69 protein-coding genes (1 of these 69 running past the window's edge) are annotated in these 57671 nt (G+C 36.4%); 22 read left to right on the forward strand and 47 right to left on the reverse strand.

The annotated features are described in order from the left end of the window. The 36 genes from KC460_01195 to rpsL all read right to left on the reverse strand — a co-directional run. A partial coding sequence (locus tag KC460_01195) for a transposase (GenBank protein ID MCA9769967.1) occupies window positions 1-209 on the reverse strand: 209 nt, incomplete at its 3' end. A 282-nt stretch (window positions 210-491) separates the two neighbouring features. Beyond that, the gene (locus KC460_01200) at window positions 492-737 is read right to left on the reverse strand and encodes a NifU family protein (protein MCA9769968.1); all 246 of its coding nucleotides are present in this window, start codon (window positions 735-737) and stop codon (window positions 492-494) included. 4 nt (window positions 738-741) lie between these two features. Further along, the gene (rplQ, locus tag KC460_01205) at window positions 742-1098 is read right to left on the reverse strand and encodes a 50S ribosomal protein L17 (GenBank protein ID MCA9769969.1); all 357 of its coding nucleotides are present in this window, start codon (window positions 1096-1098) and stop codon (window positions 742-744) included. Between the two features lie 13 nt (window positions 1099-1111). Then, window positions 1112-2161: a DNA-directed RNA polymerase subunit alpha gene (locus KC460_01210; protein ID MCA9769970.1), complete on the reverse strand. Its 1050-nt coding sequence runs from the start codon at window positions 2159-2161 to the stop codon at window positions 1112-1114. A gap of 14 nt (window positions 2162-2175) precedes the next feature. Further along, entirely contained in the window at window positions 2176-2742 is a 567-nt protein-coding gene (rpsD, locus tag KC460_01215) for a 30S ribosomal protein S4 (GenBank protein MCA9769971.1), read from the reverse strand. Window positions 2743-2811: 69 nt separating this feature from the next. After that, entirely contained in the window at window positions 2812-3195 is a 384-nt protein-coding gene (rpsK, locus tag KC460_01220; GenBank protein ID MCA9769972.1) for a 30S ribosomal protein S11, read from the reverse strand. Window positions 3196-3282: 87 nt separating this feature from the next. Continuing rightward, the gene (rpsM, locus tag KC460_01225; protein ID MCA9769973.1) at window positions 3283-3669 is read right to left on the reverse strand and encodes a 30S ribosomal protein S13; all 387 of its coding nucleotides are present in this window, start codon (window positions 3667-3669) and stop codon (window positions 3283-3285) included. Window positions 3670-3676: 7 nt separating this feature from the next. Continuing rightward, entirely contained in the window at window positions 3677-3793 is a 117-nt protein-coding gene (gene rpmJ / locus KC460_01230; protein MCA9769974.1) for a 50S ribosomal protein L36, read from the reverse strand. Window positions 3794-3803: 10 nt separating this feature from the next. Beyond that, window positions 3804-4046, reverse strand: coding sequence for a translation initiation factor IF-1 (infA, locus tag KC460_01235; GenBank protein ID MCA9769975.1), 243 nt, complete (start codon window positions 4044-4046; stop codon window positions 3804-3806). 3 nt (window positions 4047-4049) lie between these two features. Next, complete coding sequence (gene map, locus KC460_01240; GenBank protein MCA9769976.1) at window positions 4050-4817, reverse strand: type I methionyl aminopeptidase; 768 nt, start codon at window positions 4815-4817, stop codon at window positions 4050-4052. After that, window positions 4814-5503 carry a nucleoside monophosphate kinase gene (locus tag KC460_01245; protein MCA9769977.1) on the reverse strand — a complete coding sequence of 230 codons (690 nt, stop codon included), beginning with the start codon at window positions 5501-5503 and terminating at the stop codon, window positions 4814-4816. Before KC460_01245 ends, map begins: the two co-directional genes overlap by 4 nt. Window positions 5504-5505: 2 nt before the next feature. Next, complete coding sequence (gene secY, locus KC460_01250) at window positions 5506-6816, reverse strand: preprotein translocase subunit SecY (GenBank protein MCA9769978.1); 1311 nt, start codon at window positions 6814-6816, stop codon at window positions 5506-5508. 7 nt (window positions 6817-6823) lie between these two features. Continuing rightward, window positions 6824-7285, reverse strand: coding sequence for a 50S ribosomal protein L15 (gene rplO / locus KC460_01255; protein ID MCA9769979.1), 462 nt, complete (start codon window positions 7283-7285; stop codon window positions 6824-6826). After that, on the reverse strand, window positions 7285-7803 hold the full coding sequence (rpsE, locus tag KC460_01260) for a 30S ribosomal protein S5 (protein ID MCA9769980.1): 519 nt from the start codon (window positions 7801-7803) through the stop codon (window positions 7285-7287). Before rpsE ends, rplO begins: the two co-directional genes overlap by 1 nt. Window positions 7804-7812: 9 nt before the next feature. Continuing rightward, window positions 7813-8169, reverse strand: coding sequence for a 50S ribosomal protein L18 (locus tag KC460_01265; protein ID MCA9769981.1), 357 nt, complete (start codon window positions 8167-8169; stop codon window positions 7813-7815). A gap of 21 nt (window positions 8170-8190) precedes the next feature. Further along, window positions 8191-8742: a 50S ribosomal protein L6 gene (rplF, locus tag KC460_01270; GenBank protein MCA9769982.1), complete on the reverse strand. Its 552-nt coding sequence runs from the start codon at window positions 8740-8742 to the stop codon at window positions 8191-8193. A gap of 19 nt (window positions 8743-8761) precedes the next feature. Then, window positions 8762-9157, reverse strand: coding sequence for a 30S ribosomal protein S8 (gene rpsH / locus KC460_01275; GenBank protein ID MCA9769983.1), 396 nt, complete (start codon window positions 9155-9157; stop codon window positions 8762-8764). A gap of 46 nt (window positions 9158-9203) precedes the next feature. Further along, window positions 9204-9389, reverse strand: coding sequence for a type Z 30S ribosomal protein S14 (locus tag KC460_01280; protein MCA9769984.1), 186 nt, complete (start codon window positions 9387-9389; stop codon window positions 9204-9206). An 18-nt stretch (window positions 9390-9407) separates the two neighbouring features. Continuing rightward, the gene (gene rplE / locus KC460_01285; GenBank protein MCA9769985.1) at window positions 9408-9953 is read right to left on the reverse strand and encodes a 50S ribosomal protein L5; all 546 of its coding nucleotides are present in this window, start codon (window positions 9951-9953) and stop codon (window positions 9408-9410) included. A gap of 12 nt (window positions 9954-9965) precedes the next feature. After that, window positions 9966-10283, reverse strand: coding sequence for a 50S ribosomal protein L24 (gene rplX, locus KC460_01290; GenBank protein ID MCA9769986.1), 318 nt, complete (start codon window positions 10281-10283; stop codon window positions 9966-9968). Window positions 10284-10293: 10 nt separating this feature from the next. Next, window positions 10294-10659, reverse strand: coding sequence for a 50S ribosomal protein L14 (gene rplN, locus KC460_01295; GenBank protein MCA9769987.1), 366 nt, complete (start codon window positions 10657-10659; stop codon window positions 10294-10296). Between the two features lie 10 nt (window positions 10660-10669). Next, window positions 10670-10930 (reverse strand): 30S ribosomal protein S17, encoded by a 261-nt coding sequence (gene rpsQ / locus KC460_01300; protein MCA9769988.1) that lies wholly within the window; start codon window positions 10928-10930, stop codon window positions 10670-10672. 9 nt (window positions 10931-10939) lie between these two features. Beyond that, window positions 10940-11167 (reverse strand): 50S ribosomal protein L29, encoded by a 228-nt coding sequence (gene rpmC / locus KC460_01305; GenBank protein ID MCA9769989.1) that lies wholly within the window; start codon window positions 11165-11167, stop codon window positions 10940-10942. Then, window positions 11164-11583: a 50S ribosomal protein L16 gene (gene rplP / locus KC460_01310; GenBank protein MCA9769990.1), complete on the reverse strand. Its 420-nt coding sequence runs from the start codon at window positions 11581-11583 to the stop codon at window positions 11164-11166. The genes rpmC and rplP overlap by 4 nt, the downstream gene beginning before the upstream one ends. A gap of 19 nt (window positions 11584-11602) precedes the next feature. Beyond that, entirely contained in the window at window positions 11603-12247 is a 645-nt protein-coding gene (rpsC, locus tag KC460_01315) for a 30S ribosomal protein S3 (protein ID MCA9769991.1), read from the reverse strand. Window position 12248: 1 nt separating this feature from the next. Further along, entirely contained in the window at window positions 12249-12596 is a 348-nt protein-coding gene (gene rplV / locus KC460_01320) for a 50S ribosomal protein L22 (GenBank protein ID MCA9769992.1), read from the reverse strand. 100 nt (window positions 12597-12696) lie between these two features. Beyond that, window positions 12697-12990 carry a 30S ribosomal protein S19 gene (gene rpsS / locus KC460_01325; GenBank protein MCA9769993.1) on the reverse strand — a complete coding sequence of 98 codons (294 nt, stop codon included), beginning with the start codon at window positions 12988-12990 and terminating at the stop codon, window positions 12697-12699. Between the two features lie 17 nt (window positions 12991-13007). Continuing rightward, on the reverse strand, window positions 13008-13847 hold the full coding sequence (gene rplB, locus KC460_01330; protein ID MCA9769994.1) for a 50S ribosomal protein L2: 840 nt from the start codon (window positions 13845-13847) through the stop codon (window positions 13008-13010). Window positions 13848-13858: 11 nt separating this feature from the next. Then, entirely contained in the window at window positions 13859-14173 is a 315-nt protein-coding gene (gene rplW, locus KC460_01335; GenBank protein MCA9769995.1) for a 50S ribosomal protein L23, read from the reverse strand. Continuing rightward, on the reverse strand, window positions 14164-14820 hold the full coding sequence (gene rplD / locus KC460_01340; GenBank protein ID MCA9769996.1) for a 50S ribosomal protein L4: 657 nt from the start codon (window positions 14818-14820) through the stop codon (window positions 14164-14166). Before rplD ends, rplW begins: the two co-directional genes overlap by 10 nt. 7 nt (window positions 14821-14827) lie before the next feature. Next, window positions 14828-15463, reverse strand: coding sequence for a 50S ribosomal protein L3 (rplC, locus tag KC460_01345; protein MCA9769997.1), 636 nt, complete (start codon window positions 15461-15463; stop codon window positions 14828-14830). Continuing rightward, on the reverse strand, window positions 15463-15768 hold the full coding sequence (gene rpsJ / locus KC460_01350) for a 30S ribosomal protein S10 (GenBank protein ID MCA9769998.1): 306 nt from the start codon (window positions 15766-15768) through the stop codon (window positions 15463-15465). The genes rplC and rpsJ overlap by 1 nt, the downstream gene beginning before the upstream one ends. 11 nt (window positions 15769-15779) lie before the next feature. Next, window positions 15780-16973 carry an elongation factor Tu gene (gene tuf, locus KC460_01355; GenBank protein MCA9769999.1) on the reverse strand — a complete coding sequence of 398 codons (1194 nt, stop codon included), beginning with the start codon at window positions 16971-16973 and terminating at the stop codon, window positions 15780-15782. A gap of 35 nt (window positions 16974-17008) precedes the next feature. After that, window positions 17009-19072 carry an elongation factor G gene (gene fusA / locus KC460_01360; GenBank protein MCA9770000.1) on the reverse strand — a complete coding sequence of 688 codons (2064 nt, stop codon included), beginning with the start codon at window positions 19070-19072 and terminating at the stop codon, window positions 17009-17011. Between the two features lie 14 nt (window positions 19073-19086). Beyond that, complete coding sequence (gene rpsG / locus KC460_01365) at window positions 19087-19566, reverse strand: 30S ribosomal protein S7 (protein MCA9770001.1); 480 nt, start codon at window positions 19564-19566, stop codon at window positions 19087-19089. 16 nt (window positions 19567-19582) lie between these two features. Further along, window positions 19583-19957, reverse strand: coding sequence for a 30S ribosomal protein S12 (gene rpsL, locus KC460_01370; protein MCA9770002.1), 375 nt, complete (start codon window positions 19955-19957; stop codon window positions 19583-19585). A gap of 413 nt (window positions 19958-20370) precedes the next feature. Between rpsL and KC460_01375 the strand changes: the two genes are divergently transcribed. Then, a complete protein-coding gene (locus KC460_01375) occupies window positions 20371-21510 on the forward strand; it encodes a site-2 protease family protein (GenBank protein MCA9770003.1) in 1140 nt (379 codons plus the stop codon). A 105-nt stretch (window positions 21511-21615) separates the two neighbouring features. Here the strand turns inward: KC460_01375 and rplM are convergent, their stop codons facing one another. Beyond that, window positions 21616-22032, reverse strand: a complete 417-nt coding sequence (gene rplM, locus KC460_01380; GenBank protein ID MCA9770004.1) for a 50S ribosomal protein L13 — start codon at window positions 22030-22032, stop codon at window positions 21616-21618. Between the two features lie 210 nt (window positions 22033-22242). On the opposite strand from rplM, the gene KC460_01385 reads away from it, so the two are divergent. Both KC460_01385 and KC460_01390 read left to right on the forward strand, forming a co-directional pair. Continuing rightward, complete coding sequence (locus tag KC460_01385) at window positions 22243-23793, forward strand: hypothetical protein (protein ID MCA9770005.1); 1551 nt, start codon at window positions 22243-22245, stop codon at window positions 23791-23793. A 107-nt stretch (window positions 23794-23900) separates the two neighbouring features. Beyond that, complete coding sequence (locus KC460_01390; protein MCA9770006.1) at window positions 23901-24455, forward strand: hypothetical protein; 555 nt, start codon at window positions 23901-23903, stop codon at window positions 24453-24455. A 6-nt stretch (window positions 24456-24461) separates the two neighbouring features. Here the strand turns inward: KC460_01390 and KC460_01395 are convergent, their stop codons facing one another. The 3 genes from KC460_01395 to yidC all read right to left on the reverse strand — a co-directional run bounded on the left by KC460_01395 (window position 24462) and on the right by yidC (window position 28124). Beyond that, complete coding sequence (locus tag KC460_01395; GenBank protein MCA9770007.1) at window positions 24462-25874, reverse strand: aminopeptidase P N-terminal domain-containing protein; 1413 nt, start codon at window positions 25872-25874, stop codon at window positions 24462-24464. An 80-nt stretch (window positions 25875-25954) separates the two neighbouring features. After that, complete coding sequence (gene recR, locus KC460_01400) at window positions 25955-26557, reverse strand: recombination protein RecR (protein ID MCA9770008.1); 603 nt, start codon at window positions 26555-26557, stop codon at window positions 25955-25957. Between the two features lie 7 nt (window positions 26558-26564). Next, window positions 26565-28124 carry a membrane protein insertase YidC gene (gene yidC, locus KC460_01405; GenBank protein ID MCA9770009.1) on the reverse strand — a complete coding sequence of 520 codons (1560 nt, stop codon included), beginning with the start codon at window positions 28122-28124 and terminating at the stop codon, window positions 26565-26567. A gap of 239 nt (window positions 28125-28363) precedes the next feature. On the opposite strand from yidC, the gene KC460_01410 reads away from it, so the two are divergent. From KC460_01410 to KC460_01425, 4 genes are all read left to right on the forward strand, one after another. Further along, the gene (locus KC460_01410; GenBank protein ID MCA9770010.1) at window positions 28364-28738 is read left to right on the forward strand and encodes a MerR family transcriptional regulator; all 375 of its coding nucleotides are present in this window, start codon (window positions 28364-28366) and stop codon (window positions 28736-28738) included. A gap of 33 nt (window positions 28739-28771) precedes the next feature. After that, window positions 28772-30166, forward strand: a complete 1395-nt coding sequence (locus KC460_01415) for a UDP-N-acetylmuramate--L-alanine ligase (GenBank protein MCA9770011.1) — start codon at window positions 28772-28774, stop codon at window positions 30164-30166. A gap of 92 nt (window positions 30167-30258) precedes the next feature. After that, window positions 30259-30681 carry a hypothetical protein gene (locus KC460_01420; GenBank protein MCA9770012.1) on the forward strand — a complete coding sequence of 141 codons (423 nt, stop codon included), beginning with the start codon at window positions 30259-30261 and terminating at the stop codon, window positions 30679-30681. A 100-nt stretch (window positions 30682-30781) separates the two neighbouring features. Continuing rightward, entirely contained in the window at window positions 30782-31099 is a 318-nt protein-coding gene (locus KC460_01425; protein ID MCA9770013.1) for a hypothetical protein, read from the forward strand. A gap of 53 nt (window positions 31100-31152) precedes the next feature. Here the strand turns inward: KC460_01425 and KC460_01430 are convergent, their stop codons facing one another. From KC460_01430 to KC460_01460, 7 genes are all read right to left on the reverse strand, one after another. Continuing rightward, on the reverse strand, window positions 31153-31617 hold the full coding sequence (locus tag KC460_01430) for a hypothetical protein (GenBank protein ID MCA9770014.1): 465 nt from the start codon (window positions 31615-31617) through the stop codon (window positions 31153-31155). A gap of 83 nt (window positions 31618-31700) precedes the next feature. Then, window positions 31701-32159 carry a 50S ribosomal protein L19 gene (rplS, locus tag KC460_01435; protein MCA9770015.1) on the reverse strand — a complete coding sequence of 153 codons (459 nt, stop codon included), beginning with the start codon at window positions 32157-32159 and terminating at the stop codon, window positions 31701-31703. An 84-nt stretch (window positions 32160-32243) separates the two neighbouring features. Then, the gene (gene trmD / locus KC460_01440; GenBank protein ID MCA9770016.1) at window positions 32244-33551 is read right to left on the reverse strand and encodes a tRNA (guanosine(37)-N1)-methyltransferase TrmD; all 1308 of its coding nucleotides are present in this window, start codon (window positions 33549-33551) and stop codon (window positions 32244-32246) included. A 6-nt stretch (window positions 33552-33557) separates the two neighbouring features. Continuing rightward, entirely contained in the window at window positions 33558-33884 is a 327-nt protein-coding gene (rpsP, locus tag KC460_01445) for a 30S ribosomal protein S16 (protein ID MCA9770017.1), read from the reverse strand. Between the two features lie 37 nt (window positions 33885-33921). Then, complete coding sequence (gene ffh / locus KC460_01450; protein ID MCA9770018.1) at window positions 33922-35250, reverse strand: signal recognition particle protein; 1329 nt, start codon at window positions 35248-35250, stop codon at window positions 33922-33924. A gap of 114 nt (window positions 35251-35364) precedes the next feature. After that, window positions 35365-35775, reverse strand: a complete 411-nt coding sequence (locus KC460_01455; protein MCA9770019.1) for a hypothetical protein — start codon at window positions 35773-35775, stop codon at window positions 35365-35367. Between the two features lie 17 nt (window positions 35776-35792). Then, window positions 35793-36026 carry a hypothetical protein gene (locus KC460_01460; protein MCA9770020.1) on the reverse strand — a complete coding sequence of 78 codons (234 nt, stop codon included), beginning with the start codon at window positions 36024-36026 and terminating at the stop codon, window positions 35793-35795. A gap of 220 nt (window positions 36027-36246) precedes the next feature. Here KC460_01460 and hflX point away from each other — a divergent pair, with 220 nt between their 5' ends. From hflX to KC460_01535, 15 genes are all read left to right on the forward strand, one after another. Beyond that, window positions 36247-37356 carry a GTPase HflX gene (gene hflX / locus KC460_01465; GenBank protein ID MCA9770021.1) on the forward strand — a complete coding sequence of 370 codons (1110 nt, stop codon included), beginning with the start codon at window positions 36247-36249 and terminating at the stop codon, window positions 37354-37356. Between the two features lie 140 nt (window positions 37357-37496). Continuing rightward, window positions 37497-38990 carry a hypothetical protein gene (locus KC460_01470; protein MCA9770022.1) on the forward strand — a complete coding sequence of 498 codons (1494 nt, stop codon included), beginning with the start codon at window positions 37497-37499 and terminating at the stop codon, window positions 38988-38990. 170 nt (window positions 38991-39160) lie between these two features. Then, a complete protein-coding gene (locus KC460_01475; GenBank protein MCA9770023.1) occupies window positions 39161-41254 on the forward strand; it encodes a tetratricopeptide repeat protein in 2094 nt (697 codons plus the stop codon). Further along, a complete protein-coding gene (locus KC460_01480; GenBank protein MCA9770024.1) occupies window positions 41241-42878 on the forward strand; it encodes a tetratricopeptide repeat protein in 1638 nt (545 codons plus the stop codon). Before KC460_01475 ends, KC460_01480 begins: the two co-directional genes overlap by 14 nt. Before the next feature lie 454 nt (window positions 42879-43332). Beyond that, complete coding sequence (locus KC460_01485; GenBank protein MCA9770025.1) at window positions 43333-44583, forward strand: hypothetical protein; 1251 nt, start codon at window positions 43333-43335, stop codon at window positions 44581-44583. A 94-nt stretch (window positions 44584-44677) separates the two neighbouring features. Further along, window positions 44678-46057, forward strand: coding sequence for a glycosyltransferase family protein (locus KC460_01490; GenBank protein ID MCA9770026.1), 1380 nt, complete (start codon window positions 44678-44680; stop codon window positions 46055-46057). Between the two features lie 12 nt (window positions 46058-46069). Continuing rightward, window positions 46070-46669 (forward strand): tetratricopeptide repeat protein, encoded by a 600-nt coding sequence (locus KC460_01495; GenBank protein ID MCA9770027.1) that lies wholly within the window; start codon window positions 46070-46072, stop codon window positions 46667-46669. Continuing rightward, window positions 46666-48324, forward strand: coding sequence for a tetratricopeptide repeat protein (locus KC460_01500; protein ID MCA9770028.1), 1659 nt, complete (start codon window positions 46666-46668; stop codon window positions 48322-48324). Before KC460_01495 ends, KC460_01500 begins: the two co-directional genes overlap by 4 nt. Before the next feature lie 49 nt (window positions 48325-48373). Beyond that, complete coding sequence (locus tag KC460_01505; GenBank protein ID MCA9770029.1) at window positions 48374-48868, forward strand: tetratricopeptide repeat protein; 495 nt, start codon at window positions 48374-48376, stop codon at window positions 48866-48868. After that, window positions 48865-50097 (forward strand): hypothetical protein, encoded by a 1233-nt coding sequence (locus tag KC460_01510; GenBank protein ID MCA9770030.1) that lies wholly within the window; start codon window positions 48865-48867, stop codon window positions 50095-50097. Before KC460_01505 ends, KC460_01510 begins: the two co-directional genes overlap by 4 nt. 75 nt (window positions 50098-50172) lie before the next feature. After that, window positions 50173-51429 carry a tetratricopeptide repeat protein gene (locus tag KC460_01515; protein MCA9770031.1) on the forward strand — a complete coding sequence of 419 codons (1257 nt, stop codon included), beginning with the start codon at window positions 50173-50175 and terminating at the stop codon, window positions 51427-51429. After that, window positions 51401-52939, forward strand: coding sequence for a tetratricopeptide repeat protein (locus KC460_01520; protein MCA9770032.1), 1539 nt, complete (start codon window positions 51401-51403; stop codon window positions 52937-52939). The genes KC460_01515 and KC460_01520 overlap by 29 nt, the downstream gene beginning before the upstream one ends. Next, on the forward strand, window positions 52936-54531 hold the full coding sequence (locus tag KC460_01525; GenBank protein MCA9770033.1) for a glycosyltransferase family protein: 1596 nt from the start codon (window positions 52936-52938) through the stop codon (window positions 54529-54531). Before KC460_01520 ends, KC460_01525 begins: the two co-directional genes overlap by 4 nt. Before the next feature lie 100 nt (window positions 54532-54631). After that, window positions 54632-55270 carry a hypothetical protein gene (locus KC460_01530; GenBank protein MCA9770034.1) on the forward strand — a complete coding sequence of 213 codons (639 nt, stop codon included), beginning with the start codon at window positions 54632-54634 and terminating at the stop codon, window positions 55268-55270. Window positions 55271-55361: 91 nt separating this feature from the next. Further along, window positions 55362-57671 carry the 5' portion of a UvrD-helicase domain-containing protein gene (locus KC460_01535; protein MCA9770035.1) on the forward strand. 72 nt of this gene lie beyond the right edge of the window, so the window shows 2310 of its 2382 coding nt (coding positions 1-2310); the start codon lies at window positions 55362-55364; its stop codon lies beyond the right edge, outside the window.

Genomic DNA, 57671 nt, shown 5'->3' on the forward strand with positions numbered 1-57671 from the left:
AATACACCATCTTTAATCCATTCTTGAAATCGACGATGTACAGTACTTGCAGAGACATTAAATATTGGTGGCAATGCCTTCCATTGTATTCCAGTTCGAAATACAAAAAAAACTGCTCTCATAATTTTTTTTGCACTTTTCCTTGGTCTACGAATGCTTTTTTTCTGAGGAATAATCTTTCTTAACTCTTTCCAAAATCTTCTCTTCATGTAAAATCTTTTCATGGAAAATCTCGTTTTTTGATGAATTTTTAACATCTTTTTATCAGCGAGATTTTCCTTTTTTTACAAAATTATTTCAAGATTTTAATTTTGGGATAGGTTCTAAGTTATAATGTATAATTCGTCAAATCTTTTTTTCATCACAAAAAGTATATATTTTTTTCGTAATAACGAAAAAAGGGACCACATAATAACTATGAAGTCCCCTTAAGAAGGGCTATAATACAACTATTAATACTGATTTAGAAAAAATTGCGATGAATTATAGTCTCAAACATTTTGTTCGACTGTTTGCACCTCGTATACGTCAGAGATTTCATCACGCAACGCTTGCTCCACCCCCATTTTAAGTGTTTGTGTTGAAAGTGCACAACCAGCACATGCACCATGCAATTTTACATACACAACACCATCAACATACTTAACAAAAGTAATATCGCCACCATCCATTTGGATATTTGGACGCAATTGCTCTAATACTTGTTCTATTTTGCGTATCCGCTGCTCATCTGTCATACGGTTACACCCACTCCAAACGAGCTATTTTTGCCGTATCACTTGAACGTTGTCCCATGGGTATCACACGAGTATAACCACCAGGTCGATCGATATATTTTGGTGCAACATCTTTAAATAATCGCAATAACGCTTCTTTTTTGTACGGTAACAATGCGTATGCACGACGACGCGCATTGAATGTATTACCAACTCGTGCAATAGTAACAAGCTTCTCTACATAACGCTGAACTTCTTTAACCAGCGCACGAGTAGAAGTTAAATGACCATACGTAATCAAATGAATAGTCTGATTGCGAAGCAATGATCGTTTATGTGAAGATTTTACGTTTAGTTTTTTTCTACCGTTTTGGTGTTTCATTTTTTATAGTCCCTTATTGTTGCTCTTTCTCGTCAAGCACACGTTTGACATCTTCCTCTTTGATATTCATGCCAAAAGAAAGGCCAAATGCTTTCATGCTATCTTTAACTTCATTGAGAGACTTACGGCCAAAATTTTTAATTTTAAGCGTGTCATCTTCAGCAATATTGACCAAATCAATAATACGTTTTATACCAGCGTTTATAAGACAATTATGCGCTCTTACCGAAAGCTCCAACTCATCAATTGGTTTAAGTAATAAGTCGGTCGACATGCCACGTAAGCTAACATTAGCCAATCCACTTGTTTCCTTAATATCCACCTCATCTGATACAGAAGATATTTCATTAAACGGAATTTCTGATGCCTCCAAAAAATGTTCCAGCTGCGTACGTAACACAGAAACACTATAATGTAAAACATCTAAAGGATTCTCTGATCCATCAGTGTGAATTCTAAGTATCAATTTATCATAATCAATATCACCACCAACACGCGTCTTTTCTACATCAAACATTACTTTTTTAATGGGCGAAAACATAGCATCTAGATAGATGCGCCCATCTTCTTGTAATGCTTTATCTACTGGCCACTGCGCTCGTTGATACCCTCGTCCAGGTTCAACAAAGAATTCAATAATAAGCTCACCATCAGATGCAACATGCCCAAGAACGTGGCCTGTATTAACTAACTCCAAATGCTCATCTGCCCGTATGTCAGCTACAGATGCAACAGCATCACCCTTTACACGTAATGACATTTTACCTGGTAAACCAGTTGTATTACGAATAACAACACCTTTTATATTAAGCAACAATTGCATTGTATCTTCTACAACGCCAGGTATTGTTGAAAATTCGTTATTAACACCCTCAATAACTACGGAAGTTACCGCACACCCTTCAACACCACCCAATAGTACACGGCGCAAAGCATTACCCAGTGTCATTCCAAAACCAGGCTCTAACGGCTGTGCAACTAGCTCTCCAAATGAATTGGTAAGTGTTTTTTTGGTCCAAGTTAACTTCGGAACGGTTAATGATTGATACTTCTTCTTTTCCATCTAACCTCCTATCATTACTTAGAATACAACTCTACAATCAAGTGCTCTTCAATTGGTATCTGAATATCCGAACGCACAGGCTCACGTAAAACACGGCCTTTTCGATCGTTTTTATTAAGCTCAAGCCACTCTGGCACTTTGATACCGATATTTAACCTTTTATCCACAACTGTTTTCAAGAAATCTTGTTTACTAAGAGCAGTTGGTGTAAGCGAAATCTCCTCCCCAACAGAAACAATATATGATGGTGAAGAAACTCTTTTACCATTGACACGTACGTGGCCGTGTACAATAATTTGACGCGCCTGTGCTCGAGATGTCGCCATTTTTAGCCGATATACTGTATTATCAAGTCGACGCTCTGCTAAACTTAAAAGCACCTCACCTGGTGCACCTTCTTTTTGTATTGCCATTGCAAAAAAACGTCTAAACTGCTTTTCTCGCATACCATACATACGCTTTACTTTTTGCTTTTCTACAAGCTGCTTGCCGTACTCGGAAAGCTTACGTGTTTGTTTTGCTTTATTAGCATCTTGCCGTGCACTTTTTTCCGTTTCTCTGACAGAAGAACCTTTTACCATGGTACCCTTATATTAATCTTTATCAATAATCTACCCGAGTTATCATACTAACCAACTGCTACAGTAATCTTACACTCTACGTTTTTTAGGCGCACGACACCCGTTGTGAGGTAATGGTGTTACATCACGCAATATCGAAATGTTGAGCCCCGCACCCTGTAAAGAGCGAACTACAGAGTCTCTTCCAGAGCCTGGTCCACGCAAATTTACTTCAACGGTTCTAACACCCATAGCCATCATGTCTTTTGCAAGAACTGTACCAACCTGACCCGCTGCAAATGGTGTCCCTTTGCGAGAACCTTTATAACCAAGCTTTCCAGCACTAGAACGCAATAATACATCACCCTCTAATGTCGTAATACACACAAGAGTATTGTTAAAGCTAGATTGAACATGTGCAATAACAGTATCAACTTTTCTTTTTATTTTTTTTATTTTCTTTTTATACGCCATTCAACGTCCTCTAATGATGTGCTTCTTATATCACGCATTGGATACACGTGCATCTACGCACATTATCATATGTGCTTATTCTGCACATTATTTTTTAGTAGCTTTTTTCTTCAAGGTGATTGCGCACCCTTTTTTCTTCGGTCCCTTCCTCGTACGTGCATTCGTTTTAGTACGCTGCCCACGAGTAGGCAGCCCTGCTTTATGCCGCAAACCACGGTAGCTACCGATTTCTTGAAGACGCTTTATATTCATATTAATTTCTTTACGTAACGCACCCTCGGTAGCATGCTCACCAACTTTGTTTTGAATCTTGACTATTTGCTCGTCACTCAAATCTTTGACTCGTGTGTCCAAAGAAATTTTGAGGTCGTTTAGAATTGCTCGTGAACGAGTCAGTCCTATGCCAAACACATACGTAAGCCCATACTCTATTCTTTTACTCATTGGTAACTGTTGACCTTCAATTCTAGCCATATCTATTTTATCCTTGACGCTGTTTATGTCGTGCGTTTCGCTCACAAATTACTCGAACAACACCTTTACGCTTGATAATACGACAATTATTACACATTTTTTTTACTGATGTTCGCACTTTCATCGTTCATACCTTAATTTTTGTATCGCAGTACAATTCTGCCGCGCGTTAAATCGTATGGAGAAAGCTCTAACGCCACCTTATCGCCAGGCAAAATTTTTATATAAAACATACGCATTTTACCAGAAACGTGTCCCAGTACTTCATGTCCACCCTCTATTTCAACACGAAACATAGCATTTGGTAACGTTTCTTTCACTATACCATCAACCTTGATTACGTCTTCTTTTTTCTTTTGTTGTCTTTTATGCCTCATAACCTATTGCCTTTGCGGATTAGAACGCGTTATTACCTGCGGCCCACCCTCGGTAATAACGACAGTATCTTCTACATGCGCAGCCAAACTTTTATCTATTGTTTTGACTGTCCATCCATCATTCGTCAAGTACACATCATAATGTCCCATGGTAATCATAGGCTCTATCGCAAATGCCATGCCAGGACGCAAAATTGGCCCTTTACCAGGCTGACCATAATTTAGCAACTCAGGCTCTTCATGCATTTTTTTTCCAATACCATGACCCGCAAAATCTCTTACAACACCAAAACCGTGTTTTTCCACTTCTTGTTGAATTGCTGAAGAAATATCAGTTAGATAGTTACCGGGATATGCTTTTTCAATTCCTTTATCAAGCGCTCGCTGTGCAACATCAACAAGCCTTTGCGCATATATACTTGATAAATTTCCTACAAAAAATGAGCGTGCCATATCAGCACAATACCCTTTCCATGAAGCACATACGTCAACTTTTACAAGATCACCTTTGGATAATATCTTATCTGCAACAGGAACGCCATGCACAACTTCATCATTAACCGATATACAACTGACGTGTTGATAACCATGATATCCTTTACATCTTGAAACAAGTTTTTTTGTATACAATTGCTCCGCAACCCATGAATCAAGCGCTAACGTACTGACGCCCGGCTTTATTTGAGCTACTATCGCATCAAAAACTTCAGATAATAACTGTCCAGCTCGCTTCATTTTTGCTATGGAAGCTTTATTTTTTATCGTAATCATACTGTACATACAATGCCTACAAGCTCTTTAAACTCTTCAAAAACTTGTAGCACAGGTTTTTCAACATCAAATTCCAGTACTTCTTGCTTATTTTTAATGTAAAAATCAAGAAGTGCCTGCTCATGATGATGGTAAATTTTCAAACGCTCTAGTATTGCATCTGCTTCATCATCTGGCCTACGCATAAGTAAACTGTCACATTTGTCACACCCCATTCCTTTTTTAGGATTTAGTACTGAACCGGTAATCAAAGAATACACAGCTTGGCACTCTTTGTTTTGACAAATATAACGCCCACCTAATCGAGCTATAATACTGTCATCTGATATAATAAATCTGATGACATTCAATTTAACACTATCAAATTTCTCATATACGGTCTTACAAAAATCACGCGCCTGAACAACAGTACGCGGATATCCATCAAAAACAATGGATGGTACACTACCGGCTAAATTTTCAAGCCAATCACATACCATACTTGCAACAAGCTCATCAGAAATAAGTTTACCAGATTTTATAGCAAAATCTATTTGTTTACCAATTTCTGTTCTATTTTTTATATGCTTCCTACACAAATCTCCCGTTGAAAGCTGAGCCCATCCAAGTTCTTGAACACACAATCGAGATAATGTACCTTTACCAGAGCCTGGAGGCCCAATAAAAATATTATATAACGCGTTCACTCCTAGCGCACCCTCCTGCCTCGCATACTACCGCTTGATAAAAAGCCTTCGTATCGATGCTCAAGAAGATATGACTCAACTTGAGATGCGGTTTCTAAAGCAACCCCAACAACAATCAAAAGAGCAGTCCCGCCAAAATAAAACGGAATATGTATAAACATTCCCAATATACTAGGTAGAAGTGCCAATATCGCTAAATATATCGCTCCAACTAAGCCTATACGAGTAAGTATATAATTAAAAAATTCAGCAGTTTTGGTACCCGGACGAATACCTGGTATAAATCCGCCACTTCTTTTAATGTTATCAGCAAGCTCTTGCGGATTAAACATCATTGCTGTGTAAACAAATGAAAATACAATAATTAGAATAAACTCTAAAACACCATAAAGGAGACCCATTGGCGCTAGACTTTCAGAAATCCATCTAAACATTTCAAATCGTGAAGCCAATACAGATGTTGCAAACATTGGAATATTCAATACTGCACTCGCAAAAATAACTGGCATCACACCTGCAGTATTAATTTTGAACGGTATATATGTACTTTGTCCACCGTATACTCGTTGCCCGATAATACGTCTAGTATATTGAACTGGAATTTTACGCTGACCTTTTTCAAGAAAAACTATACAACCCATTATTACAACAAAAATTGCTAATATAACAAATGCCATAACCGGGTCCATAAGACCCTCTTGCACTTGCGACCACGTTCTAATAAAGTGATTTGGAAACTGGGCAACAATACCAGCAAAAATAATCATAGAACTACCATTTCCAATACCAAAAATAGATATTTGCTCACCCAACCACATAACAACCATGCAACCAACAGTTAAAGAAAGAATAAACAATAACCTAAATCCCCATCCAGGAGCTAAAACTAAGTTATTTCTTTCAAGTAAAAAAGCAAAACCGGCACTTTGCATTATAGCAACACCAAAAGTGAGATAACGTGTATACTGGTTAATGATTTTACGACCGTATTCACCTTCTTTTGAAAGTTGTTCAAGAGTTGGAATACCCATACTCAACACCTGCATCATAATTGATGATGTAATATATGGCATAATTCCTAACGCAAATAACGTACATTGTCGCAACATACCACCGGAAAAAAGATCCAAATACTTAAAAAGCCCACCAAGTCCCCCAGCTTGAGACATCATTTGCTGTAAAGCATTAATATCGATTCCAATCACTGGTATGTGTCCACCAAGGCGATACACAATCAATATACCTAAGGTAAAAAGCAGCTTTTTTCTTAAGTCAGCAATCGAAAAAATATTTGCAATATGTTTTAACAACATCACCACTCTACCCCTCCTTTATAACTTCTACTATTCCGCCGTTATCTTGAATTGCTCTAAATGCAGATTTACTAAAGGCATCAAGACGGACTGTCAATTTTTTTTTAAGTTGGCCATTTCCAAGCACCTTCAAAAGAAAGCCATTATTACCAGAAGCGTTTCTTTGTGCTTTGATAATTCCTTTTTCAATTAAAACCTTTTTATCAACAACTTGTCCATCATCAAAGCTATTTAAATCATCGAGGTTTACTGTTTTAACTTTTTGTTCGAAACGAGCATTATTAAATCCTCGCTTTGGCAATCTACGAAACAAAGGCATTTGACCACCTTCAAAACCCATACGAACTGTACCGCTTGTACGAGCCTTTTGACCCTTATGACCTTTTCCACTTGTACCACCACGGCTACCACCGCGTCCAATACGTTTTTTTCTTTTGCCAGCAGATTCTACTTTGTGTAAACCAAACATTATGCTTTCCTCGTGAGTTCTGTGACCGTTTTACCTCTTAATTTTGCCAAATGCTGTGCAGTTCGTAATTTAGACAAACCGTTAAGTGTTGCTTTTACAACATTTTGACGATTACCAGAACCAAGAGATTTAGTTAGAATATCTTTAATACCAGCAGCCTCCATAATTGCACGCATAGCACCTCCAGCAATCACACCGGTACCCAATGATGCTGGCCTGATAATAACCTTACTCGCACCATGTTGTCCCTTAATAAAATACGGAATTGTTGTACCACGCAGTGGTATTGCTACCAAACTTTTACGTGCTTTATTTGTCGCTTTTGCAATTGCAGCTGATACTTCTTTACTTTTACCCAAACCGATACCAACATTACCCTGTTGATCACCTGAAACTACTAATGCAGAAAAAGAAAACCTTTTACCACCTTTAGTAACCTTTGTCACTCGTCGAACTTTTACTACAAAGTCAACAAATGTTGTTACTGCTTTTGTATCTTTTGTCTTACGTTCTGTCATGCTTTTTACCTAAATTTTTAAACCGCCTTCACGCAATCCCTGCGCAAGAGCTTCAACACGCCCATGATATAGATACGCACCTCGATCAAATACTGCAGCAGTTGCGCCGACTTTTTTTGCTCGTTGTGCCAATTCTTTACCAACCTCATGCGCAATTACTTTTTTATCACCCTTAAACTCTTTTAATTGTAAAGACGAGCAACTCGCAAGGGTTTTTCCTTCAGCAACATCTATCAATTGTGCATACATATGCTTTGCACTTCGAAACACTGATACACGCGGCAATAGCGCAACGCGTTTAATACCCTCACGTACACGCAACAAGCGACGTTTTACTCTTTTCTTTATTCGTTTATTATTTGCCATAACACCAATACCTCACTAATCTTACGATGCAGCCTTGGCTTTTCCAGCTTTACACGCGATCACTTCTGTTGTTAATTTTACGCCAGTACCCTTGTATGGTTCTGGTGGTCGTAACGATCTAACCATGCTACATACATGACCAATTAATTCTTTACTTGAAGAACTAAACATTAACATTTTTCCAGTTTTATCAATTGTAAGAGAAATACCTTCTGGTAAATCAAAATCTATTTTATGACTATATCCCAAGGAAAATGTCACTTTTTTACCAGATAATGCAGCTTTATACCCCAAACCTACAATTTCGATTTGTTTTTGAAATTCTGAACCAGCCCCAAAAATTTTATTTGCCAGCAAGGCACGATTTAGCCCCCACAATCGATTAACTTCACGTTGACGCATATTTGTTTTTTGCGTCTCAATTATTAATTTTTCGCCCTCGAGCTTAGCGATCAAAATAGATGGCAACTCATGTACACCAGAATCTTTAGGCCCCTTATAATAAATCTTTTGTCCCTTGATTTCTATCTGAACAGAGCCCGTATTTATTGATTTTCTGCCTATTTTAGACATATTTTAACCCTTAACCAAACTACCATATGGTACAAATAACTTCGCCACCAACATTTAGTTCTTGTGCTTTTTTGTGGGATAGTATGCCACGATTAGTCGAAATAATGGAAAGACCCAAACCGCCAATAACTAATTCGATATCTTTTGCACCAGAATAACGACGACGTCCCGGTTTGCTTGATCGACGAATTTCATGAATCACTGATTCATTACCATCATACTTCAAAATAATACGAAGAGATTTTTTTATTTGATCTTCATCTATTACCGAAAGATCTTTTACAAAACCTTCTTCAAAAAAAATTTTTGCTATCTCGTGCTTAACTTTTGAGTATGGTACCTCAACAGAAAATTTTGAAGCCATTATACCATTTCTGATAATAGTTAAAAAATCACCAATCACATCAACTGACATTTATTGCCCTCTTTATACACATAAAACACACATTATTTTGCGTTACCTACCAACTTGTTTTTCTCACTCCGGGAAGCAAACCCTGAAGAGCAAGTTTTCTAAAACAAATACGACACGCCATAAATAACCCCATATAACCACGAGATCTACCACACAGCTTGCACCGATTATACCTTCTGACTGCAAATTTTGGTTTCTTATTTGCTTTTTCAATTAACGATTTTTTTGCCATTGTACACCTTAATAACCCTTACGCCTTACGAAATGGCATACCAAAACGAGTCAATAATTCTCGTGCATGCTCATCATTAGTTGTGGTTGTTTCAATTGTTATATTTAAACCACGCATCTTAGTAGCTGTTTCATGTTCTATTTCTGGAAAGATATTCCACTCTTTAATGCCCAAATTATAATTACCTCGGCGATCAAATCTAGTCGAGACCCCTTGAAAATCTCTTGTTTTTGGCAAAGCCAAATTAATCAGCCTGTCCAAAAATTCATACATGAGCTTACATCGTAAAGTTACTTTAACACCAATTGGCATTCCTTCACGCAGCTTAAACCCAGCAATAGATTTTTTTGCTACTGTTCTAACCGACTTTTGACCAGAAATCGCCTCAAACACTCTTTCAACCTCTTGCAAAGACTTAGTATCTGAAACAGCATCTTTAACCCCAGTATTTAAAACAATTTTTGTAATCTTTGGAGTCTGCATGATATTTTTTAAACCAAGCGCATCTTTAAGTTCTATGCGAATTTTTTCATCATATAATTTTTTCAATCGAGCTTGTGTCATTTTAGTCAACCCTTAAAATAACTCTTTGCATTTATTACACACACGAGCCATCTGTTTACCTTTTTCTAACAACTTAGTATTTACACGACATGGCTGCTTGCATGCAACACAAACCGGCATAACTTTAGCAAGTTTTATATATGATTCTTCTTTTTTAATACCGCCAGCTTCCCCTTGACGACGCGCTTTTACATGTCGTGTAACAAACGCAATTCCTTTTACAAGGACTTTATCTTTTTTAGGAACTACTTCAATAACCTTGCCCTGTTTACCTTTATCTTTACCAGACATCACTATCACTATGTCATTTTTCTTAACGCGTGCAGCCATAATAATCCTCTTATAATACCTCAGGTGCCAATGAAACTATTTTCAAATAGCCTTGAGCTCGAAGTTCACGAGCTACTGGTCCAAAAACACGCGTTCCTACAGGTGCGTTATCTTTGATAATTACCACAGCATTATCACCAAAACGAATATAACTACCATCATCTCGACGAAATTCTTTACAGGTTCTAACAATAACCGCATCAACGACCTGCCCTTTTTTGACCATTCCACCAGGAATAGCCTTTTTCACAGAACATTTTATCTTTTGACCAAGATATGCAAAACGCTTTCTTGTGCTTCCAATAACACTGATGCACAAGACTTCCGTAGCTCCGGAATTATCTGCAACTTTTAAACGAGATTCTTTTTGAATCATAATTTATACCTTATTCACCCAATAATATGTCACCAAACCTAACAACACGCATAAGATGCATGTGTTTAGTTTTTGAGATAGGTCGTCCTTCATAAAACTCTACAATGTCACCAACTTTTGCCTGTTTTTTTTCATCATGAATTTTATATTTTTTGACAGACCTAATGACTTTATGGAATTGTGGGTGATTAAATGTACGCTCTACTTGAGCAACCACTGTCTTATCCATTTTATCTGAAATTACTCTACCGATATATATTGTCTTTGCCATGCAACACCTTTATCTTTTTTCCATTATATTTTGTTTTTCTATATTTTTTTGTTGCATGTATGTTTTGGTTCGAGCAATTGAACGCCTCAATTTCTTAAATTGAGAATAATCCTTTACATGAGCAGTTGCCGCATTCAGGCGAACGTTAAACAATTCACGCTGCAGCAATTCAATCCTATCTCGCAAATCTTTCTTGTTCATTTGTTTTAGATTGTCTTTTTCTCTTTTAATTTTCATACAACACCATTATTACGCTTTACAAATCGAGCTTTCATTGGAAGTTTATACGTAGCAGCCTTGAGTGCAGCACGAGCATCATTTTCACTCAATCCCCCAATTTCACAAATAATTCGATCTCTTTTTACAACAAAAGCCCATTTCTCCGGTGCACCTTTACCTTTACCCATACGAGTTTCTGCAGGTTTTTTTGTAATCGGCTTATCAGGAAAAACACGCAAAACCAATTTACCAACCTTTTTTAATTTACGTGAAATAGTTATGCGCATTGCTTCTATTTGCTGAGCAGTCAACCAGCCTGGCTCAATAGCCTGTAAACCATATTCTTCAAAAGCAACAAAACGGGCACCTTTTGAACGCCCCTTCATTCTGCCTCTTTGAGCTTTTCTGTACTTTGTTTTTTTTGGCATTAACATAATTGCACTCTTTCCTTATCTAGGCGCCGTAAAGCTTTGATGATTGAAACTCACCCCTACACACCCAAACAGCAACACCTATTATTCCATACGTTGTTTTTGCCTCAGCAAAGCCATAATCAATATCTGAACGCAATGTATGAAGCGGTGTCGACCCAACACGCAACCATTCTTTACGTGCAATTTCTGCTCCCATTAAACGACCTCCGCAACGAATTTTGATACCTCTTGCACCACTACGCATTGCAGACGCTGCTGCTCGCTTCATTGCCCTTTTGTAACTAACGCGCTTAATTAGTTGCTGCGCAATATTTTTTGCAATCAACATAGCATCTAATTCAGGATTTTTAACCTCCTGAACAGACACTTCTACATTTTTACCAAGAAGAACTGCAAGCTTACTCTTGAGAGTTTCAATTTCTTGACCTTTTTTACCTATAACAACTCCTGGACGACCTGAATGTAGAACGACACGAACCACATCACCAGCCTTTTCAATCTCTATGGCAGATATTTCAGCATTCTCAAGAGCATTATTTAGAAACTTTCTGATCTTAACATCTTCTAATAGAGATTCCCCATACGAACTTCTTGCAAACCAACGAGATTGCCAGCCACGATACACGCCTGTACGAAACCCTATTGGATGAACCTTTTGTCCCACGTTATTCCTCTCTTGTGTCTACAGGCTCTAGCACAATACTCATATGGCTTGAGCGTCTTCTATAAATATTAGTACGTCCCATTGCACCAGGCTTGTAATAGCGGTACATAGGGCCCTCATCAACTCTCACATCTTTTATGATAATCTGCTCAGGATTAACATTTTTTAAGTACTTTGCATTTGCTGCGGCTGATGCTACCAATTTTTTAATAGGTAACGACAGCTTGACGGGATAGGCACTCAACCAACCCAATGCATACGTAACTTTTTTTCCTCGAATCGCGTTTACCAATCTTCGCATTTTGTAGGGAGAAAGACGAACATGGCGAAATTTAGCAACAAATTGCATTGCTCAAAACCTCAAGTATATTTTAACATTATCCATACTAAACATACGTATTTTACCGTAAATATAAGACAATAGCAACCTGGACTGCTATGCCACAACATTATCCTTTAGAAGCAGAAGCGGCTCCGGCTTTGCGCTGACCACTGTGCAATCTAAACGTTCTGGTATGCGAAAACTCACCAAGACGATGACCAACCATATTTTCTGTAATAAATACGGAAATAAATTTATTTCCGTTATGAACAGCAATAGTCAACCCAACAAAATCAGGTATAATCATACTTCTGCGCGACCACGTTTTAATTACTTCACGCTTGCCACTTATTTTTATTTTCTGAACCTTTTTTAGCAATGATGCTTGAACGTATGGGCCTTTTTTTGTCGATCTAGCCATAACTATATATACCTTTACTATTTCTTACGTTTTACGACGCGTCTTCTGATAATATACACACTGCTTGGTTTCTTTTTCTTCCTGGTTCGCGTACCCTTACAGCCCTTTCCTGTCGGAGACTGAGGATGAGAACCAGACTTTGATCTTCCCTCACCACCACCATGTGGATGATCAACAGGGTTCATTGCCATACCACGAACTGATGAACGAAATCCACGATTTCTTGTACGACCAGCCTTACCCCATGAGATATTACGATAATCACTGTTACCAAGTACACCTATAGTTGCCCAACAACCCAATGGAACTAAACGAACTTCACCAGAAGGCATTTTTAATGTTGCATGTTCATCGCCTCGTGCAATGAACTGAGCGCTAGTTCCTGCACTTCGCGCAATTTTACCACCAAATCCAGGTGCCATTTCTATATTGTGCACCATAAATCCTACTGGTACAGAGCTTAATGGCATACAGTTACCAATTTTTGCATCAGCTTTTTCGCTAGCCATAACGGTATCACCAACACCAAGTCCCTCTGGTAATAAAATGTATTTCTTTGCACCATTTTTGTATACAACGAGGCCAATACGAACATTACGATTTGGATCATACTCAATTGATACTATACGTCCCTCAATATCTCGCTCACTTCGACGAAAATCTATTACACGATACCTTCTAGCAGCCCCTCCACCACGATGACGTACAGTGATTCTGCCATATGCATTTCTGCCCGCTTTTTTTCTTAATCCAACAGTAAGCCCTTTTTCTGGCTTTTTCTTAGTAATATCACTCGAGTCCAAATATGTTTGGAATCGCAACGAAGCATTACGCGGTTTTCTTCTAACTATCGCCATGATCCACCTATTTACGTCTTTTGCGCTTGTACACTAGCTTGATTAAACAAGTCCAATGTATAACCTTCTTTTAATGTTACAAATGCCTTTTTGACTGTTTTACCCGTAATTATTTTTCTACGAGAACGACGATTTTTACCTTTATCAACAGACACATTAACTTTCTGTACCTTTACATTAAATAATCTCTCAATTGCTGTTTTAACCAGCGGCTTATTCGCCTTAGGGTGCACCTTAAGCACAAGCTGTTCAAGCTTTTTATTAAGCCTATAGGCTTTATCAGATATCACCGGCCCTATGATTACATTATAAATACTTAAGTCCATTGCGCCACCATTTCTTTAAAACGATCTTGGTCTCTCTTTAAAAACAACCAATAATCACTACGCGCCATATCATAGACGTTTGGTTGATCAAAGAAGTATACATTTATACAATCAATATTCATAAAAGATGCACGAGTTAACAAGTCGTCTGAAGATATAAAGAATGCAACACGCTTACCCACCATTTTTGCATCTTTAAGCATTTTATATGCTTGAGCCGTTTTTGGTACATCACCTTGCAACTGCCAATCAGCACAACCAATTAATTTTTTATCAAGCAAATCAGATAACAAAGTGTACATTACTTTTTGCTTAATTTTTTTTGGCACTTTAAGCATTTTGATTCGCGCTTGTGGACCAAAAACAACACCACCACCTCGCCACAAAGGAGATCGCGCTGAACCAGCACGTGCCCGTCCAGTACCTTTTTGTTTCCATGGCTTTTTATTTGTGTATGCAATATCAGAACGCCCCTTGCTTCCAACCGTTCCTTGTCGTACATTTTGTAAATACACACGCACACACGTTGAGAAACTTTTAGTTGATGCTTTTTTTATAGGCGCTTTAATATCTATATCATCAGCAGAGATAAAGCTAACAATATTTTTTTTCTGCGGTGCTTTTGCATCTAATTTTTCTGTTGTCATAGTTTACCTACACTTTTCTGATAAATACAAATGATCCTGACTTACCGGGAACAGCACCTTTAACCAATACAACATTTGTTTCTGGTTCAACACGCATCACTTTCAATCCACGAATCATATGTCGCTGAAAACCCAATTGACCAGGCAATCTTTTGCCCTTAATAACTTTACCGCATGCTCTAATATGACCAATTGATCCTGGAAACCTTCCCATTTCCGTACCGTGACTCCCTGGACCACCAGCAAAGCCATGCCTTTTAACTACACCAGCAAAACCTCGCCCACGAGTTGTTCCAACAACGTCAACCAAACTACCAACTTCAAGCAATTTTTGATAATCGATAGTACTTCCAATCTCAATATCAATTTTTTTATCAGACGTTTTTAGCTCTTTTAAAGAGACAAAATATTTCTTGGGTTTTTTCAACCAAGAGTGTGAAAACGTTTGTTGTGCATAGCGGGGGCGAACATGCCCAATTTGCACAGCACGATAGCCATCACGGTCTAATGTTTTTAAACCAGTAACTACCCAATGTGCAAGATTGATAACGGTAACGGGCACCACTTTGTCTTCTGCAAATACTTGCGTCATACCAACTTTTCTACCCCAAATCCCTGTAACCATTGCATCGTCTTTCTGCATTATTTAATCTCAACATCAACACCGGACGAAATATTAAGTCGCATTAACGCATCCATTGTTTGATCTGTTGGCGATTCGATGTCCAAAATACGTCTGTGCGTTGTCAGATCAAATTGTTCTCTCGATTTCTTATCAATATGCGGCGATCTCAACACTGTAAAACACTTTTTTTTGTTTGGAAGAGGAACAGGTCCCATAAGCTGGGAACCCGTTCTTTTAACTGTCGAAACAATAAGTTTTACAGCCTTGTCCAGCAACTGATGATCATATGATTTTAACGTTAAACGAATCTTTTGTTTTTTCATCAGTTACCTAATTACTCTATAATTTCAGTTACAACACCAGAACCAACGGTTCTACCACCTTCACGAATAGCAAAACGTAACTCCTTATCCATCGCAATTGGTGCAATAAGCTCAACAGTTAACTCGACGTTATCGCCAGGCATTACCATTTCGCGACCAGCTTCAAGCTCAGTTACTGTGCCAGTCACATCTGTTGTTCTAAAGTAGAATTGTGGTCTATAACCTTTGAAAAATGGACTGTGTCGACCACCCTCCTCCTTAGTTAAAACATATACTTTACATTTAAATTTTTTGTGAGGAGTTATACTGCCTGTAGCTGCAACAACCATCCCACGTTCAATGTCATCTTTAGCAACGCCACGAAGTAATAATCCAGCATTATCACCAGCCTGACCTTGGTTCAACGTTTTTTTAAACATTTCAACACCGGTTACTACCGTTTTAATATTTTTACCAAGACCAATTACCTCAACGTTATCACCGACAACAATTTTGCCAGTTTCAATACTACCAGTTGCTACAGTACCACGACCAGCAATTGAAAATACACCTTCAATTGGCATCAAAAACGGTTTATCAATTTCGCGAACTGGCTCAGGAATATACTCATCTAAAGCATCCATCAATTTATCAATCGCTTGAGAACCAAGCTCGCTATCTTCACCTTCAAGAGCCTTAAGTGCTGATCCACGAATTACCGGAATCTTATCACCAGGAAAATCATACTTAGTTAGAAGTTCTCTGATTTCTTCTTCAACCATATCAACCATTTCTGCATCATCAACCATGTCAACTTTGTTGAGAAAAACAACAAGACTTGGAACGTTAACGTTTTTTGCTAACAAAATATGCTCACGAGTTTGAGGCATCGCACCGTCATTGGCAGATACAACCAAAATTGCACCATCCATTTGCGCAGCACCAGTAATCATGTTTTTTACATAATCAGCATGACCCGGACAATCAACGTGGCCGTAGTGACGTTTTTCTGTTTCATATTCAACATGAGTAGTTGAAATAGTAATACCACGCGCTTTTTCTTCGGGGGCATTATCAATTTGGTTAAAATCTTTTTTCTCAGCAAAACCTTTTTCCGACTGTCTTTTGGTAATTGCAGCAGTTAACGTAGTTTTACCATGGTCAACGTGACCAATAGTACCAACATTTAAGTGAGGCTTTTTACGCTCAAATACATCTCTAGCCATTGCTTAGACTCCTAACACACAAAATAAAAATCAAACTATTTCTTCTCAACAATTGAATCCTGAATATTCTTGGGAACCTCACGATAACATTCAAATTCCATTGAATAACTCGCACGCCCCTTTGTCATGGAGCGAAGTTCTGTTGCATAACCAAACATTTCGCCAAGTGGAACTTCAGCTATAATTTCCTGTTTTCCACTTTTAGCATTCATACCAGAAATTCTACCACGACGAGAGCTCAAATCGCCCATCACATCACCCATATACTCTTCAGGAGTTTCAACATTTACCTTCATAATGGGTTCAAGCAATACCGGATTAGCCTGAGCCATACCAGACCTAAACGCCATCGAAGCCGCAACTTTAAATGCAATCTCTGACGAATCAACATCGTGATACGATCCATCATACAATATTGCTTTAAAATCAACTACCGGATAGCCTCCAATAACCCCAGAATTTTTCGCTTCCTCGACACCTTTTTGTACTCCAGGAATAAATTCACGTGGAATGGTACCACCCACAATTTTATTTTCAAACTCAAAACCCTTACCTCGCTCCAGGGGCTCAAACTTCATCCACACATGACCATACTGACCACGACCACCAGATTGTTTGATAAATTTACCTTCAACATCTGACCCTTTTTGAATTGTTTCTTTGTAAGCAACCTTCAACTTACCTTGCCTAACCTCAACTTTATGCTCACGACGTAAACGATCAACAATAATTTCTAGGTGAAGCTCTCCCATACCTGAAATTTCAGTTTGCCCAGTTTCTTCATTATATGTAAACATAAATGATGGGTCTTCTTGCATAATTTTACGTAAAGCCAGCACCATTTTTTCATAATCTGCCTTACTTTCTGGCTCAACTGATGTTGAAATTACCGGTGCAGGAACGTCTATCGATTCAAGCAAAATAAGCTTGCCCTCTTCGCATAAACTGTCGCCTGTCATTGCCTCTTTAATACCAATAACAGCAGCTATGTCACCAGCCTTTACTAAATCAATTTCTTCACGCTTATTTGCGTGCATCTTAATTAAACGACTTACACGCTCTTTAGAGCCAGTACGCACATTGTATATATATGAGCCGGCTTTTAACTCTCCAGAATACACACGTACAAAGTTAAGCACACCAACAAATTGGTCAGTCATAATTTTAAACACAAGTGCAGCAAAGGGTCCTTTTGGATCAGCTTTACGCAATTCCTCTTGATCTGTTCCTGGAATAATACCAGTAACAGGAGGAACATCTAAAGGTGAAGGCAGATAATCAACAACAGCATCCAACAACAATTGAACGCCTTTATTTTTAAATGCTGTACCACAAAACGCAAGCGTAACACCACGCAAAATTACACCCTTACGTAGCGCAGCCTTAATCTCATCAATAGATATTTCCTGCTCGCTTAAAAACTTATCTGCTAGAATATCGTCAAAATCGCACGCCGCCTCAATTACTTTCGTGCGAAGCTCTTCAACTTTATCAGCGTATTCAGCAGGAACATCTGACCAAATAATTTTTTCACCCATCTGGCCATCAAATATAGCCATTTTGCGGGTAAGAACATCAATAATGCCGTTAAAATCTTCTGCCACTCCAACAGGCATCTGCATTGCCACTGCATTAGCGCTCAGTTTTTCATTCACGTCTTTAATAACATGAAAGTAATCAGCACCGATACGATCCATCTTATTTGCAAAAATAATACGTGGCACACGATAACGATTTGCTTGACCCCATACAGTCTCCGATTGAGGCTGCACACCATCAACGGCACTAAACACGGCAATAACACCATCTAAAACACGTAAGGATCGACCAACCTCGATTGTAAAGTCTACGTGGCCCGGCGTATCAATAATATTGATCTGATGATCTCTCCAGAAGCAAGTTGTTGCTGCAGAAGTAATAGTAATACCACGCTCTCGCTCTTGCTCCATCCAGTCCATAATCGCTTCACCCTCGTGCACCTCACCAATTTTGTGAGAAATACCAGTGTAAAAAAGCATACGCTCTGTAACTGTTGTTTTACCAGCATCGATGTGAGCCGCAATGCCAATGTTTCTATATTTTTGTAACGGATTACTCATAATGCACCTTTAACTTACCACGCATAGTGAGAAAAGGCCCTATTAGCCTCTGCCATACGATGAACATCCAACTTCTTCTTAACAGCGCCACCACGCCCATCCAAAGCATCTACCAGCTCTCGAGCAATACGCTTTCCCATCGTTTTATCGGGACGCGCTGCAGCTGCAGTGATAAGCCAACGAAATGCTAAAATACGCGCTCGACTTGATTCAACTGGCCGTGGAATTTGATACACACTTCCACCAACACGGCGCGACCTCACCTCCACAGCAGGAATAAGCTGATCGTACGCCTTACGAAAGATCTCAATAGCCTTATCTTGAGAACCAGCCTTTTTTGCAAGTTCATCAAGCGCTTCGTATACTATTTTGCGTGCAATATTTTTTTTACCCCGCCACATAACCACATTAATAAAACGCTGAATAAGTTCAGATCCAAAACGGGGATCAACACCAACCTCTCGCTTAAAGCCGACTTTTTTACGCCTTGGCATATCTATGACCTTTTATTTATGATTTAGGGCGCTTAGCACCATAAAGTGAACGTGACTGTCTTCTATTTTCCACACCAGCAGTGTCCAGCGCACCACGAACAATGTGATACTTTACACCGGGTAAATCTTTTACCCGGCCACCACGAACCAACACAACAGAGTGCTCTTGCAAGTTATGGCCCTCACCAGGAATATACGCCGTTACCTCAACACCAGTTGAAAGTTTCACACGAGCTATTTTACGCAAAGCGGAGTTCGGCTTTTTCGGTGTAACAGTTTTTACTTGAGTACACACACCACGAGCCTGAGGAGCTCCTTTAAGGGCTGGACTCTTTGATTTTATTTTAATTCTTTTTCTTCCAAATCGACAAAGTTGGTTTATTGTTGGCATAGCGCGATATTCCTAAATAATATTAAATTAACACAACAAAGAACATTTGTTGCTCTAAAACTCTTTTGTTCATCACAAAACCACATTTTTTAGTAATAATCCTCACCTGACAGGATACAAAGACTACTAGTATTTTACCCTTTTTGTGAATTTTTTCAAGATATTTATACAAAAAGACCGCACATGCCCAAGACGTGATAAATATTTACATAATACACTACCTGTTTTATTCTGACAATCCCCGTATTCTTGTCAAAAAATACAAGCTGCATACTACTATTGTTTAATTATAATGGACGTTCACAAGTATCCATGATACGTTATGCAGAGTAACTTTTTTTACCGTACATTCGGATATATTTATATTATTTTTACAAAGTAAATCATACTACACCTTACATAAGGAGTTCTACATGAGTTTGGTAAGTCTACCTCAAAGCTTCTTTTTTCTTATTATCGGCATTTTAGGAATAAGTTTTTTGATAGCATTTCATGAGCTTGGCCACTTTCTTTTTTGTAAACTATTCAACATTCACACCCCATCTTTTTCTATAGGTTTTGGCCCTCGACTGATCAGCAAAAAGATTGGCTCAACAGAATTCAAAATTTCAGTAATCCCACTTGGTGGCTATGTAGAGATTGCAGGATCAGCAGAGCCTGGACAAGGTAAGCAAAAAGACGCAAATAGAATGGATGAACAGTCATTTGCTATCAAACCGTTTTGGCAAAAATTTCTCGTTATGATTGGTGGTATTTTATTCAATATGGCGTTTGCATATTTTACTTTTGTGATAATCTTCATGACTGGCCTACCAAAATCTCGCCTGTTAGCCCCTCTAACCATGAAGCCAACTATATCTACCGTAGCTGATAATTCAGCGGCACAAAAAGGTGGATTGAAAGTTGGTGATACTATTCTTGCTGTCGAAAATCAAAAAATTGGTAATGACGTAGGAAAATTACTTAAATTGTTGAAGCCGCTTGCAAATCAAAAAATTTTACTACGCATTGCACGAGACGGCAAAGAAAAAACACTAAAACTCAGCACAGACTCACGTGAATTTATGGGAGAAAAAATAGCTTCCCTAGGAGTAGATTTCGAACTTCAAGAAATCCGGAGCAAATCATTGCTTGACTCAATCAAAGCAGGCATAGCACTGACTAATAAGTTCATTGCCGACACATTAAAAGCATTTAAGCACATTTTAACCAAGCATGACGTACAACAAATGGGCGGCCCAATCATGATTATTGCAGCAACCGCCAAAGGTGCCGGACAAGGTTTGAAAATCTTTTTTATTTTCTTGGCTATCATCAGCATAAATCTAGCTGTATTGAATCTGATTCCACTGCCCATACTTGATGGTGGTCAAATCTTATTTCATTTAATTGAAGCACTTTTTGGCCGTCAATTACCGATTAAAGTTCGTGAGTACATTGCTATTGCCAGCTGGATCTGCTTCTTACTCTTGTTTGTATACCTAAGCGCACAAGATATCTATCGCCTTGCAGGAGTATATATTCAGAAAATTTTGCACATATTCCGCCTATAAAAATTTCACAATTTTTAGACGCTATTTTTTGATACTAAAAAAGGCGTGCGGTTTTCTACCCCACGCCCACTCAATCGCTGTTACTCTCACCGATTAGGTATGTATTTATCCCAGTTGAGCTTTATGAGGATGCTCAGATCCTGCATAAACCTTCAATTTTTTGATAATTTTATGATTAAGCTTATTTTTGGGCAACATACCTTTAACCGCTCGAATAACAATCTCTGTTGGTTTTTTTGCCAACAACTCTTTTGCTGTTGTTTTCTTCAATCCACCAGGATAACCACTGTGGCGAACATATTCTTTGTCTGCCCACTTGCTACCAGTCAACACAACTTTTTCCGCATTAGTAACGACCACATAATCACCAGAATCTGTATGTGCCGTAAAGTAAGCCCTGTCTTTTCCACGAAGTACATTAGCAATCTCAGTTGCTAAGCGACCTAGCACTTTACCCTCAGCATTAATATGCTTCCAAACAGGTTTTACATCTTCTTTTTTGAGAAAAAACGCTTTATTCATATCCATGATAAAAAACCTAACACGCTACTTTAATTTTTCTAAACTCTTAAATACAACTGTAGAGGAAAAACCATTTTTGGTCAAATTGGCCAATATACTCTATTTTGCTGTGTAGCTGGAATGTACGGAATTATTGCTTAAACAGCGTAAATTAGTATACTATGTGCCTAATAAATGTACAGTTTTCCTCTCTAAACAACAAGGAACTTCATGATACTTGGCACCTGGTTAGTTTTATTACCACCAATTCTTGTATTAACCATAGCGTTTGGAAAACGCAACCTAAATTTAGCTCTACTGGTTGGCATTATCAGCGCAGGACTCCTTGCAAAAGATTGCTATATTATGCCAACAATAAATCTCATTATTGATCGTCTTGGAAAACAAATAATTGATCGTGATTATTTATATATTTATTTTTTTCTGTTTACCATTGGAATATTAATCGCTCTGATTAATCATACCGGAGCAGCACGAGCTTTTGCCCATAGTATTACACTACGACTACGCAATGGTATGATGGTTGAAACAGCATCGCTTCTTCTTTCTTGTGTTCTTTTTATTGATGACTATTTGAGTAACTTAACAACTGGCTATGTAATGAGGCCATTGACAGATAGATATAAAATTCCACGAGCAAAGCTAGCATTTTTGGTACATTCTCTTGCTGGGCCTCTTGTTATTCTCGCTCCTATTTCCAGCTGGGTTGCATATATGACTGGTCAACTTGCCCTAGTGGGTATTGATAGCGCAGCAAATAAGGCAACAACGAAAATCATAATTGAGCCATTTTATGCATACATACAATCTATTCCGTTTATTATATATCCATTCACGATTATTGCCAGCACCTGGTTTATTGTTCGTACCCACATTTCGTTTGGCCCAATGCGTCATCATGAAACCATAGCAAAAAAAACCGGAAATTTATTTGGTGGAAAAGCAGCTCCCAAGCAAGCACTTGAAATAAATGAGCATATGAATGGATCAATAATTGACCTACTCATTCCAGTCGGTACGTTAATAATGCTCTCAATTTTTGGCATTATATTTTTAAATACAATTTTTTCTCCTTTTTTCACACTATGCGCAGCAGGAGCTATTAGCCTTGTGCTTGGCTTTGCTCTTACGCTCATACGCAATACAATTAAAAAAGCAGAAATTTATCTTGTTATCAAAAGTGGTGTTTTGTTAATGACAGGTGCAATTTTAATGGTAATACTTGCTTCAACATTCGGTGTTATGTTACGAAGCGATCTATTCATCGGAAATTACCTAGCACAAACATTACTTGAGACTGTACATATTACTTTATTACCAGGTATATTCTTTATCGTCTCACTCGTCATTGCAACAATTACAGGTTCTTCTTGGGGGACCATGGCAATTATGCTTCCTGTCGGTGTACCAATACTCCTCAACCTACTCCACCCAGAAACACCCATTATGCTCAGCAAAGTCCCGCTATTACTACCAGTAATCGGTGCAATATTTTCCGGTTCGGTTTGCGGAGATCAAATTTCACCCATTTCAGAGACAACTATTATGGCATCAACAAGTGCTGGATGTTATCCTATAGATCACGCTTACACACAAATCTTCTATGCGTTACCCGCAATCATTGGCACAACAATTGCATTCTTCCTCTCTGGTTTTTTACTTAGCTACCATCCAATAATCAATGCAGCGATTTCAGTTACTACTGCTGTTGGAATCTGCTGCACACTATTGTATCTCCTAAATAAAGTTACAAAAAAATAAAAAAACACCCTTAAAACTTGTTATTTCTAGGATTGCCATTTAACATTTTTCGTTACATTGATATACTCCTTAGCTAGTAATAAGAACTAAAACAAAAAGGTGTATCAATGAAATGGAAACCACCTCAAGCTATTCTTATAGCTACATTTATATTACTTTTATATGGCAATAGTGTATACCCAATGTTTGGGCCGAATGAGGGAAAAGACATTGGTAAAGAAGCTGCAGAAAAAGTTGCTACCGGAATGGAAAATCTTCTTGCAACAGCGTCAAACACCTTTACTCCTGAGTTAAAAAACATTGGTAAAAATGCAGGACAGGTTGCAGCAAAAGAAATAACTGAAGCAATAAAAAATCTTGATAATACGATAGATAAGTTGGTAAAAGGTACCATCACATCAAAATCAAGTATTCACATCACCGTTGATCCAGAAATATTAAAGCTTACCCAAGATGTCTGGGTGTATATTAAAAAACGCGGGTCACGCATTGCTGGTGGCCTAACTCTTATGGCTGGTGGCGTCTTTATGATTGTGGATGGAGTACGACGAATTGCAGAAACTGAGGTTGGTAACATTGATAAAAAAATTACCTATAAAATTATTGAAGCAGTAACCGGATTAATAATGACAGGTAGTGGTCTTTATCTCGTTTTGGCTTAAAAAAATCTAGCTACGCGCTTCTGTTACAAAATCATGAACTAACTGTGGTTTTGTGTACTCCACATTCTGCTGAACCATAGCCTCAATTTCTTCTGGTTTTTTGGGAAGATGTTCACTTAGACATATCGCGCCGTCTTTAACAATCCAATAATCATCTTCAATTCGAATACCAATTTTTTCCTCTGGGATATAAATACCAGGCTCAATAGTAATAACATCCCCTTCTTGTAATGGTCGTTTATAATCACCAACATCATGAACATCTAAGCCAAGATAGTGTCCAATACCATGAATAAAATAATCTCCGTAACCGCACTCTTGTAAATATTTTTTTGCCAAATGATTCAATGACTTTTCGGGATAGTCTTTATTAGAAAGCCAATAGCCAGGACGTGCAAGAGATGCAATATAATCTTGCGTTTCTAACACAAAATTATAAATTTTCTTTTGCCATTCTGTAAATTTGCCAGAAACTGGATATGTACGTGTAATATCAGCACAATAATAGTCGTATTCTGCACCAATATCTACAACAACCAGATCGCCCGCTTTTAAGGTATCTTTGTTTGCTGTGTAATGCAAAATAGTACCATTTTTTCCGCCTGCAACAATACCTGGAAATGCTGCGCGCGCATATGAGCCAATAAACATATATTCAATACTTGCTTGCACTTCACATTCAGACACATCTGGAGCAATAACCCCTGCTGCCGCCTCGTGAGCCATTACCGTAATTTCTACTGCTTTATATAATTTTTCTATCTCCTTTATATCTTTACGTTGACGCATTGCTGCAACATGTCCCGAAATATCAACCAACAGTTGAGGAAAATCTAGAATAAATTGAGAAATACGGTTTAATACTAATCGTTGCTGCTGATATTCATGTGCATTATCTGGTACAAGCGTAAAGATCGATCCTCCATTTTTAATTTCATTATCAAGGCGCTCCAAAAGTGCTTGATACTCACTTTGTGCAAAGTATGGATGTAACTGATATCCTCTGCATGGTTGACCAAGAGTTGTAACTGAATCTATACCCATTATTTTGGCATTTTCCTGCGTAAGCTCAACAGGAGAATAAATCCAACTACTTCGGCTCACACCGCAATTTGGCAGATACAGCGTAGTCTCACCATCCATATCCATCACCAATACCGTACTTGCTTCTTTTATTCCCGTTAAATAGTAAAAAGAACTTTCTTGCCTAAATACATGGCGATCATCTTCAAAGCCAGCAAATAATACAACAACACCCTTTTTATTGGAATACTCTTGTTTTATTGTGTTAATCAATTCTTTTCTACGCAGCACATGCATAGAAAAGTCATTTACCAAAGCGCTCCCTCCAGACATACCAAATCCTTTTGCTACACACACTAATATAAAAACAGTAACCATACATATCTGCTTTTTCATTACTATTTACTCTATCCCGCTTTCTCCCTCATCCTTCTCCGCTTACCTCACTATTACACCATAACGTTGAATTAAAAACATTAAAAGGGCTTTCTTTCAGACAGTGCTTTATATACAGTCAAGCGATCCATTGTTTCCAATGATGAGCCAACAGGCATACCGCGCGCAAGGCATGAAATTTTTACAGAGAACACTTTAAGTGTACGCGCAATAAAAGCTGCTGTTGCTTCACCCTCAGGTGTTTGATTAAATGCTAAAATAATTTCTTGTATTTTGTTTTCTTCAACACGTTTTGCAAGCGCACTAATAGTCAAATCATCCGGACCTATACCTTCAAGTGGACATATTAAGCCACCCAAAATATGGTATACACCTGTGTATCCTTCTGTCTTTTCTATTGAAAGTAGCTCTTGCCACGATTCAACGACACATACAATATGTTGATCTCTTTTTGGTGCAGAGCAAAAAACACAATCAACACCTTTTTGCTTCCAGACAAAGCATATTTGACAAGGAACAATTGTTTTTTTAACCAAAAGCAATGTTTTGCAAAATTGCTCAATATTATGCTCATCCAGCGTTAAAAAATACGTTGCTACACGATACAAATTTTTTGACGCCAAATATGGTACTTGTTGTAACACTTTGAGTAGCTGAGCCAACGCTGGAATTTTTTGTATCATAATTCTACTATGCTCGATTCATTTTGGTCGTAACAATTGCCTGAAACACAGAAAGCGATGTACTAATAAAAATATATAATGCAAGACCAGCAGAAAAATTTGCAGCAATTGCACCAAAAACAAATGCCATGCCTAGCATTGGCAGTCTTGATTCTTTGTTTCCCGGCATAGTTACCGCTTGGATCAACATCGCAAAAAATACCAAGAAAGGTAAAATGTAATACGGATCTTTTGCCGAAAGATCTTTAACCCAGAAAAATGGTGCATGATACAATTCAAACGAGCTATTGAGCAAACGACTAAGTGCTATAAAAACTGGCAACTGCAACAACATTGGCAAACACCCCCCAATACCAGGTAAACCATGTTTTTTTATTAATGCCGCCCGCTCTTGAGCTAGCCGTTCTGGATCACTTTTATATTTTTGCTGTAAATAAGCCAGCTTCTTCTTATATTCGGAACCTTTTTTACGCTGCTCATATGTATTGATGGTAAACGGAAACATTACAAGGCGCATAATAATAGTCAAAAGAATAATGGCAAGTCCGTAATTGCGTAAATAGCTATAAAAAAATTTTAAAACTTTAAGTAAGAACTTAGAAATAAAAGCAAACCAACCCGAATAGCCCAGCGTCTGCTCCAAACGCTGATCAACTGCTACCATAGCATTCTCTTCTTTTGGACCAAAATAAAACGAAAGCTTCCATGACGTTTGCTTGGTAATTTCAGAACTTTCTAAAATAGCAAACAGATCATCCTTGCCAGTTAACTTGTAATATGCTCGACTGGCAAAACCTTGAATATCATCAATAAGCACATGGATGAAGTAACGATTGTCTGCACCAAAAAATGATGGTGTGTAACGCCCTTGATTAAGATCAATACTATTTCTTGCTGTTCTCGTTATTGATCCTTGTGCATCATTCATCACTGCTGATACCACATCGTATTCACCAAGTTCTAGCATCCGAGGTGCAGAAAAAAACAACCGAGCCTCTAATGACTTATTAACTTTTGGCTGCACACCGATTTCCACATCAATTTTGTGTGTTTTTTTATGTATAGTAAACGTCTTGATTACCAAAGCTTGATCTGTTTCTGCCTTGTAAGCAAGCTTTACCGTCTCGTCATTGTCTTTTTTATTAGCTAAATTATAGTAATATGGTGTTTTTTCTCCAAGTGCTAATAAAAAACATCTTACTTCACGCTCATTTTCCGGAGGCGCAGCAACGGTTGTAATTGTTTCCTGCTGGCCATTTATTGCGCGCTTAAATAAAACGCTTTGCAAACATCCCCCATCAGTTGAAAATATATAACGAGCAAACTCAGTTTCAACAATTGTTTCTTGTACAGGAACAGCACGCTGCTCATCAAAAAAATCAACTTCTGTGTTGAGCGGCTTAAGCGTTTGTTTTGTTTGTGGTGCGACAAATGTTTGACCAGAAACAACCCCGGTTTCTTTTGAAATATTATTACCAGCATGGTTTATAAAAAAATACTGAAACCCCCACGTTATAACCAAAGCAAATCCTAATGGAAGCAATAAATCTTTAAACTTAATATTCATTCTCGGCATACCTCTTTCTCATAGATTAAAAAAAACCACACATTGAAACCGGCAATTCAAATAGGAATTATTTTTTGACGAACACCACATTTATGAAGTAATACAGTATCTGTTAAAGAGTAGCAAAGAAAAAGGTCTTGCGCCAGCACTAGTAATGAGTTATAACAACCTTGGAAAGCTTCAACTTCACCATCTTAAATGTATCGTCTTGATTTCTGGTATTAAAAAAGGAAGAGTATATGAAAATGGAAAAAAGACGTTTTAGAATAGGACAACTTGCCAAACATCTCGGTGTGGAAAAGTTTGTTATTCGCTTTTGGGAAAAGGAATTCAATCTTGTAACACATCGTTCTTCTGGCGGGCAACGTTTTTATGATGAAAAAGACCTAGAACAATTTAAAAAAATTAGAGAACTTCTTTATGAGAGAGGATTTACCATTGCTGGCGCACAAAAACAACTAGAAAAAGATCTGGTACCCATTACAGTTCGTCCTTCTATTAAAACAAATATAATAACTCCAGATAAACAGAACGTTTCAAAAGAACAAAAAGAATTGGAGTCACAACTTCGTAATTTGCAAAAACAGTTAGTAAAGCTCAGAGAACTCTTGTGAATATTCTTTTTTTACATTACCTTTACCTACACTATGTACAGAAAAAAAGCTCACATTCATTTTGTTGGTATCGGAGGCATTGGCATGAGTGGCATTGCCACGATTCTTGCTTACCAAGGTTATGAAATATCTGGTTGCGATACAGACTTGCAGCAAAAAACAATTGTAGACCTCAAGGCACTTGGTGCAACAATAGTTGAGGGTAATAACCAACTTTTGTGCCATCAAAATACTATTGACATCCTTGTTTATTCCTCTGCCATAAAAGCTAACAATCCTGAAATTATTGCAGCACAAAAACGTGGTGTTGCTACTATTGGACGAGCACTTATGCTAGCAGAGCTCATGCGCACAAAATACAGCATAGCCATTGCAGGATCACATGGTAAAACAACAACAACTTCACTTATTTCTCACATATTAATTAATGCACAGCTCGATCCAACCGTAATCATTGGCGGTAATTTAAAAAACATATCTACCAATGCACGACTTGGGCAAGGTGATTTTCTCGTTGCAGAAGCGGATGAAAGCGACCGATCATTATCACATTTGCATGCAACACTTGCCATTGTTACTAACATTGATTTAGAGCATTTAGAAACATATAAAAATTTAGAAGATATTAAACAAACATTTAAACATTTTTTAAATAATATACCCTTTTATGGAAAAGCAATTATTTGTATTGATGATCTCAATGTGCAATCACTTTTACCACTACCACACATACAGTTTATTAAATATGGTATAATATCACCAGAAGCTGATATTACAGCAAAAGACATCACTCTTTATCCTGAAAAATCAATATTTAGCCTCTGGGAACAAAAAAGTAACACTCTTGTGGGATCTATAGAGCTTACTATGCCAGGCAGACACAACATATTGAATGCTCTTGCTGCAATTGCCCTTGCACGAGAACTAGGCATTTCCTTTACCACTATTGCACGATCATTAAACACCTTCAAAGGTATTGAGCGACGTTTTAGCTACAAAGGCACAACATTTGCTGGTGCAGAAATTTTTGATGATTATGGGCACCATCCTAAAGAGATTGAATGCACGTTACTTACTGCAAGAAAACGCTCAAAGAAAAATCTTACTGTTGTTTTCCAGCCACATCGATACACTCGTACCCATAAACTCTGGGATATGTTTATCCAAACATTTCTAAACAGCAATATTGATAGCCTCATCATTACTGATATTTATCCCGCGAGCGAAGCACCCATTACAAACATTACAAGTAAAAAATTTGCACAAGCACTTTTACAGCATAATCCTCCATTTACAGTCACATATGTACCATACGAGTATGATTTCTGCTCTATCAAAAAAGAACTTATAAAGAATGTACAAAAAGACGACCTCATATTGCTCCTTGGGGCAGGTAAAATCAACCAACTCGCACAATATCTTGTTTGATAAAACCATTGCTATTGCTCATTGCCAATTTGTATATTTATCAAGAATAGGATAACTATATACGTGCAATGTTTAAGATTAGGGGAGTAGTGATGAAGAAAGGTTTAATTGCAGTGATCGCTATATGCGCGGTTATCGTAGGCCTGGCATATAAACAACCAGTCTCCGCACGCCGTCGTCGAGACAGAGATGGTCATTATTATTATTCTAACCGTGGAAGAAGAGCAGGTCTTGGACTCTTAGGTGGTGCTCTTGGTGGTGCAGCAATTGGTGGCCTTGCTGGTGGTGGTAGAGGTGCTGGTATTGGTGCCGGAGTAGGTGCAGGCCTTGGTTTGATCACTGGTGCTGCAAGCGGCAGAAAATATTATTATGCTGACGACGAATATTACGACGAAGAAGATGATGATTTCGAAGATGAAGAATATAATGAAGATGATGACGACCAAGAAGATACACAGAGTCGACCTTCAGTATTACGTAAAAAAGGATCATCTTCTAAATCAAAAAAATACTAAAATACGGATTAGTTTCGCTACACAATCTTTGAATACTTGACAAAAACATAAAATAACATAATTTTTTTGGGAAAGTGTGCTGATATAAAAAGGAGATATCGTGAAACAATCAATACAAAAACTTTTGTTTGCCATTTTTGCTGCTTTTGCCGGCATTGCATTCTTTGAGACAATTCGCGCAGCAAATTTTGCACAACGCTATGGCACTAATTCATACATTACTACACATCCATTGTATTTCAAAAAAATTGACGATCGTGGCCGCATTATCAGAATGGAACATACTAAGCATCCTCGCCGCGAAGAGAGAAAAATGCGCAACGAACACAAAAAAATGAAAAATGGTAAGAAAAAAATGAAGCACATGGTCAAACGTGATCAAGTACAACGTAACGCCACGAACATAAAAAAAATGTAATTTGCACATAAAAAATTGTTCGTGCAAAAACCCGGGGTTATCCCCGGGTTTTTTTATATCATATCTTGTTGACCAACAAATAGTACCAATTCAACTTTTTCATTTTTCTCAGGTCGAATTGAAACAATACACATTTTTCCTGGCCTATCAAATATTAGCAATAACTCTTTTCCTTCAAAACAATTTCGCTCTTGCCAACCAAGACACTCCATCTCTTTTTTATAAAACATTTTAAGTTCCTGTTGACTGTCAAATTTAGCATAATATCCGATAATGACCTTATTATTTTTATTATCTATACACGTAAAGCACTCAATAGGTTCCAAACCAAATGGAAGCGGAATATCAATTAATTTCGCTTCAAGTAAATCTTGTTCTAATACCATAGTAGCAGTTTCAAGATGTTCTTTAACTGGCGAAAGTTGTTGATCTAACTCTTTTTGTTTCCTAACGTTTTTTGAACAACTAGAAACAAATAATAGTAGGCAAAGTATAGTTACCAATCTTTTTATGCTCACCACCTACCTCCAGGATAATAAAAAATCCCGCCATTGCTTTAAAAGCCGGCGGGAAAAAGTATTATCAACACTTTTGACATTCTCTACTCTTTATTCTCGGTATGCTCTTGCACTTCTGGCTCTTCTGGAGCAGTAATATCGTTGGCATGAGCTTGAGCAATTTGATCTTTTTGTTGACGAGTTCTGACCAACTCTTGTACACGAGAACGCTTACCTGTTCGATCTCTCATATAGCCAAGATACGCACGACGCACTTTACCTTTGCTCACAAATTTAATTGACTCGATTAATGGAGAATAGTATGGATAAATACGTTCAACTGAAATACTATTTGCACCAATTTTTCGTACAGTAAATGTTTTAGACGCACCGTTTTCACTCATTCTGAGAACAAAACCCTGAAACACCTGCAAACGCTTTTTATCCCCCTCCTTAATCCATTGCGATACTGCTATTGTATCGCCAATGTTAAAATCAGGAAAATTACGCTCATACACACCCAATTGGTTAATTGTTTCCTTAGTAAGGCCTTTAGCTTTCATCATGCGTCCTATATACATCAAAATTGATCAATTTTTACGAAATTCTTTCTTTACTATACCCCAAATGAGGTTTTTTGCCAATTTCTAAACTAATTTTTGGTTTAATCCAAGCCAACGATCTAAAATAATTGCCACCGCAGACCTAACTGATAAGTGGTTAAAATCAGATAATCCAATTACTGGAACCAACAGATAATTACAACGTTCAAGCACCCGCTGAGCAAGTCCTTGACCAGTACCAAACAAGAATAGCACTGGCCTATCTTGCGCCCACACTTTCGTTTGATCATGATATGTAATAACTTGTTGATGTATACTTGTTTTTGCTGACGTTGCAATTAACAACGGCTTTTTGCCCTCTTTATGCTCAATTGCTTTAATAACTTCATCCAGAGATTCTTGTAGTATAACCTGTTTAACCGCTCTATGACGGCTGTAGTTATACGTTACTCCTACACCTTTTTGCCAGAAATCAAGTAGTGTACTAACTATTTTTTGCTGATCAATAAGTGGCGTAACAACAAAAAACTTTTTAATACCATATGTCTTCGCAGAACGGGCAATGTCATGTATATCAATTGAAGTTACCGACGTGGTACCTTCAATTCCCTCAGAACCAATAAGAACATCCGTATGCATTAGAGCAGCATAGTGAGACGGTATATATTTTGACGCCAGCGTCCTCTCTTGCTGTGTTGGCGCACTTGTACGCAACCAATCAAAATGACGCAATACCGTTCGTTTTGCCGCCTCGTCTCGTCGCCACGTAGCCATAGCAGCATGATTACCAGATCGTACTACTTCAGGAACCACATGTCCTCTCCACTCAACCGGCGCACAGTACTCCGGATAATCAACAAATGCACAAGAAAATGAGTCGTGCTCAACAGATGCCTGTTTACCAACAACACCAGGCACAAATCGTAGCAAACCTTCAAGCAACATCATTGCGGGTATATCACCACCCATTAATACAAAATCACCAACCGAAATTATTTCATCCGCATATTCTTGCTCAATTCGATCATCCATGCCCTCATAACGAGCAGGCAAAAGCATTATATGTTTTTTTTCAGCAACACGTTGCGCTATATATTTGAGTACATGTTGATTTAATTTTTTGCCATTAGGAGAGAAAAAAATTTTAAATGCATTCCCTTTTTCAGCCTCTTTTGCTTCAATTGCACGCTGAATAACCTCTGGCCTGATAACCATTCCAGCACCATGGCCAAAGGTTGGTGCATCAATTCGTTCTTTTGGAGATACAAACGAAAAAAGACTATCAACATTAACGTCAACAATCTTATTTTCCCGTGCTTTACCGATTAAACTTGTTTTCAGAAATTCTGTATACAAGCCTGGAAACGCGGAAATAATTGAAATATTATTCATGTACTGCTATTGTTTATCAGCTTTTTCGATATTTTCTTCTGCCACAAGTTGTGGTTGCTCAACTATAGCTTTCCTAACTGGGCCAGAAGCAATACCGTCACGCTTGAAACGCTTAATAATTTTCAGCGCAGATTCACTTGGCTGTGCGCCAACAGAAATCCATTTATCAACACCTTCTTGGTCGAATTGAATCAAACGGCTGTTGAGTGCATCATAGGTACCCAAATCTTGCAAAAACTTACCGTCTCTTTTCTTACGACCATCAACTGCAATAATACGATAAAACGGAACTTTTTTCTTACCAATACGCGATAGGCGAATTCTAACTGGCATGCACGTAATCCTTTATGAAAAACAATAAATAATTTACTTAAAAAGGTTGTTTAAAACCACCAAACTTCTTGAACAGCTTAACATATTGTTTGCTTTGTTCAAAGCGCTGTAACAATTGATTAACCTGTGATAGATCAACCCCAGCACCCATAGCAACTCTTTTTTTGCGAGATTTATCTAAAATAGACGGTCGGAGACGCTCTTTCGGTGTCATAGAATTTATAATAGCCTTGAAACGTTTCATCTCTTGTTCGCCTTTTTGAATCATCTCGGGGGACAATTTCAAACCACCCATACCCGGAATATATTTAAGCAAAGAGCTCATTGACCCTATTCTACCCATCATATCCATTTGGCTTGCAAAATCTTGCAACGAAAAGTTACCACTTATAAATGAACTATAAGCCGCTTCCTGTTCTGATTTTTTAATTGTTGCATCTGCCTTTTCTGCCAGACTCGTTAAGTCACCCATACCGAGTATTCTGCCAGCCATACGGTCTGGATGAAAGAGCTCTAAGTCTTCAACCTTTTCACCAATACCAATAAATGCAATTTGCTTTTTGAGTGCATAACGAAATGAAAATGCTGCTCCACCACGGCTATCACTATCCATTTTACTCATTATCACCGCATCAAAACCGACATGCTTTTCAAATGTTTTTGCAACATTAAGCGATTCCTGCCCTGTCATCGCATCAAGCACTAGTAGTTTATGCGTTGGCCGTACGCCTACATCAATTGCCTGCAACTCTTTAAGCATAGCGTCATCAACATGCAATCTACCTGCAGTATCAAGAAGTAATACATCATAATTATGCTGCTTTGCATATTTTTGAATATCTCGTGCTGCATACACCGGATCAGTTTCTTGTGAACGATAAAAATCGGCACCCGCTTGTCCTGCAATAATCTCCAATTGATCAATTGCTGCAGGACGATAAAAATCAACTGATCCAAGCAAAACTTTTTTGCTCTTATTTTTTTTATCTTTTTTAATCCAAAATGCTAATTTTGATAATGTCGTTGTTTTACCGGAACCTTGTAAACCCATAACCATTACGGTAGACGGAAACTGAAACTCAAATTTTTTCACTTCTTTTTGATCGCCTAAAAAATCCTTCAGTTGATCATGTACCACTTTCACAAGCTGCTCACCCGGCTTAAGAGCGGCAATTACTTTTTGCCCAATCACTTCCTTTTTTACATTTTCGATAAACACTTGTACTAAATCATATGGCACATCTGCTTGAAGCAATGCGTCCTGCACACTATTAAGAGCATCTTTAATATTTTTTTCTGTCAAACGACTACTATCACTGATTGTAGAAAAAATTGACGAGAGTTTATTGGTTAAAAAATCAAACATACGTTACTATGCCTTTATTGCTGATGTCCTGCATTGTATATCGAATATTATTCAATTTTTATTGTACCAAAAATAAGCATCTTTGTAAGCAAATAAAAGCTCGCTACTCAATCCTTATTGACTTAATGGTTTTCTAGCTACCGGAACCTTTACTTGCTTAGGAGCTGGTAACTCCACCGATTTAGCCGAATCAATAATTGGTTTGGGTAGAACCTCTTTTGTCGGTGATAAGTTTACTGGCTTAAATAGCTCAACAACTGGATCAATTGTCTGCTGAAAAAGCTTTATTATATTATTCCTTAGATTTTCGTCAATCTTAGTTTTTTTCAACGTATCTCCCGCACCCATCATGATTGGTACAGCAGAAAACCCAACTGCCATTATTTTATCTATCATCTCCTCATTCACCTCTTTAGGCCTCATACTTGAATCAGGATATTGAGCAGAATACATCGCCTCTAATACAACCAGCTCTTTTGCTTGCAACATTATTGGATAAACAATATTCTTTTCTACATCATTCAATTTAGCGCTCCAACCATTCATATACACATGTAGCAATTTTTGAAACTATCTTGCAGTTGTATTCCTGCATTTTTCACTTCTGGTAATTCTGACGCTTCCAAGGCAGATTTAACAATGCCACCAAAGAGTTCCTTTTGTTTATCGTTAAATAACTCAGCTTTTTCTCCAAGCTTTTTTTCTTTCAGACCCTCTTGCGCATATAACCCAACAAAAAGTATTGTCACTAAACCCGCTATTAATAATTTTTTCATACTACCATCCCTTACCTTTTGTATTATTTTAGCTTACCTTACGTATTTTATCATAACCAATAATATAGCCAAATTGCAATAAAAAATTCTTGCCGCAAAACAAGGTGCAATATATTATTTTTTCATAATTTTCTTACTATCCATTTAAGATTAAGAAACAATCAAAAACTCTATATTTTTCTATACAAAAAAACCCACAAGTCTTATACTTAAAGGTATTATGGCACATAAACAAAATACACCTACAAAAATACATAAAAAAACTCTTATTTTAGGCATACAAGCGCCGTATAACTCTATTGCAAACATAGATTCATACTTTGAAGAGTTTACCAATTTGGTTAAAACCAATCGAGTAGTATATGATAAAGAATTTTTTATTAAGCTTAGAACGATTGATTCTACGTATTTCATCACTAAAGGTAAACTCGAAGAAATAAAAACATTTTGTGAACAAAATAACATTGAAGAAATCATTGTTTCAGAACCACTTACCGCACAGCAAGAGCGTAACATAAGCGACATCCTTGATTGTAATATTTTAGATAGAACTGGGTTAATTTTGCAGATTTTTGAGAAAGCTGCTCACTCAGCAGAGGGCAAAACTCAAGTTGGTATTGCTATGTTACAGTATAAAAAAACACGCATTGCTGGTAAAGGTGTTTCTATGAGCCAGCAAGCTGGGCATTTTGGTACACGTGGACCTGGTGAAACAGCAAAAGAAAAAGAATTACGCCACATTAATAACAATATTTTAAGATTAAGACGTCAACTTGCAGTCATGCATAAAGCACGTGAAACACAACGCAAACGTAGAATAAATGCGCAAGTACCACATATTTGCTTGATTGGTTATACAAACGCAGGTAAATCTACAATCTTAAATGCATTAACTAAAAGTAATGTCTATGCACAAGATCAACTTTTTGCAACACTTGATACTACAACACGTGAATTATATATTGATGGGCAGAAAAAAGGCTTACTGTCTGATACCGTCGGCTTTATTCAACTGTTACCTCATCAATTGATTGAAGCATTTAAATCTACATTGTCAGAGCTACAGTATGCCGATTTATTGTTGCATGTTGTTGATGCATCAAACCCAAATTTTCCTGATCATATAAAAGTAGTACAAGATATTTTGACTGAATTAAAAGTAAATAAACCAATACTTTATGTTTTCAATAAAGCAGACAAAATCATAAACAATACTCGTTTTATGGAAGATATTATTCCATATATGCCACGGGTTATTGTAAATTCCCTTTCAAAAGAAACGTTACAAGAATTAAATGATTTTCTTGCATCTTGGCAGATAACGGAATAATCTTCTACCCAACATAGCCTATTGTTTTTTCCATTAATTGGGTATAAGACTATATAGGTTTTGCGTTTATGCGATGTTCTTGGTAAGCATATGTTGGCAATAGTGTTTTTTAACCCTTTAAAAATTAAAAGGAGTTCTTTATGAAGGGCTTATCACTGTTACTCACAATCACTGTCTTGTGCTTCTCGATTATTAGCACAGCAAGGTGTATGGATGAACGAGATGGCATTGTTCAAACTAATAACAAGCATAAAACCAGTCTAGCTAAAAGCACCTCGCAAATTCCAACTACAGTTATCCATGCTGCTGCTGTGATAAAATCATCTAGTATTGATTCTAATATTGATCTGCATTTAAATGATGCAATTACAGCCCGTAGAGGTAGTGCAACTGGAAAACCTGCAATCAGAAATTGTCAGCAGCATGATCAACATGATCAAGAAGAAGTTATACCAACAACAAAGAAAAAAGAAAAAAATAGTGAGTGGATTTCCATCAAAAATGCGCTCTGCGAACGTCTTATTAAACAAAAAGACTCAATTGATCAACAAATCACTGAATTAAAAAAGGCAGAAAAACAAGAATCTCCGAATTTCATTACTCTATCGCAAAAAGCTAAAAAAGTAACAAAAGAACTGAATATACAAAAAAGAGACTTGGAAAGAACAGCAATTATTTACAGAAAATATAACGCTTCAAATGAAGAGATAGTAAAGTTACAAGAAGAATGGGACATTACAAATCACAATATCACTGATGTATTAGATAGTCGAAATAATATTACAGAATTACTTATTTACAATGCTCACATTAAAATTTCAGAACAAGAGGCAAGGATAGAAGAACGAAAAAATATCAAAAATCTAGTCGACCAACAAAATGATAAGGAAGATAAACAAAAAATAAATCGGTTACTCGCAGTTGCAGAATCTGCACTTGATGATTATAAGAAAAATTTTACTAAAGCCCTCGAAGAAAGAGTAGAGTTTCTCAAAGAAATAGAAAATTCAACTCTTAATAATATAGATAAACGCTGCATAACAGAAGAAATAAACACACTAAAAAAAGAAATCGCAATTACTAATCAAAAAAGTGAAACTATTGATTCAATAAAGCTACCAACACATATTCAAAACCTAGATCTTGGTGCATCTATAGCATGGAACCGAGATATTTTTGATAAAAAAAATAAGTTAAAAGAAACAGAAAGTAGCAACTTCATTAAAAGACACTTCAACCTCGAGAAGGATAAAAAAAAAGCTATTGACGCCTGTGAGAAGGCAAATGTTCAATATCTCAAGAGAGCTAAAAAACGCAAAGAATCTGGTGATGCAGAAGGAGCAAAAAAAGACAGAGAATCTGCCGCTGAGTGCAGAAATGAAATAGATCGTATAAATGGAAATGACCCTTGTGCAAAAAAATTAATCACAAAAGAAAATTTGCATGCAACTGCAGCAAAGCACAAAGAAGCTATGGCCAGAATACGCAATCAAGACAATCAAATAACTAAGCCTAATAACACAATTATGCCGCTAAAAAAAGAAGTTGCTGTACCAGTAAGCCTCAACGATAGTAATAACATAGAAAATAAAGGTAGAGGCCTACTTGGTTGGGGAACTTGGATTGGTTTATAAACCAAGCTTACTTTTATATATGAATTATCTGAAAGCCTCGTATTTTTACGGGGCTTTTTTTATAGTTATTAACTTTCGCCAATTACTTTGAGTCTGTTTTACATTCCATCTTTTTTTTAGTATTACTGTGCTCAATCTCACAACACATACCACAAAAAAGGAATATTCTCATGAAACAACTTCGCTTTTTCGCCTTTTTTTTAATTATATTTTTGCCTTATACATACTATACAAAAATATTTACACAAAACTTTGAGCAGCTTTTTGCCCATGCAAATGATTATTTCCGCAAAAATGATTTTGAACAAGCCATAACATATTATCAAAAAACATTGGCGTTAAACCCACGTTGCCATCAGGCATATTTTAATTGTGCGTTAGCACTTGCACAAAAAAATAGAGTTAATGAAGCAATACATTGTTATCAACATGCTATTCGTCTACACCCAGGCTATGTAAAAGCATACATTCACTTAGGCAATGCATATAAAAAATTAAAACAGAATGATAAAGCTGAGAATGCCTATAAAAAAGCATTAGAAATTGACACGAAAAGCGCTGAAGCGCATCTTTGTTTAGCACGTATACTCAACGAGCAAAGTAAATTTGATCAGGCTCAGGCATGTTTTGAACATGCTGTTAAACTACAGCCTAAAAATGCCAACACCCTCTTGGAGTTTGCTAATTCACTCAACATGAATAATAAAACAGAAAAAGCACTTGAAGTGTATAATCAAATTATTGAACTACAACCTCGCAATATAGCAGTACTGTATAATATCGCTTATTCACTTAAAAAAATTGGCAAAATAGAAGAAGCTATAACGTTGTATCATAAAGTACTTGCTATGAAGCCAGATTATGTTGAAGCACATTTTGGTAAAAGCATGGCACACCTAATTCGTGGAGAATTTAAAGAAGGTTGGCCAGAATACGAATGGCGCTGGAAGCGTGACGATAAAAAACCTCGTGTTTTTGAGCAGCCGCTCTGGGATGGTACTAACTTGAATGGCAAAACAATATTGTTACACGCAGAACAAGGTTTAGGTGATACATTGCAATTTATTCGTTACGCACAGGTATTAAAAAGAATGGGCGCAACAGTAATATTTGCATCCCAGTCACCTTTAGTTACCCTGCTGCGTACATGTTGCCCATATATAGATAAAGTAATTGCTTTGCATGATCATTTACCTTATTTTGATACACACGCACCCCTTCTTTCGTTGCCCTATATTTTAAACACAGTTGAAAAAACAATTCCGAACAATATTCCATACATTCATCCCAAAAAAGAACTTGTAGATTATTGGAAAAAAGAATTAGCCCCTGATACCAACTTTAAAATTGGTATTTGTTGGCAAGGAAATCCAAATTATAACACTCATTTTTTGCGTACTGCTGTTGCTGCCAAATCACTTAATGTCAAAATGTTTGAACCACTCATGAACTTACCGGGCGTAACAGTGTATAACCTACAACGTATGACTGGAACAAAACAAATAAAAAAACTTGCTCCCGATTGCACACTAGTAACCTTTGGTGACGATTTTGACAACAAAAACAACAATGGTCACTTTATGGATACTGCAGCTGTTATGCTTAATCTTGATTTAGTTATTTCGGTTGACACTGCTACCGCTCATCTTGCTGGTGCACTTGGTGTTCCAACATGGATTTTAATTCCTAATCCTCCTGACTGGCGCTGGATGTTAGATAGACCTGATACACCATGGTATCCAGAGAATATGCGTTTATTCCGTCAGCCAACTATTGGTGATTGGAAAACAGTTATTCAAACCATTGTTGATAAACTACCAGACTATATAAGACTTACAAAAAAAAACAAAAAATCTCATTGCTTACTACAAAAAACAGAACATATCTCCGCAGAAATTTCAGTTGGTGAATTGATTGATAAAATAACAATATTACAAATCAAAAATAAAAAAATCACAAATGCACAAAAATTAAAAAATGTTCGCATAGAACTTGAAAGTCTAACTGAGACACGCAATGCAAAAATTCCACACTCGGAATCAATGGTATCGTTAACCGAAGCACTTCTTGATATTAATAATACATTGTGGGATATCGAGGACGACATTCGTGATAAAGAACGCCTCAAAGAATTCGATAATGATTTTATACAACTTGCACGTAGTGTATACTACATCAACGATAAACGTGGAAGAATTAAACGAGCAATAAATGAGCTATGCAGCTCTCATTTTGTTGAAGAAAAACAGTATGCACGTTATTAGTTTTTTTATATTACTGTGTAGTAGCATCTGCGCAGCAACTGACTCTTTTAAAGAATACTTTCAGCAAGGAACTCATTTTTTTTATCAAAAAAAATTCAATAGCGCACTTGAATATTATGAAAAAGCACACGAGCTTAACCCCCATAATGCACAGACTCTTTTTAATATAGGTATCGTTCTAAAAACACAGAAAAAATGGGAACTCGCCATTGAATATTTTAATAGCGCAATTGAACAAAAAAAAGATTATGCAAAAGCATATTTTTATGCTGCAGAAAGCTATAGACATTTAAACAATCACAACAAAGCACTCGCTTTCTATCAACAGACAATCAAATATGCACCAGAATGGTTTGATGCATACAAAGAAGCCGCACTATTATACAGAGAATCTAGTAACTACAAAGAAGCAATTACCTGCTTAAACAGTGCATATACAGTTCTCATTAAAAAAAATCCATCGATAACTCAACTGATTGATCTTGCACATCACTTAATAACACTCGGACAAACAGAGCAAACTATCACACTGTATAATCATATTTTGAAAATAGATCCAAATAACCCACAAATATTATATAACAAAGCATATACGTTAAAAATAGCTGGCAAATTAGACGAAGCCATTACGCTCTATCAACGGGTACTTGAACTAGAACCTGATTACGAACACGCACACTTTGGCCTCGCCATGAGTTATATAACAAATGGTAACTTTGACGCTGGATGGCCCTATTACGATGAGTATCTTAGACGCGTCCATAACACTGCCGAAAGATTACGTAATTTTTTGAGAAAAAAAACCATAAAAGGAAAAAAAATATTATTGCAGTATCAAGGTGGTCTTGGTGACAGCATTCAATTCATTCGTTATGCACAAATATTAAAGGAAATGGATGCAACAGTGTTGGTTTATATACAAAAACAACTTATCCCCCTTTTTTCTAACTGCCCATATATTGATCAATTGATTCCTTCTGGTAGTGCTTATCCAGAAAGAAATGCTCATGCCAGCTTGATGTCACTACCTTGTATTTTTAGGTCAACACAACAGACACTGCCCAACAACGTCCCATATCTTTTTCCCGATCAACAACTCGTTAAATACTGGAAAAAAAAAATAAAAGATGATACCAATTTTAAAATTGGTATCTGTTGGCAAGTAAATATGCACAACGATTCATCACGCTATCCCATCGCACGCCGTGGCATACCACTTGAACATTTTTATGCACTAGCAAAGCAACCTGGCATCACGCTATATAGTTTGCAACGTCACGATGGGCAAAAAGATTTAGATAATCTTCCTGATGATGTACACATCATCTCTTTTGATGATCTAGACACTGAAAATGGGGCATTCATGGATACAGCGGCACTTATGCAACATCTTGATGTAGTTATTTGCCCAGATACAGCTATTGCTCACCTTGCTGGTGCGCTAGGAATTCCCGTTTATGTACTACTACCATATCAGAGCGATTGGCGCTGGCTTTCTGGCAAATCTTATTCCCCCTGGTATCCAAGCATGAGAGTATTTAAACAGGAAAAGCCTTTTGAATGGAAATCGGTGTTTAAAAGGGTTTTTCAGAGAATTTCTCACATTATCCATGATCCTCTCTAAACAAATCTCTTGAATAAACGTGGTAAAAAATATCAGAAACCAACGAAATAAATCATATTCGATTGGAAGAACTTCTAAAAAAATATATCTCTATATCATCTGATAATCAAATTTCACAAAATGATCAAAACTGGTTGAAAAAACGACTTGTTGGTAAACTTATGAAAAAAATTAAACTCGATTTTGAGCAAAAAAACTAAGCGGTATTTATCTGATGAGTATGTCCTCATTCAAATGCATAATAGATAGAATAATACACTGTATGAATAGAAAAGGAAAATACCACTGCCCAAAAAATTCTCCTATGTACTAAACGAGCACAACCGCTATACGTTTTTTTTATTTTCATATATAATAAATACTACTTTACTGGGCGCTATATGACTGCATTTATGCGCCAAGGTAATTTGCTAATTGAAAACATTGCATTAATCGTAATATCGAAAAGAAAAAAATGAAAAAAAATATGGTAATCAGCTTACTTTTATTATTTTCATTATCACACGTAACCTGTGCTCATGGCATGGAAGAAGATAAAGTGGCAGAAATTAATGAAGTGGAAGAAAATAATTATTCAGAAGAGTTGGGCGCCGTAAATTCATATGATATGCATAACACCACAGTTAATTTCAATACAGACTGCTATGCACAACAATCTAACAACTCAATCTATAATAAACTACAAGAAGCTGGTATTGCAATTGGTAAAACATTTTATAAGCACCCAATAGCCTACACAAGTATTCTTGGTGCAAGCGCAGTTGCTTCTACAGTTGGTGCCTACTACTCATTAAAAAATCATAATGTATATGCTGCATTCGCCTCTGGTATTGGCATGCTATTTACAATTGGCAGTATATCACCGGGTGTATTTGCTAGAAAAAGCGACATTACTTCAATAGAAAAAAACCTCACTAATAGTTTGAAAACTATGCATAATGAAAATAAACAATTACACACGAAGATACGCGAACTTGATAATCTAAGTACTCTTATTAAAACACTAAACACTAATATTAAAACACTAAACACTAATATTAAAACACATAACAATAGTAGAAAAACAATATGCAGTAATTTAACGAATAACGTTAAGAACATTATTGATAATATCGATATTAAAACAATACAAAATGACTCTGATAATTGTCCTTTATTTTTTGAGACCATCAAAAAAGAGATTTACAATTCACATAGTTGTTGTAATCCAATTTTTCAGTATAATGAAGCATCTCAGACGTTTATTAAACTAATTCATGACACACTAAATTCTATATGCAAAATTAAACAATTTTTTGATTCTGCAAACGACAAAGCTCAGTCAATAGTTAGTTTATATAACACTAGTAATCCAACACATATTATTGAAAAACTTTCTTATACATATACGGAACTTATTCCATTGGGCATCCGGCTTGCAAAAGCACTTATCAATAAAAGAGAAAAAAACAACAATTGTTACAGATTAATCTCTCTCACTGAAGTACATAATTTTTATGAACAAGACAAAAAATTGGCTGAGATGTATCATGCAAAATTAACCAATATATCTAACCAATTTTATAATTTTTACAACGAACACATAAATTCTACATTTAAAAAAGATAACATCAGTTATATTAAAACAAGTGAGATAAATACTTTAATTGAAACCGCAATCAAAAATACGTTTACCTCTAAATATTCTTCCAGCCGAGACTCTTGAAGTAATTCTATAAAAATTCAAAAAAGATACAACACCTATTGACCACAATATTAAACTACGTAATATTATCAGTAATAATCAGTAATGAGGCACCATGAAATACGTAACAAGAAACTTTAAGTCACTATTTATTTTCATATCATTTTTTGTAAGTACATTTTCTTATCCAGTATTATATTCTGAACATCAGTCATACGATCAACTATTACAAGCTAGTGCAACTCATTTAAAAAAACAGAATCTTGATGATGCACTGTACTATCTAAAAAAAGCCATTGCCGTACGTCCAGAAGGAAATCAATCAATTCGTGATTGTGCCGTTATATTATTTCAGTTAGGTAATGAGTTTTTTGATCACAAACAACCAAAAAAAGCAATTGAAGCATTTAAAACAATTTTGATTATGGCCGGCAATTTTGCTGCGGTTTATCACAATATTGCTTTTACTCTAGCAGAAAAATGTGGCCGCTATAGAGAATCCATTGAATGGTATCGCACTGCGTTAGAACATGATCCTAATAATGTTGCTACTCATTTTTGTCTAGCGCTTTCACTATTGGCAGTTGGTAAATTGCATGAAGGATTTGAAGAATATGAATGGCGCTGGTTACGTGACAAAAAAAGTCCTCGGAATTTTACATGGCCCTTAGATAAGTTATGGAACGGCATAGAAAATGTACAAGGCAAACGTATTTTATTACGTGTTGAGCAAGGGCTTGGCGACACACTTCAATTTATCCGCTATGCACAACTATTAAAACACGACGGTGCAATAGTCATTGCTGAAGTACAGCGACCACTTATTGATATACTGGCTTTATGTGATTACATTGACGAGCTGATAGTGATTGGCTCTCCAATACCAGCATTCGATCTACAAATTCCAATGTTAAACTTACCTTCTGTATATAAAACAACACTGGAAACCGTTCCTGCGCATATACCATATCTGTTTGCAGACAAAAATCTAGTTGCATTTTGGAAAAAGCAATTAACACATAATACTAATTTTAAAATAGGCATTTGCTGGCACGGAGATCTTGCACACAGTACAGATAAATTTATGCCGCTTAACATGTTCGCCCAATTAGCAGATATACCTGGTATCAGTATTTATAGTCTGCAACGTTTTAATGGATTAGATCAATTAAAGACTTTGGAAAACAAACAAATAATTCGTTGTTTTGATGACACTTTTGATAAAAACCAGGGCCGTTTCATGGACACAGCAGCTGTTATAAAAAATTTGGATTTAGTCATCACAGTCGACACTTCAATTGCTCATTTAGCTGGCGGTTTAGGGGTACCAGTTTGGGTTGTACTGCCTTTTCCTGCCGAATGGCGTTGGCTAGAAGACAGAGATGACAATCCATGGTATCCAACTGCAAGAATTTTTAGACGAAAAGAAATTGATACATGGCAATCCGTCATGGATAAGATATACAATGAGTTACGCATAATACTTTCGCACTAAAAAGCGATACACATGTATAAACATATAGACGAACATCATACATATACAAAAAAAATATATACCTTTTCACTTATTGTATTTGTGTTTTCAGTTTGCGCAGGCTTTTGTTCACAATACTTTTGGCATGCATACCGTAAACCATTCACACCACATATCGATCCATTACAACAGGAATTAAATATTGGTATTACATATATTCGCTATGGCCAACAGCACAATTTAAAAAATGATCCTGAAAAAGCAAAGAATTATTTTTATAGAGCACACAACCATTTTGATAATGCATTACAAATAAAACCCAACTGCCCCCAAGGACATTGTTACAAAGGCATCACATTCCATCAACAATGCAAAAATAAAGAGGCTCTTGATGAACTCAAAAAAGCCATCGAACTGAATAAAGGATATGGCAAAGCCTATTTCAACCTAGCCAATATATTAGTTGAAGAAAAACAATTTGATCAAGCAATCAATCTGTATAAACAAATACTTAGTCAAGAACCCAGCAATGAAATTCTACAAACACAACTCAATAAAGCATACATTGCACGTAGCAAATATATTGCACAACAAAAACCACTACCGAAAAATAATAAAGAGACAATAATATGAAGTATATTTTCAATCGTACAGCATTCTTCTTTTTTTATTTTTTGTGCTCACTAACCCATTTTTTTTCTCGTACGGTAAGCATCGAAGAAATTAATAATACCATTCAACTTTTACACAAACGCGCCGAGCAATATTATTTTAATCGGCAATTTGATAGTGCAATTACATTGTATAAAAAAATTATAAAAATAGACCCAAATATTTCTTCTGCTCACTGTAACATAGGATTTATTCTAGCTACTTGTTATAAAGACTTTGAACAAGCAATCAAATACCTAAAAAAAGCACTTGAGATAAAACCAACTTATGCAAAAGCATATTTTTTTCTTGGAAATGCACTACACTCAATAAACAAAACTGATCAAGCACTTATTGCTTACAACCAAGCCCTCATACACAATCCTGATTATAAAGACGTCTATCCGCTTTATGCACGTGCACTATGGGAGCATTATAATTTTACCAATGCACATGAAGCACAACGGTATATTTCTGAATGTGCTTGTAGCAAACAACTTGCATATTACGTCGGCAAACTATTTGAAAGAAGTGGCTACGTAGAAGATGCGATACAACTGTATCAGGAAGCACTTGTAAAGCCTTTTGACATAGAGATGATACAACATGATATGCAAAGCGCATACCATAAGCAGCTTGAAATACGCCACCAACTTCAACACTACTACCAAGATATTATTATCAATAACATAACCGTAAGCTCTGGTAACAAAAAATGCCACGAGCGCTATCTAACAATACAGAAAATACTAAACCAATATAAACGTCCAATCACCGTTCTTGATTTAAATCCACAACAAGGTTATTTTTCATTCCGTATTGCTCATGATTATAATGCAACATGTGTAATGTTAAGTTCTGACAATAGCCTTGTTTCACTATGTGAAAAAAATGATTTAGTCAATGGCTGCGTAGTCCTAGCAAAAAATATTACAGCCAAAGACCTACAACGGTTAAGTGAATGCGAGCATTTTGATGTTGTTCTCGCATTGGATGGCACTATTGCATGGTTCGAAAAGGACCATGAACTTATTTTCGAACTCATAAAAAAACTTGGTGACCACATTATCATCGAAACACCATTTGTTGAAGTATCCAGTTATACAAAAAGCTACTTGGATTTGACCTCACAATATATTGTACGCAAGGGCAGCATGATGATACATGAGACTAGTCTTCAAAAATCTAAGTACGATAAGCCATATGCCCACTCACACATGTATCTTTTAGAAAACCCACGTAACACATTAAAACGAACTCATTGGACACGAGGTCATCAAACAGATGAGTATCGCATTGAGAGTACATTTGAAAATAAGTTTTTGTTGAAATATCCTGATTGGTCAAAGCACCAGTGGATCAGAGGCATTAATTTACTCACCTTTGTAATGCTTGAAGGCTCCTATCCAACACGTCCACATATTGCTCAACAATTAAATAATGTAAAGCAAACTCTACGAGACATCGGTCATACAGATATACGAATATGTAACTTCATCATCCAAGGAAATAATATTGCTCCAATCGATTGCGATGACCCACGCGGCAACACACCAAAAAATCCAGACATTTCGATTGCACAGATTATCGATCAACTATACATGAAACCGAATGATTTATATGGGCTTGTTTCATAACAAAAACATTCTCTACAGCAACAAGCTTCATCTTATACTCGCATTCAGTATGGTTTTTTCCGCATTGTTTACTTTATCGCAAGATCATCTTGCATATATACGCAACATACGAGAATGCGGTGATTACAAAAAAGCAATAACATTATATAAAAAACTATTAGATAGCCAATCATACAGAACTGCTGCACACATCGGCCTTGCACAAACATATCTTACACTTGGTAACTTTGAAAAAGGCTGGAGAGAATTAGAATGGCATTTAGGCAAACCATGGAAATCAACACAAGACTTTAAAAGATATATTACAAACCATGCGCGACTGAATAACAAAATTATATTACTACGGGCAGAATGGGGTATTGGCGATTCAATTTGGATGTTACGTTATGCACAACTTCTTAAAAAACGTGGTGCATATATTATTTTTGCACCAATTCACAACGCACTTATTCCACTTTTAAAACAACAACCATACATCAATGAGATTATTCCGCCCGGCGCTCTTTTGCCATCCTTTCATTTCCAAGCGCCAATATTGATATGAAAAAATTTTTTATACTATTTTTAATTACCGGTCACCCTTACTGTTCTGTACAAACATATAATATGCAAAATGAGATTAATCATGCATATAATTTTATTAAAAATCATGACTACAAAAATGCATATTATCTGTATAAAAATATAATTATACACTATCCTCACAATATTAATTTATTGTGTAATGCTGGTTTTGTAGCAAAACGCGCCGGCCATTGGAATGACGCTCAAAAATATTATGAGCAGGTTTTAAAACTTGAAGAAAATAATGCACAAGCACATCGAGCTCTATCGCATATCTATTTAGCACAAGGTAATTTTGAGCGTGGTTGGACCTCATATGAATACAGATGGATAAACCCACCACATTACAACAGAGATTTCGAAAATTTTATTAAAAAAAACAACAACCTCAAAGACAAAAAAATTTTACTAAAGGGTGAATATGGGCTTGGCGACACACTACAATTTATTCGCTATGCCTATGTGCTAAAACAACGTGATGCATACGTAATTGTTGAATGCCAAAAACCATTGGTAAAACTTTTACAATTATGTCCATATATCGATAAAGTTATTCAAACAGGAAATAAATTACCAAAAACTGACTTGCAAGCACTGATAATGAGCATGCCACTTATTTTTAATACCGTTTTAGAAACAATTCCAATATATATACCGTATTTGTATGCGGATAACCAATTAGTAGAGCTGTGGCATGAAAAAATTAAGTATGATACAAACTTTAAAATTGGTATTTGCTGGCAAACAGATATGCATAAAAACTCAAGTAACGCACAAGCACACAAAGATTCGCTGGCAAAATCAATTCCGCTCAGCTTACTTGCAGAGCTTTCACAACTCAACAATGTAACACTCTATAGTTTGCAAAAGATTAATGGAATCGAACAACTAGAAGTATTACCGCAACACTTACCTGTTATTTCATTTGATAATTTTGACGAATCACACGGCCCCTTTATGGATACTGCAGCACTTATCAAAAATCTTGATTTAGTTATTACTGTTGATACATCTATTGCGCATCTTGCTGGTGGTCTTGGCACACCTACATGGATATTATTGCCGCATCAAGCAGATTGGCGTTGGCTATTAAACCGCTATGACTCACCGTGGTATCCAACCATGCGCTTATTTCGGCAACCAGAAGCTGGTGATTGGTACACAGTTATGAATAGTGTTAAGCAGGCTATTATAAGTCTTTTCAATTAAACTCGTGCAATAATTTTACTCATCATTTTTTTTGTAGTAGCATACAGCAAAACTTGATCACCAAAAAGAGTAGTTATGATATCTTTTTCTCGCATACACATTAATACACCACATTACTTTTCACTCATTTTTTTATCGCTCTTTTTTTGTACTTCGACAAAAGAAAACTTAAATGATCTTCATAAACGCGCATACCAATCAGTTAAAAACAATCAGCCAGAAAAAGCATATCAACTATACAAAACAATACATGAATATACTCCAAAAGAGACCGCAATCGTGTACAACTTAGGATACATATGTAACTTAATTGGCGAACAAGAAGAAGCAATTACATGGTACAACAAAGCAATTGCGTTGGAACCGGATAACGAAAAAGCACATTTAGGAAGGGCAAAAGCACGTTTGGCAATTTGCGATTTTGAAAACGGATGGCCAGAATTTGAATATCGCATGGCTGATTATAAAACATATATAAAGCAGTTCACCCATCAAGATTTAACACCACAAAAATTAGCAGGAAAGCATATTTTTCTACGCGCAGAATGGGGACTTGGAGATATGATTCAGTTTGTTTTACCCTATGCAAAATTGCTCAAAAGTATAGGTGCTACCGTTATTGTTCAAACATTTGATGCTCTTATGTCTCTTTTTGCTTCATGTCCATATATTGATCAATTGATACCCGTTGGCAAAGCACCCTATTATTGCGATTTTCAAATTCCTTATTTAAGTTTACCTATGATTTTCAAAACAGATTTAGATAGCATTCCAGCGTCACCACCATATCTATTTGCTAATATAACATTGATTGAGCTATGGAAAAAAAAACTTGAGTGCGACCAAAACTTCAAAGTTGGTTTATGTTGGCATGCAAAACCGATTTATTTAGAAGAAAGTCCGTACACAAAACGATCAATTCCGCTGCAGTTGTTTGAGCCACTTTCGAGCATTGATGGTATTAGTTTTTATAGCTTACAAAAAATACACGGCATAGCAAAATTACAAAACTTACCAAAACAGTTTGTTATACACCATTTCGATAATGATTTTGATGAATCTAATGGCCGCTTTATGGATACCGCTGCACTTATTAAAAATATTGATTTAATTATTTCTGCTGATACATCAATTGTACATGTTGCTGGCTCACTTGGCGCTCAGACGTGGGTATTACTCCCCTATAATGCTGAGTGGCGATGGCAGAAAAAAAGAAATGATACTCCGTGGTACCCATATACTATGCGGCTTTTTAGACAGAAAAAACCTGGTGACTGGACAACTGTTATCGAAGAAGTGAAACATGCATTACAAGAACTTATTAACATGTAATATTTTTTTCTTTTTTCTTCTACTCATACCAACAAGCATTTATGCAGAACGACTAAGCCGCAAAGAAACAAATGCTACAATACATGAACTCAATCTGGCAAACAAGCTTTTTTGTGAACAAAAATATCTAGAGGCAATTGCAAGCTATAAAAAAGTAATCAAAATACTGCCCGATTGTGCTATGGCACATTTTAATTTGAGCATTGCATATGAAATAACACAAAATCTTGAACATGCACTCCAACATCTTAAAAAAGCTATTGAGCTCGATCCATGGCATGCAAAAGCGCATTATGCACTTGCACGATTATTGCATATCAAGAATCAACATAAACCAGGACTGCCGCTATGTACGAAAGCAACATACATTGATCCATATTTTTTTGAAGCTTACTATTTACTCGGTAATATATATAAAGCACTTAATAATGTGCCACAAGCAATACAAGCATACAGCAATGCACTACAACTCAAACCGCACCATAAGGATTTAGTAAACACATTATACAATCTTGCTTACACACTAAAAAATACTGATCACATCGATGAAGCAATCACGTGTTATCAAAAAGTTTTAAAGTGTGAACCACAGCACGCACATGCACATCTTGGTATTGCACAATGTTATTTAATACAGGGTAAGTTAAACAAGGGATTTGAAGAATTTGAGTGGCGTGCTCCAGAAATAAAAAAATTTAAACATTATGACTGGAAAAATGCCGATTTAACCGGCAAAACAATACTTGTTCGGTGCGAATGGGGATTTGGCGATTGCATACAATTTATTCGTTATCTAAAATTAATAAAAAATCAAGGTGCTCGTGTGATTCTACAATTATACAAGCCTCTTGTAGATCTTTTTGCTTTGTGTCCTTATATCGATAAGATTGTTCAATCAGGACATATTTTTCCAAAACATGATATTCAAATTCCGTTGCTCAGTTTACCACATATATTCGGCACAACACTTGAAACTATACCAACCGAAGTGCCGTATATATTTGCAGATAGGCAATTAATAGGGCACTGGCAAAAAAAACTTCCAACCAAAAAAATAAACATCGGTATTTGTTGGTGTGGTAGTGGCGACCATAAAGCACTACCTTCATTGAACAAAAACATTCAACTTGCAACATTTGATCCACTTGCACAATTGCAAAACATTCAGCTATATAGTCTACAAAAAATACATGGGTATAAAGAACTACAAAACTGTACATTTAATTTGCATATTTTTGACGAAACATTCGATAGAGATAACGGTCGCTTTATGGATACAGCTGCCATCATGAAAAATCTTGACTTGATAATAACAATAGATACTTCAATTGCTCATTTGGCAGGAGCACTTGGCGTGCCTGTTTGGGTCTTATTGCCATATAAAGCGGATTGGCGCTGGATGCTCAACAAAACCAACTCTCCATGGTATCCAACCATGCGATTATTCAGACAAAAAAAACCAGGTGATTGGGAAACCGTCATACAAGAAATTATTAAGGAACTTTCATGAAAAAAAAGGTATATTTACTTTTGTTACTCTTTCTTACCGCTAAGCTATCTTGCATAGTAGACAATAACACACACTGGTTTGATCAAGGTGTAAATGCATTCAACAATAAAGACTATCAGCACGCATTAGATTTGTTTAAAAAAACAATACACCTCACTCCATACTCAATAAATGCATATTTTAATGCTGGACTCTGTTGTATGCACCTAATAAGATGGAAACAAGCTGCCAACTATTTTAAGAAAGCAGCCAACCAAAATACTCGTCATTTCAATGCGCATTTTTATTGTGCTCGCTCATTGCGAAATGCAAAAAAAATACACGAAGCTATTGAAATGTTTACGCGTGCAATAGCACTAAACCCTAATGATATCGACGCGCAGTTTGAACTTGGTGTTTTATACACACAACAATATGTATATGACAAGGCACTTGATTGTTATGATGCCGTATTAAAAATCGCACCACAGTGTATTGATGCCTTACGTAATGCCGGACACACTGCTCGCTACAAAGGCGATATGAGACGTGCAGCAGATTATTATAAACGTGGTATCACACTTAAGCCCAATCAAGCACACCTGCAATATGGACTTGGTGAATCATTGCTTGCACTCGGTGACTTTAAAAATGGTTGGGATGCATTTGAGCATCGCTGGAAACGCATGCCCGATAAAAGAAAATTTAGCGATAAGCAGTGGGACGGAAAAACTGACTTATGCGGGAAAAAAATTGTCGTTCGTGCAGAGTATGGCCAAGGCGATTCGATACAATTTATTCGCTATGCACAGTTGCTAAAAAAAATGGGTGCCATCGTTATTTTTGAAACACAGCATACACTTCTAGATTTACTTAATACATCTCCATATATAGATAAGTTAATCATGGTAAATGAAAACAAACCACTTAATATTGAACATGATTATCAAATTCCCATTATGAGTTTACCACATGTTTTTAACACCTGGTCTGAGCATGATATTCCAAATAACGTTCCGTATATATGGGCACAACCAGAACTTGTTGATTCTTGGAAACAAAAAATCGCACACGATACAAATTTTAAAATTGGTATTTGCTGGCAAGGCAGCCCGTACTATGAAAAGTTTAAATCACCCCTTTCGCGAAAAGCAGTACCTGTCAAATTATTTGCAGAACTTGCACGCATAGATGGGGTAAGTGTATATAGCTTACAGAAAATAAATGGACTTGAAGAATTAAAAGAACTCAGTAACAATATTGTTATTCACTCATATAATGATTTTGACTATTCCCACGGCCGCTTTATGGATACGGCTGCACTCATTAAAAATCTTGATTTAGTCATCACTGTAGATACATCTGTTGCACATCTTGCTGGTGCACTTGGTGCACCTACTTGGGTACTATTACCCTATGTCGCTGATTGGCGCTGGATGCAACATCGTTCTGACTGTCCTTGGTATCCAACAATGCAATTATTTCGACAGATAGAACCTGACAACTGGCAAAGTGTAATGAATGAAATTATTATCACTTTAGTAAAAGAAAAATTAAGCAACTTAAAAAATTCTTCCTCAGACTCCAAGGCTAACTCTCAAAAACTCTTATAAATAAGCATATATAACTTCCATTCTTCTATTTACTTGATACGCCACCTAAGAATTTATAATAGTCATTATACATAATGTTAAATTTTGCATAGGAGAAACAATGAAAAAACACATTTTTATTTTTATAACGTTCATGTCTATAAGCCACAAAACCATCTTTTGTATGGATGAAAAACAAATTCATAAACACAATCAAGAAAAATTCAGAAAAACAGTACAAAGGTACGAAAGCGAAAAACTTATTTTGGCCCTCAATGATGGAGATATTAAGCTAGCAAAAACTCTTATTACCTTTGGATGGATAGATTTTTCACAAAATAATAATTATTACCCAACTATCTCTTATTTAATAAGCACATTGCGCAATGAAGAAATAGACAAAGCAATGCAAAAACGAGTCGGTACACAGAAAGCCAAAGAACTTATCTGTGCAATACAAAAAAAAGACATACAAAAGGCTGAGAAACTTATTAATCAGAATTGGATTGATTATTCAACTACAGACAAAAACAACAAAACATTTGCACAGCTGATATACGAATTAGATAATCCAAAAGTCACTATTGCTTTTATAATGAATGCACCAGATAAATTTACCAGCCCACTTATTATCAAAAATCAGAAAGACCTTGATGCTGATGCTATTAAAGCAGATCAAAATCATAATCAAAGAATAAAACATAGTGCTCCAGAAGAGATTAAATACCTCGATAAACTTAGGAACAACAAAACACAATAATTACGCTTTTTATTACAATAGCTTAAGACAACACTTCTTTTTTTCGTTACACTGTCAATACCAATGGAGTAACATGAATAGGGTATAACAGATGGATTTTAACCAATTTTTGCAAACACAATTAAACACAGAACAAAAAAAAGCAGTTGAACATAAAAGAGGACCTTTATTGGTTGTTGCTGGTGCAGGATCTGGTAAAACACGAGTGATCACTGCACGCATTACCCATCTGATTACCAATCATGGAATAAACCCTTCAGCAATTGTTGCACTTACATTTACCAATAAAGCAGCACAGGAAATGAAAGAGCGTATTCAACATTTTTTGGGTCATGAAACAAAAGAACTTCCATTTATTGGTACATTTCACTCATATTGCTTATTATTAATCAAAAAAAATCAGCACCTTCTGGATAGTCCATTTTTTTCCGTCATGGACGAAGATGATCGCACCAAGTTGATCAGCTCAATTTTAAAACGCAATAACTTACAAAAGCAAATCACACCCAAAAGCCTCGGTTACCAAATATCACATATAAAGAATCATATTATTGATCCTGATACACCGGCATTTTATCGTGATAATCGTATGATTGTAGATGTATATCATACATATGAGAAAGAAAAAAAACTCAGTAAATGTTTTGATTTTGATGATTTATTACTTGAGGGACTCAGGCTTTTTGAAAAAAACAATACGCATAATAAATATATAAATACGAGCTTTAAACAAGAATTCCATGAAACCGTTAAGCATATTTTAGTTGATGAATATCAAGATACGAATATAGTACAACATACACTTTTGAAACAAATGACAAAAGATGGAGACAAAATAGTTGCCGATTCTATATGTGTTGTTGGCGATGAAGATCAATCTATTTACTCATGGCGCGGTGCTACTGTAGCCAACATTATGAACTTTAAAAAAGATTTTCCAAATACTACCGTTATTACCATTGAGCAAAACTATCGTTCAGTTCAACCCATTTTAAGCATTGCCAACCAAGTAATTACTCATAACATGGAACGCAATCCAAAAAAATTATGGTCAAAAAAAACAGGAAATAATCGTGTTCGTGCCCTTTCCTGTTTATCTGAGTATCAAGAAGCACAAGCAATTGCACAATTACTGAAAATCATCATGCAACAAAAAAAACAAACATCTGTTGCAATACTTTATCGTACACACTTTCAATCGCGTGCAATAGAAGAAACACTTATCAAACAAAATATTCCCTACAAAATCATTGGTGGTATTAATTTCTATGAACGTAAAGAAATCAAGGATATCCTTGCTTATCTGCGCTTAGTAGTAAACCCATTCGATCGAACATCATTGTTTCGTATTATAAACACACCAACACGTGGCTTAGGCCCAGCAGTAGAAGAATTAATTCATGGTCACTGGAAAGATCAACCTTTTTTAAGTTTTAAAAACATCCTGACAAATCTTATTGAACAAAAGAACATTGTGGGAAAAAAAGCTGCTATTATACAACAATTTTTACTTTTTTTTCATGAAGTTGATATACAAACGGACCCATATAGAGCAATTGAGTATTTTATTATAAAAACACGCTATTTAACTTATTTAAAAGATTCGTATGACACGCAAGAAGCAACAATACGTATTGATAACGTTAATGAGTTATTAAACGCAATTAAGCACTTTACAACACAGGGCGTTAACACAATAGAACAACTTTTAGATCAAGTTGCTCTCATGCAGGAACATAAAACGAATCAAGAAAACGAAAAAAATCCAATACTCATGATGACACTACACGCAGCGAAAGGGTTAGAATTCGATACAGTGATTATCACTGGGCTAGAAGATGGTTTATTACCAAGCTCACGATCTTTGCAAGAAATGAGTAAAATTGAAGAAGAACGCCGTTTATTTTATGTAGGCATTACAAGAGCAAAAGAGCATTTACTTCTGACTCGAGCACGTTATCGGTATACCTACAGCAAGATGGTTGATCAATTTCCATCACGATTTTTAAAAGAAATACCATCAAACATTGTTAATGAACACGACATTTCGCAACAAAATGAAACACAACATCGTTTATTTTTTGCCGATTGGCTTGGTATACAGATAGATACGGCTCCAATATATACATTTAGTAGTAATACATCTTTTTCTCGTCAAAAAATGAAACCCAACAACTCAGTAATGCACGCAGCAAAAAAGTTCGAAGCTAATGCATTTGATGAACCATTCAAAAAAGCACAAGTAACGTTACATCAAGCTTCATCTTATAAGCAAGCGCATGCAAGTACAGATTTGCAAGAAGCTCATACTCTACAAAATGGCGGATGGAAAAAAAATCATCCAGTTAAACATCAGAAATTCGGCGTTGGTACAATACAAAGCATTGAAAAAAGATCAGAT

This window comes from Candidatus Dependentiae bacterium, from assembly GCA_020431705.1.
Taxonomy (GTDB): Bacteria; Babelota; Babeliae; order Babelales; family Vermiphilaceae; genus JAGQHQ01.

Bases quoted from the DNA above. Each gene is read 5' to 3' on its own strand.
- KC460_01200 (MCA9769968.1), bottom strand. From the start codon at position 737: ATGACAGATGAGCAGCGGATACGCAAAATAGAACAAGTATTAGAGCAA.
- rplQ (MCA9769969.1), bottom strand. From the start codon at position 1,098: ATGAAACACCAAAACGGTAGAAAAAAACTAAACGTAAAATCTTCACAT.
- KC460_01210 (MCA9769970.1), bottom strand. From the start codon at position 2,161: ATGGAAAAGAAGAAGTATCAATCATTAACCGTTCCGAAGTTAACTTGG.
- rpsD (MCA9769971.1), bottom strand. From the start codon at position 2,742: ATGGTAAAAGGTTCTTCTGTCAGAGAAACGGAAAAAAGTGCACGGCAA.
- rpsK (MCA9769972.1), bottom strand. From the start codon at position 3,195: ATGGCGTATAAAAAGAAAATAAAAAAAATAAAAAGAAAAGTTGATACT.
- rpsM (MCA9769973.1), bottom strand. From the start codon at position 3,669: ATGGCTAGAATTGAAGGTCAACAGTTACCAATGAGTAAAAGAATAGAG.
- rpmJ (MCA9769974.1), bottom strand. From the start codon at position 3,793: ATGAAAGTGCGAACATCAGTAAAAAAAATGTGTAATAATTGTCGTATT.
- infA (MCA9769975.1), bottom strand. From the start codon at position 4,046: ATGAGGCATAAAAGACAACAAAAGAAAAAAGAAGACGTAATCAAGGTT.
- map (MCA9769976.1), bottom strand. From the start codon at position 4,817: ATGATTACGATAAAAAATAAAGCTTCCATAGCAAAAATGAAGCGAGCT.
- secY (MCA9769978.1), bottom strand. From the start codon at position 6,816: ATGTTGTTAAAACATATTGCAAATATTTTTTCGATTGCTGACTTAAGA.
- rplO (MCA9769979.1), bottom strand. From the start codon at position 7,285: ATGTTTGGTTTACACAAAGTAGAATCTGCTGGCAAAAGAAAAAAACGT.
- rpsE (MCA9769980.1), bottom strand. From the start codon at position 7,803: ATGACAGAACGTAAGACAAAAGATACAAAAGCAGTAACAACATTTGTT.
- KC460_01265 (MCA9769981.1), bottom strand. From the start codon at position 8,169: ATGGCAAATAATAAACGAATAAAGAAAAGAGTAAAACGTCGCTTGTTG.
- rplF (MCA9769982.1), bottom strand. From the start codon at position 8,742: ATGTCTAAAATAGGCAGAAAATCAATAAATACGGGCTCTGTTCAGATA.
- rpsH (MCA9769983.1), bottom strand. From the start codon at position 9,157: ATGTCAGTTGATGTGATTGGTGATTTTTTAACTATTATCAGAAATGGT.
- KC460_01280 (MCA9769984.1), bottom strand. From the start codon at position 9,389: ATGGCAAAAAAATCGTTAATTGAAAAAGCAAATAAGAAACCAAAATTT.
- rplE (MCA9769985.1), bottom strand. From the start codon at position 9,953: ATGACACAAGCTCGATTGAAAAAATTATATGATGAAAAAATTCGCATA.
- rplX (MCA9769986.1), bottom strand. From the start codon at position 10,283: ATGGCTGCACGCGTTAAGAAAAATGACATAGTGATAGTGATGTCTGGT.
- rplN (MCA9769987.1), bottom strand. From the start codon at position 10,659: ATGATTCAAAAAGAATCTCGTTTAAAAGTTGCAGATAATTCCGGAGCT.
- rpsQ (MCA9769988.1), bottom strand. From the start codon at position 10,930: ATGGCAAAGACAATATATATCGGTAGAGTAATTTCAGATAAAATGGAT.
- rpmC (MCA9769989.1), bottom strand. From the start codon at position 11,167: ATGAAAATTAAAAGAGAAAAAGACAATCTAAAACAAATGAACAAGAAA.
- rplP (MCA9769990.1), bottom strand. From the start codon at position 11,583: ATGTTAATGCCAAAAAAAACAAAGTACAGAAAAGCTCAAAGAGGCAGA.
- rplV (MCA9769992.1), bottom strand. From the start codon at position 12,596: ATGCAATTTGTTGCTAAATTTCGCCATGTTCGTCTTTCTCCCTACAAA.
- rpsS (MCA9769993.1), bottom strand. From the start codon at position 12,990: ATGGCTAGATCGACAAAAAAAGGCCCATACGTTCAAGCATCATTGCTA.
- rplB (MCA9769994.1), bottom strand. From the start codon at position 13,847: ATGGCGATAGTTAGAAGAAAACCGCGTAATGCTTCGTTGCGATTCCAA.
- rplW (MCA9769995.1), bottom strand. From the start codon at position 14,173: ATGGACTTAAGTATTTATAATGTAATCATAGGGCCGGTGATATCTGAT.
- rplD (MCA9769996.1), bottom strand. From the start codon at position 14,820: ATGACAACAGAAAAATTAGATGCAAAAGCACCGCAGAAAAAAAATATT.
- rplC (MCA9769997.1), bottom strand. From the start codon at position 15,463: ATGCAGAAAGACGATGCAATGGTTACAGGGATTTGGGGTAGAAAAGTT.
- rpsJ (MCA9769998.1), bottom strand. From the start codon at position 15,768: ATGAAAAAACAAAAGATTCGTTTAACGTTAAAATCATATGATCATCAG.
- tuf (MCA9769999.1), bottom strand. From the start codon at position 16,973: ATGGCTAGAGATGTATTTGAGCGTAAAAAGCCTCACTTAAATGTTGGT.
- fusA (MCA9770000.1), bottom strand. From the start codon at position 19,072: ATGAGTAATCCGTTACAAAAATATAGAAACATTGGCATTGCGGCTCAC.
- rpsG (MCA9770001.1), bottom strand. From the start codon at position 19,566: ATGCCAAGGCGTAAAAAAGTCGGCTTTAAGCGAGAGGTTGGTGTTGAT.
- rpsL (MCA9770002.1), bottom strand. From the start codon at position 19,957: ATGCCAACAATAAACCAACTTTGTCGATTTGGAAGAAAAAGAATTAAA.
- KC460_01375 (MCA9770003.1), top strand. From the start codon at position 20,371: ATGAGTTTGGTAAGTCTACCTCAAAGCTTCTTTTTTCTTATTATCGGC.
- rplM (MCA9770004.1), bottom strand. From the start codon at position 22,032: ATGAATAAAGCGTTTTTTCTCAAAAAAGAAGATGTAAAACCTGTTTGG.
- KC460_01385 (MCA9770005.1), top strand. From the start codon at position 22,243: ATGATACTTGGCACCTGGTTAGTTTTATTACCACCAATTCTTGTATTA.
- KC460_01390 (MCA9770006.1), top strand. From the start codon at position 23,901: ATGAAATGGAAACCACCTCAAGCTATTCTTATAGCTACATTTATATTA.
- KC460_01395 (MCA9770007.1), bottom strand. From the start codon at position 25,874: ATGAAAAAGCAGATATGTATGGTTACTGTTTTTATATTAGTGTGTGTA.
- recR (MCA9770008.1), bottom strand. From the start codon at position 26,557: ATGATACAAAAAATTCCAGCGTTGGCTCAGCTACTCAAAGTGTTACAA.
- yidC (MCA9770009.1), bottom strand. From the start codon at position 28,124: ATGAATATTAAGTTTAAAGATTTATTGCTTCCATTAGGATTTGCTTTG.
- KC460_01410 (MCA9770010.1), top strand. From the start codon at position 28,364: ATGAAAATGGAAAAAAGACGTTTTAGAATAGGACAACTTGCCAAACAT.
- KC460_01415 (MCA9770011.1), top strand. From the start codon at position 28,772: ATGTACAGAAAAAAAGCTCACATTCATTTTGTTGGTATCGGAGGCATT.
- KC460_01420 (MCA9770012.1), top strand. From the start codon at position 30,259: ATGAAGAAAGGTTTAATTGCAGTGATCGCTATATGCGCGGTTATCGTA.
- rplS (MCA9770015.1), bottom strand. From the start codon at position 32,159: ATGAAAGCTAAAGGCCTTACTAAGGAAACAATTAACCAATTGGGTGTG.
- trmD (MCA9770016.1), bottom strand. From the start codon at position 33,551: ATGAATAATATTTCAATTATTTCCGCGTTTCCAGGCTTGTATACAGAA.
- rpsP (MCA9770017.1), bottom strand. From the start codon at position 33,884: ATGCCAGTTAGAATTCGCCTATCGCGTATTGGTAAGAAAAAAGTTCCG.
- ffh (MCA9770018.1), bottom strand. From the start codon at position 35,250: ATGTTTGATTTTTTAACCAATAAACTCTCGTCAATTTTTTCTACAATC.
- KC460_01460 (MCA9770020.1), bottom strand. From the start codon at position 36,026: ATGAAAAAATTATTAATAGCGGGTTTAGTGACAATACTTTTTGTTGGG.
- hflX (MCA9770021.1), top strand. From the start codon at position 36,247: ATGGCACATAAACAAAATACACCTACAAAAATACATAAAAAAACTCTT.
- KC460_01470 (MCA9770022.1), top strand. From the start codon at position 37,497: ATGAAGGGCTTATCACTGTTACTCACAATCACTGTCTTGTGCTTCTCG.
- KC460_01475 (MCA9770023.1), top strand. From the start codon at position 39,161: ATGAAACAACTTCGCTTTTTCGCCTTTTTTTTAATTATATTTTTGCCT.
- KC460_01480 (MCA9770024.1), top strand. From the start codon at position 41,241: ATGCACGTTATTAGTTTTTTTATATTACTGTGTAGTAGCATCTGCGCA.
- KC460_01485 (MCA9770025.1), top strand. From the start codon at position 43,333: ATGAAAAAAAATATGGTAATCAGCTTACTTTTATTATTTTCATTATCA.
- KC460_01490 (MCA9770026.1), top strand. From the start codon at position 44,678: ATGAAATACGTAACAAGAAACTTTAAGTCACTATTTATTTTCATATCA.
- KC460_01495 (MCA9770027.1), top strand. From the start codon at position 46,070: ATGTATAAACATATAGACGAACATCATACATATACAAAAAAAATATAT.
- KC460_01500 (MCA9770028.1), top strand. From the start codon at position 46,666: ATGAAGTATATTTTCAATCGTACAGCATTCTTCTTTTTTTATTTTTTG.
- KC460_01505 (MCA9770029.1), top strand. From the start codon at position 48,374: ATGGTTTTTTCCGCATTGTTTACTTTATCGCAAGATCATCTTGCATAT.
- KC460_01510 (MCA9770030.1), top strand. From the start codon at position 48,865: ATGAAAAAATTTTTTATACTATTTTTAATTACCGGTCACCCTTACTGT.
- KC460_01515 (MCA9770031.1), top strand. From the start codon at position 50,173: ATGATATCTTTTTCTCGCATACACATTAATACACCACATTACTTTTCA.
- KC460_01520 (MCA9770032.1), top strand. From the start codon at position 51,401: ATGCATTACAAGAACTTATTAACATGTAATATTTTTTTCTTTTTTCTT.
- KC460_01525 (MCA9770033.1), top strand. From the start codon at position 52,936: ATGAAAAAAAAGGTATATTTACTTTTGTTACTCTTTCTTACCGCTAAG.
- KC460_01530 (MCA9770034.1), top strand. From the start codon at position 54,632: ATGAAAAAACACATTTTTATTTTTATAACGTTCATGTCTATAAGCCAC.